Raw genomic sequence first — 57,671 nt, forward strand, 5'->3', positions numbered from 1 at the left:
CGCCAGCGCCGCCACCCGCACCTGCCGGGCGGCCGTCTCCTCGGCCTGCGCGCTGCCCGAGACGTACGCGAAGACGGCGCACCCGGCCACCACCGCGGCGATGAGCACGACCTGCATGGCGAACAGCTGGCCCGCCAGGGAGCGGGGGAGGGTACGGGTCAGGCGCATACCCCACAGTCTGCCTGGCTCCGCCGGGCGCGCTCGGAGTGGCCGGAAAGTGACTGTGAACGATATGAACGCAAGGGTGACCGGGGTCACAGGGCGGTGGATAGTCGCCGAAGCCCCCAGGGACGGGGGCGCAAGCCCACCGAGCCGAGGAGCCCCACCATGGCTGTGGCAGCCAAACAACGGGACCGCACCCACTACCTGTACATCGCCGTGATCGCCGCCGTGGCGCTCGGCATCCTGGTGGGCTTCGCGGCCCCCGGGGTGGCCGTCGAGCTGAAGCCCATCGGCGCCGGCTTCGTGAACCTGATCAAGATGATGATCTCGCCGATCATCTTCTGCACGATCGTCCTGGGCGTCGGCTCGGTCCGCAAGGCCGCCAAGGTCGGCGCGGTCGGCGGTCTGGCGCTGGGCTACTTCCTGGTCATGTCGACCGTGGCCCTCGCCATCGGGCTGCTCGTGGGCAACGTCCTGGAGCCGGGCTCCACCCTCCACATCACCGAGCAGGCGCGGGCCGCCGGCGAGGCGCAGGCGTCGGGTGCGAGCGAGTCCACCGTGGACTTCCTGCTCGGCATCATCCCGACCACGATCGTCTCCGCCTTCACCGCGGGCGAGGTCCTCCAGACCCTGCTGGTCGCGCTGCTCGCGGGCTTCGCGCTCCAGGCGATGGGCTCGACCGGCGAGCCGATCATCCGCGGCATCACCCACATCCAGCGCCTCGTCTTCCGCATCCTCGCCATGATCATGTGGGCCGCCCCGGTCGGCGCGTTCGGCGCGATCGCCGCGGTGGTCGGCGAGACCGGCCTCGACGCCCTGAAGTCCCTGGCGATCATCATGATCGGCTTCTACGTCACCTGCGCGCTGTTCGTCTTCGTGGTGCTCGGCGCGATCCTGCGCCTGGTCGCCGGCGTCAACCTGTTCTCGCTGCTGAAGTACCTGGGCCGCGAGTTCCTGCTCATCCTGTCCACCTCCTCCTCCGAGTCGGCCCTGCCGCGGCTCATCGCGAAGATGGAGCACCTGGGCGTCAGCAAGCCCGTCGTCGGCATCACCGTGCCGACCGGCTACTCCTTCAACCTCGACGGCACCGCGATCTACCTCACGATGTCCTCGCTGTTCATCGCCAACGCGATGGGCGACCCGCTGAGCGCGAGCGAGCAGATCTCGCTGCTCATCTTCATGGTCATCGCCTCGAAGGGCGCGGCGGGCGTGACCGGCGCGGGTCTGGCGACCCTGGCCGGCGGCCTCCAGTCGCACCGCCCCGAACTGGTCGACGGCGTCGGCCTGATCGTCGGCATCGACCGCTTCATGAGCGAGGCCCGCGCACTGACCAACTTCGCCGGCAACGCGGTCGCCACGGTGCTCGTCGGCCACTGGACCAAGGAGATCGACAAGAGCCGGGTCGACGAGGTGCTGGCCGGCCGGGTCCCGTTCGACGAGAAGACCCTCGTCGACGACCACGCCCCGGCGGGCGGCCCGGAAAGCGTCCCCGAGCAGCGCGAGGACGCCGGACAGCCCGCGAAGGTCTGACGCCCGCCGCGTCCGCACATTCCCCCACAGCCACCGCGGCGCCCCCCACCCGAGAACACCCGTATCCCCCGGTACGGGTGTTCTCGGCCCGTGTCCGGTACTGGTGCCTTGTGTCCGTGTTCTGTCACGACCGGTCCGTTCGGCACAACCTCCACCGTCCGGCACCGGTCTTGAGGGTGTAAGGACCGCAGTAGAGGTGAGACGACGCAGTCCGCCCACGAGCCCCACGACCGAAGGACTCCCATGCGCATCCCCCCTTCCCGCAGCCGTACCCTGCGCGGCGGGACCGCCGCCGTGGCCGCCGCAGCGCTGGTGGCGCTGGGCGCCGTACCGGCGCTCGCCGCCGACCCGGAGCCCGACCTCGGTGTCGGAACGATCGCGCCGGTCGAGGGGCTCCAGCCCGGAAGTTCCTTCTCCACCCCGCTGACCTTCCTCAACAAGGGGACGGCGGAGGTTCCCGAGGCCTGGGTGACGTACGCCGTGTCGCCGGGCCTGAAGGCGGAGGAGACGCACAAGAACTGCACCTACTACACCATCGGCTCCTACGACGAGATGCCCGCGTCGAACGTCGCCTCCTGCAAGATCGACCAGCCGCTGAAGCCCGGCGTGGTCTACGGCACGGCGAAGCCCGTCTCGCTCAAGGCGCTCGACTCCGCGTTCCGGGACAACCTGCGGGTGTCGATCGGCGTGCACGAGCCCGGCCCGGACGACGGGGGCTCCACCGAGCCGGTGCCCGGGACCGGTGACCCGCTCACCCTGGTCGAGAAGGGCCCGGCCACCGACGCCGACCGGACGAACCACCCCGATGCGTACGCCAGGGCGGACGTCACCGCCGCGAACACCGCGGACTTCGCCCTGACCGGCGACGAGAAGCGGGGGAAGGTCGGCGAGAAGGTCACCGCGACGGTGAAGTTCGCCAACAAGGGCCCCGCCCGCGTCCAGGGGCTCCCCGACGAGAGCGTCACCACGGTCGACGTCCGCATCCCGAAGGGCACCTCCGTCGTCAAGCCGTACGACTTCTGCGAGGCGATCACCAAGACCCACTACCGCTGCGGCACCTCCCAGTCCTGGGTCGACGTGGACGGCGGCGAGAGCTACCCCTTCGTCCTGCGCATCGACAAGGCGGTCGGCCGCACCACCGGCGAGGTCTCCTTCAGCGGCCAGGAGCGCCCCTTCGACCGGAACGCGGCCAATGACACCGCGCAGATCGTGATCGACACCGGCAAGGAATCGGACACCTCGGGCTCCACCGGTTCCGGCGGTTCCACCGGCGGTACGGGTGGCTCGGACGGGGGATCCGCCAACGGCGGCTCCGGTTCCACCGGCTCCACGACCACCGCCGGCGGCTCCGCCGACTCGGGCGGCTCGACGGCCGGCGGCGCGAACCCGCAGACGGCCGGCGGCAACCTCGCCGCGACCGGCTCGGACTCCACCGCGCCGCTCCTCGGCATGGCGACCGCCGCGCTCGCCGCGGGCGGCGGCATCGTCTGGGCCGTGCGCCGGCGGGCGGCGGCCCTCGCCAACTGACGACACGATCCGCCCCGGACCAGGCCGGGCCCGGGACGCGAAGCCGACGGCCTGAACCGACGCGGACACCCCGGCCCGACGCCGACGCCGACGCCCTTGCGTTGACGTCGGCGTCAAGGAATACGTTCGTCCCATGCGAATCGGGGAGCTGGCCGAACAGGCCGGGACGACGACGCGGACGCTCCGCTACTACGAGTCGCGCGGACTGCTGCCCGCGCGGCGCGCGGAGAACGGCTACCGCAGCTACGACGAGGACGACCTGCGTCTCCTCCAGCAGATCCGGACCCTTCAGGACTTCGGGTTCGACCTGGAGGAGACCAGGCCCTTCGTCGACTGCCTGCGCGCCGGCCACCCGGCCGGGGACTCCTGCCCCGCCTCGCTCGCCGTCTACCGGCGCAAACTCGGTGAACTGGACGCGCTGATCGGCCGGCTCACCACGGTGCGCGCCGAGGTCGGCGCACAGCTCGCCCGAGCCGAACTGGAGGCGTCGGCCGCCCTGCCCGGTGGACCGGAGCCCCGCTGCGAACTGGGAGGACACCCATGATCCGGACCGAAGGCGTCACCGACGTCACCGAGGAGACCTTCGAGGCGGAGGTGGTGCGATCGGCGCTGCCCGTGCTGGTGAAGTTCACCGCCGACTGGTGCGGCCCCTGCCGCCAACTCGCCCCCGTGCTGCGAGAGATCGCCCACGAGGAGGCCGACCGGATCAGGGTCGTCCAGCTCGACGTCGACCGCGAACCCGGGATCACCCTCCGGTACGGCGTGCTGGCGACACCCACCCTGATGGTCTTCCGGGCCGGCGAGCCGGTGAAGTCGATCGTCGGCGCCCGGCCGAAGCGGAGACTCCTCAAGGAGCTGGAGGACGTCCTCGCCCCGGTCGGTCGAAACCGTCCCTGACCGCGCCGTCCCCCGAAAACCCGCCGACCACCGGACCGCACCGACCTGCACGCTTTCCCGAAAGTGCGTATCTGACAGTCAAGTGGGTTCTGGTCGGACGCTGTTCGCCCGCCCAGCATGGTCCTCATGACGTCAGCGAACACGACCACCGGTCCCACCTCCGCCACCACCCCCGTCACCCCCGCCCCCGTCACGGTCCTCGGCCTCGGCGACATGGGCAGCTCCCTGGCCCGCGCCTTCGTGGCCGCCGGCCACCCCACCACCGTCTGGAACCGTTCTCCCGGGAAGGGGGAGGACGTCGTCTCCCTGGGCGCGGTGCGGGCCGCGTCCGCCGAGGAGGCCGTGCGGGCGAGCGGACTCGTCGTGGTCTGCCTCGTCGACTACGACGCCTCCGACGCGGTCCTGGAACCGCTGGCCGGGGCGCTGGAGGGGCGGGTCCTGGTCAACCTCACCTCGGACACCCCGGCCCGCTCGCGGCAGGCCGCCGCCTGGGCCGAGAAGCACTCCCTGGCCTACCTCGACGGGGCGATCATGGTGCCGGTCGACGTGGTCGGCTCGGCCCAGGCCCTGGTGTTCCACTCCGGCGACCGGGCCGCGTTCGAGGCGCACGAGTCGAGCCTCAAGGCGCTCGGCGAGCCCGCGACCTTCCTCGGCGAGGACCCCGGGCTCGCCGCCGCCTACGACATGGCCGTGCTGGACTTCTTCTACGGCGCCATGGGCGGCCTCGTCCACGCCTTCGCGCTGGCCCGCGCGGAGGGCATCGACGGCGCGTCGCTCGCCCCGTACCTCAACACGATCGCGGGCATCCTGCCGCCGATCGCCGCGTACACGGCGAAGCACGTCGACACGCGTTCGTACGCGAGCGAGGGCGCCAACCTCGCCATGATGGCGGCCAGCGTCGACCACATCCTGCACACCGCGAAGGACCGCGGCCTGGACGTCTCGCAGCTCGCCGCTCTCAAGGGCGTCACCGACCGGGCCATCGCCGAGGGCCACGGCCCCGACTCCTGGTCGAGCATCGTCGAGGTGATGGCCGCCGGCCACTGATCCGCCGGAAACGGGGGAGGGGCCGGTACCGCGTCGTGAGCCACGCGGTACCGGCCCCGGCCGTTCACCGGCCCGTACGGGCTACGCCGGGCGGAACCACACCGTCGCCAGCGGCGGCAGCGTGAGCGAGACGCTGCACGGCCGGCCGTGCGCGGGCACCGCCTCCGCCTTCAGCGGCTCCTCGTTGCGCACGTCCCCGCCGCCGTACCGGGCCGCGTCGGTGTTCAGGACCTCCACCCAGCCCTCGGCGCCGGTCTCCGGCACCCCGAGGCGGTAGTCGGCGCGGACCGCCGGGGAGAAGTGCGAGACCGCCAGCAGCGGGGAGCCGTCCGCGTCGTACCGCAGGAACGCGAACACGTTGTCCTCGGCCGCCCCGCCGTCCACCCAGCTGAACCCCTCCGGAACGGTGTCCCGCTGCCACAGCGCGGGCACCGCCCCGTACACCGCGTTCAGATCGCCCACCAGGGTCCGCACCCCGCGGTGGTCGCCGGACGCCTCGTAGGACGGGTCCAGCAGCCACCAGTCCGGCCCGTGCCCCTCGGACCACTCCGCGCCCTGGGCGAACTCCTGGCCCATGAACAGGAGCTGCTTGCCGGGATGGGCCCACATGAAGCCCAGGTAGGCGCGGTGGTTGGCACGCCGCTGCCACCAGTCGCCGGGCATCTTGCTCACCAGCGCCTGCTTGCCGTGCACCACCTCGTCGTGCGAGATCGGCAGCACGTAGTTCTCGCTGTAGGCGTACACCATCGAGAACGTCATCTCGTTGTGGTGGTACTTGCGGTGGACCGGCTCCTTGGCGACGTACTGGAGCGAGTCGTGCATCCAGCCCATGTTCCACTTCAGCCCGAAGCCCAGGCCGCCGCTGTCGGTGGGCCGGGTGACACCGTCCCAGGCGGTGGACTCCTCGGCGATCGTGACGACGCCCGGGTTGCGCCGGTAGACGGTCGCGTTCATCTCCTGGAGGAAGGCGACCGCGTCCAGGTTCTCCCGGCCGCCGAACTCGTTGGGCGACCACTGGCCTTCCTCGCGGGAGTAGTCGAGGTAGAGCATCGAGGCGACCGCGTCGACCCGCAGCCCGTCGATGTGGAACTCCTCGCACCAGTAGGTGGCGTTGGCGACGAGGAAGTTGCGGACCTCGGTGCGGCCGTAGTCGAACTCCAGCGTCCCCCAGTCCGGGTGCGCCGCGCGCCGCGGGTCGGCGTGCTCGTACAGCGGACGCCCGTCGAACTCGGCCAACGCCCAGTCGTCGCGCGGGAAATGGGCCGGGACCCAGTCCATGATGACGCCGATACCCGCCCGGTGCAGGGCGTCGACGAGGAAGCGGAAGTCGTCCGGGGTGCCCATCCGCGACGTCGGCGCGTAGAACCCGGTGACCTGATAGCCCCAGGAGCCGCCGAAGGGGTGCTCGGAGACCGGCATCAGCTCGACGTGCGTGAACCCGAGGTCCTTGACGTACGCGGGCAGCTGCTCGGCGAGCTGACGGTACGTCAAGCCCGGCCGCCAGGAGGCGAGATGCACCTCGTACACGGAGAACGGGGCCTCGTGCACCGGCCGGTCGCCCCGGTGCGCCATCCAGTCGGCGTCCTGCCACACGTGGTGCGACGCGGTGACGACCGAGGCGGTCGCGGGCGGCACCTCGGTGCGCCGGGCCATCGGGTCGGCCCGCACCGTGTGCGAACCGTCCGGGCGGCAGACGTCGTACTTGTACAGGGCGCCCTCGCCGACCCCGGGCAGGAACAGCTCCCACACCCCGGTCGAGCCGAGCGAACGCATCGGGTAGCCCGTGCCGTCCCAGTAGTTGAAGTCACCGGTGACCCGCACCCCGCGGGCGTTCGGCGCCCAGAGGGTGAACCGGGTGCCGGAAACGCCCTGGTGCTCCATCGGCTCCGCGCCGAGCGCCCGCCACAGCTCCTCGTGCCGGCCCTCGCCGATCAGGTGCAGATCGAGCTCCCCGATCGCGGGCCAGAAGCGGTACGCGTCCTCCACCTCGATGGTGTTGTCGTCGTACGCCACTTCCAGCCGGTACGCGGGGACCTCCGGCACCGGGAGCACGCCGGAGAAGAAGCCGTCGCCGTCCTCGTGCAGTTCGGCCCGCAGCCCGGTCGCCAGCACCGTGACCGACCTGGCGAACGGCCGCAGCGCCCGTACCAGCACGCCGCCGGGGATCGGGTGGGCGCCGAGCACGTCGTGCGGCGCGTGGTGGTCGCCGGCCAGCAGCCGGCCGCGGTCCGCGCCGTCCAGGGCCGGCGCGGGGCGGGCGCCCTGGCCGTCCCCGGCCCGGGGGCGCGGCGGCCCCGCGTCGGCGGGCCGGGGCCTGGCCCGCCCGGCACGCGCGGCCTTCGTGGTGGTCGAGGCGGTCGCGGGCGCAGCCGCCACGTCGACGGACGCCTCGACGGGGATCTCGACGGGCGGTTCGGCGGTCTTGCGGGATCCCTTGCGGGACGGCTTGCGGGCGGTCACGGGGACTGCCTCCTCGGAGGGTGAAGGGGGAAGGAGCGCGGGGTGGAGCGGAGGTGCGGGGGAGGAACGGGGAGGGCGGCTCAGGCCGCCGCTGACTGGGCCAGTCGCTGGATGGCCGCCATCGGGACCGGCAGCCAGTCGGGGCGGTGCCGGGCCTCGTACAGCACCTCGTACACGGCCTTGTCGGTCTCATGGGCGCGCAGCAGCTCCGGTTCGCCGCGCGGGTCGCTGCCGGACTCCTGCGCGTAGCCCTCGCAGTAGGCGGCACGGCAGCGGGCCGCCCACTCCGGGTTCCACGGGCGGTGCGAGCGGGCCGCGTAGTCGAAGGACCGGAGCATCCCCGCGACATCGCGGACCGTCGGCGCGGGCATGCGGCGCTCCGGCAGCGGGCGGGCCGGTTCCCCCTCGAAGTCGATCAGCGACCAGAACCCGTCGGGGGAGCGCAGCGTCTGTCCGAGGTGGAGGTCGCCGTGCACCCGCTGCTGTGTCCAGCCGCTGCCCCGGACCCCGAGGTCCGTCACCGCCTCGAACGCGGCGCGCAGCCCCGGGACGTACGGCACGAGCGCCGGGACCGCCTCGGCGGCGGCCTCCAGCCGGCGGGTCATCTCGGCGACGAGCTGCCGGGTCTGGGTGCCGCGCAACGCCGGGGTCGGCAGCGCGGCGGCGAGCGCGGTGTGCACCTCGGCGGTGGCCCGGCCCAGCGCCCGGGCCTCGGTGAGGAAGTCGCGGCCCGCGGCGAGCGCGCCCAGCGCGAGCTGCCAGCCGTCCCGCGCGCCGTGCAGGAAGGGCTGGAGGACACCGAGGGTGAGCGGTTCGGGTCCCGGCGCCTCGAACCAGGCGACCGGGGCCGGGACCCGCTCGCACCCCTCGCCGCTGAGGGCGAGCGGCAGTTCCAGGTCCGGGTTGGTGCCCGGGAAGACGCGCCGGAAGATCTTGAGGATGTACGCGTCCCCGTAGACGAGCGAGGAGTTGGACTGTTCGGCGTCCAGCACCCGGGGCGCGAGCCCGGCCGGGATCGCGGCGGTCCGCTCGAAGCGCAGCGAGCCGAGGCTCCCGGGGCGGCGGAGGCGTTCCAGCAGCAGATCGGCCAGCCGCGGGTCGTGCAGCGCGTCGTAGACGGCCCGTCCGGCGAGCGGGCCCCGGTCGACCCGGCCGATCAGGGCGCCCGCGAGGAGCGGTGGCAGTGACGTTCTTGCGCCCAGGAGAAGCTGGTAGCAGTCCTCGGCCGGCCGGCCCTGCCGGGCGGGCTGCTCGGCCCGCACCAGCAGGTGCAGCAGCCCCGGTCCCGCCGTGCCGTCCAGCGGCAGCATCTCGGTGGCCGAGACCAGGGAGAAGCCGGTGACCGGCCTGCCCTTCCCGGCGAACCACCGCTGCCGGGGCAGCCAGGCGTGGAGCAGTGGGGCGAGGGACGGGAGCAGGTCCCCGTCCTTCGCCATTCGGGCCGTTGCGCTGTTCCTCGTGCTCTTCGCCAGGGCGACGTGAGTGGATGCAGCCTCCGACATGGCATCGCGTCCTTTCCCCGGGCACACCACAGGATGCGAAGAGTGTCCCGGATTGCGGCAATGGCTGTCCGGCTGTGCGGGACGTGTCGGGTCAGGAGCGTCTCTACGGACTCGAACGGCGGAACGGTGAAGGCCGAAGGCGCCGGAGCGGTGAAGGCCCAGGGCCTTTCCTTGGGGTCAGGGTGCCCCGTGCGGGTCGGCGGAAACCGACCCCCACGGGGCCGGCGGACTCAGGCGGGCGGCGCGTCCTTGCGCAGCCGGAACCAGTAGAAGCCGTGACCCGCGAGGGTGAGCAGGTAGGGCCACTGGCCGATCGCCGGGAAGCGTACCCCGCCGATCAATTCCACCGGATGACGTCCGTTGAACGATCGCAGGTCCAACTCCGTCGGCTGCGCGAACCGAGAGAAGTTGTGGACGCACAGGACGAGATCGTCCTTGTACTCGCGGGTGAACGCCAGCACCGCCGGGTTGGACGAGGGCAGTTCGGTGTACTCGCCGAGACCGAAGGCGGGGTTCTGCTTGCGGATCTCGATCATCCGGCGGGTCCAGTGCAGCAGCGAGGACGGCGAGGCCATCGACGCCTCGACGTTGGTGACCTGGTAGCCGTAGACCGGGTCCATGATCGTGGGGAGGTAGAGCCGCCCCGGATCGCTGGAGGAGAACCCGGCGTTGCGGTCGGGCGTCCACTGCATCGGGGTGCGCACCGCGTCCCGGTCGCCCAGCCAGATGTTGTCGCCCATCCCGATCTCGTCCCCGTAGTAGAGGATCGGGGAACCGGGCAGCGACAGCAGCAGGGCGGTGAACAGCTCGATCTGGTTGCGGTCGTTGTCCAGCAGGGGGGCGAGCCGCCTGCGGATGCCGATGTTGGCGCGCATCCGCGGGTCCTTGGCGTACTCCGCGTACATGTAGTCGCGTTCTTCGTCCGTGACCATTTCGAGGGTCAGCTCGTCGTGGTTGCGCAGGAAGATGCCCCACTGGCAGTTCTTCGGGATCTCCGGGGTCTTGGCCAGGATCTCGGAGACCGGGTAGCGGCTCTCGCGGCGCACCGCCATGAAGATCCGCGGCATGACGGGGAAGTGGAACGCCATGTGGCATTCGTCCCCGCCCTGCTCGTAGTCGCCGAAGTAGTCGACGACGTCCTCCGGCCACTGGTTGGCCTCGGCGAGCAGCACGGTGTCCGGGTAGTTGGCGTCGATCTCCTTGCGGACCCGCTTGAGGAAGTGGTGGGTCTCGGGGAGGTTCTCGCAGTTGGTGCCCTCGCGCTGGTAGAGGTAGGGCACCGCGTCCACCCGGAAGCCGTCGATGCCCAGGTCCAGCCAGAAGCGCAGGGCCGCCAGGATCTCCTCCTGCACCGCCGGGTTCTCGTAGTTGAGGTCCGGCTGGTGCGAGAAGAAGCGGTGCCAGTAGTACTGCTTGCGGACCGGGTCGAAGGTCCAGTTGGACGTCTCGGTGTCGACGAAGATGATCCGGGCGTCCTGGAACTGCTTGTCGTCGTCCGCCCAGACGTAGTAGTCGCCGTACGGCCCGTCGGGGTCGGTGCGGGACTGCTGGAACCACTCGTGCTGATCGCTGGTGTGGTTCATGACGAAGTCGATGATGACGCGCATGCCGCGCTGGTGCGAGGCGTCCACGAACTCCACGAAGTCGGCGAGGTCGCCGAACTCCGGCAGGACGGCGGTGTAGTCGGAGACGTCGTAGCCCCCGTCGCGCAGCGGCGACTTGAAGAACGGCGGCAGCCAGAGGCAGTCCACGCCGAGCCACTGGAGATAGTCCAGCTTGGCGGTGATGCCCTTGAGGTCGCCGATTCCGTCGCCGTTGGAGTCCTGGAAGGACCGGACGAGCACCTCGTAGAAGACGGCGCGCTTGAACCAGTCGGGATCGCGGTCCTTGGCGGGAGTGTCCTCGAACGTGTCGTGGACAGGCTCATTGACGATCATGGTGTGGGTGACCCTCCGGTCGGCGGGGACGGTCGCAGGACGGCGATGTGCGCGGGCGAGATGCCCGGCTTCAGGCGCACATAGAAGGTCCTGCCCCAGTGGTAGGTGTCGCCGGTGAGCTCGTCGCGCACCGGTACGCGCTCGTGCCATGGCAGGCCGAGCCGCTCCATGTCCAACGAGACCGTGGCCTCCTGGGTGTGGTGCGGGTCGAGGTTCACGACCACCAGAACGGTGTTCGTACCGGAGCGCTTGCTGTAGGCGATCAGCGCTTCGTTGTCGGTGTGGTGGAAGTGGACGTCGCGCAGCTGCCGCAGAGCGGGGTTACGCCGGCGGATCCGGTTGAGCGAGGTGATCAGAGGGGTGAGCGTGCGGCCCTCGCGTTCCGCCGACTCCCAGTCCCTCGGGCGCAGTTCGTACTTCTCCGAGTGCAGGTACTCCTCGCTCCCCGGCTTGGCCGGGGTGTTCTCGCACAGCTCGAATCCCGCGTACACCCCCCAGGAGGGGGCCAGTGTCGCGGCCAGCACCGCCCGTGCCTCGAAGGCCGGGCGACCGCCTTCCTGGAGGTAGCCGGGAAGGATGTCGGGGGTGTTCACGAAGAAGTTCGGCCGCATGTACGCGGCGGCGTCGCCGGCCAGCTCCGTGACGTACTCCGTCAGTTCGTGCTTGGTGTTGCGCCAGGTGAAGTACGTGTACGACTGCTGGAAGCCGATGGCGCCCAGGGTGTGCATCATGGCCGGGCGGGTGAACGCCTCCGCGAGGAAGACCACGTCGGGGTCGGCGCCGTTGACCTCCTCGATGACCTTCTCCCAGAAGACCACCGGCTTGGTGTGCGGGTTGTCGACCCGGAAGATCCGCACCCCGTGGTCCATCCAGAAGCGCAGGATCCGCACGGTCTCCGCGACCAGACCGCGCATGTCCTTGTCGAAGGCGATCGGATAGATGTCCTGGTACTTCTTCGGGGGGTTCTCGGCGTACGCGATCGAACCGTCGGGGCGGTGGTGGAACCAGTCCGGGTGCTCCTTGACCCAGGGGTGGTCCGGCGAGCACTGGAGCGCGAAGTCCAGCGCGATCTCCATCCGCAGATTGCGGGCCACCTCCACGAAGTGGTCGAAGTCCTCCAGCGTCCCGAGCTCCGGGTGGACCGCGTCGTGCCCGCCGTCCGGCGAACCGATCGCCCACGGCACGCCGGGGTCGTGCTCCCCGGGCGTCAGGGTGTTGTCCGGGCCCTTGCGGTGGGTCGTCCCGATCGGGTGGACCGGCGGCAGGTACACCACGTCGAACCCCATCGCGGCGACCGCGGGCAGCCGCTCGGCGGCCGTCCGGAAGGTGCCGCTGACCAGCCGGGTCGGCGCGTCCGGCGAGGTGTCCGCCGGATCCACCGGTACCTCCCGCGCACCCTCCGAGCGGGGGAACAGCTCGTACCAGGACCCGAACAGCGCCCGTTCGCGCTCCACCCGCACCGCCAGCGGCTTGGAGCGGGTGACCAGTTCGCGCAGCGGATAGCGGGCCAGCACGGCGTCGGCGGCCGGGGTCAGGGCCGCCGCCAGCCGGGCCTCGGCCGGGTGGGCGGTGTCGCGCAGCGCGTCCACGGCCGCGAGCACCGCCTCGCGGCCGTGCTTCTTCGGGACCCCCGCCGCCGCCCGCTCCAGCAGCGCCGCGCCCTCGGCCAGCACCAGCTCCGTGTCGATGCCCGCCGGGATCTTGATCGCGGCGTGGTGCCGCCAGGTGGCGACCGGATCGCTCCAGGCCTCCACCGTGTAGGTCCAGCGGCCCTCGGAGGTCGGCGTGACATCGGCCCCCCACCGGTCCGTGCCCTGGGCCAGCTCGCGCATCGGGGTCCACGGCCCGACCCGGCCGCTCGGGTCGCGCAGCACGACATTGGCGGCCACCGCGTCATGGCCTTCACGGAAGACGGTGGCGCTGACCTGGAAGGTCTCACCGGTGACGGCCTTCGCCGCCCGTCTGCCGCAGTCGACGAGAGGACGGACGTCCAGGACGGGGATACGACCGATCATGGAATCACCTGAGGGCTGGAGGAGCTCGGCGTGCACGGGGGACGGCACGGGCGCGGAGGACCGACCGCGTGTGCCGCGAGGACGGGGATCTGTCCTTTGTAACTGCTCAGCAGTCTGCTGACGGGCTGTGGGCATGGCCGCTCCTGTCCGCGTTCACTCGAATGGCACTCGAATGGGTGGGTCGCGGGGGTTTCGTGCATGTTTCTGGATGCACGGAGAACGTCTGCGGGCCGGGTCGTGCCGCGTACCGGGGAAGCCTTCCCCGCGTCCGCGGGTGGGAAATCCGGCGCTGTGTTAACTACTCGGTCGTAGTCGACCGCCCGCCGGGAACCGCGGGACAACCCGTGGGGAAGCCCGAAGCGCCCCCACGGGTTCCGGATACCCGCTCTGCGGCGCCACACGGCAGCCTTCCCTCTGACAGAGAGGTCCACAAGGCTGTGTACGGGGTGAAATCGGCCAAACCGCCAGGTAAGTGGAGTGACGGGGGGTCACGGGCGGGGCGTGAGGTGTGGCCGAGGGGTGGCGCGCACCGGCCCCGGCGGGACCTCGCGCGCCGTCCGCGCGCCGTGGCAGGCCGCCACGGACGGCCGCTACCTTCAGGGGTGACGGAAGGGACGCACACCGTGGTGCGTCCGCCCGGATGCGCAAGTCCCCTGTAAAGGTGGAGTACGTGAAGGCCATTCGTCGATTCACCGTGCGTCCTGTCCTCCCCGAACCCCTCCGACCTCTCCACGACCTCGCGCACAATCTGCGCTGGTCCTGGCACACCGAGACCCGTGAACTCTTCCGGTCCGCCGACCCCGAGGGCTGGCGGCCCGCGGACGCCGACCCCGTACGCCTGCTCGGCTCGCTGTCCGCCGGGCGGCTCGCCGAACTGGCCGCGGACGAGGAGTACCTCGGCCGCCTCGCCGACGCCTCCGCCGATCTGGCCGAATATCTGAACGGCCCCCGCTGGTACCAGGAGCAGCGGGCCGCCGGAGCGGAACTGCCGTCCGCGGTCGCCTACTTCTCACCCGAATTCGGCGTCACCGCGGCACTTCCCCAGTACAGCGGCGGCCTCGGCATCCTGGCCGGCGACCACCTCAAGGCCGCCAGCGACCTCGGTGTCCCGCTCATCGGCGTCGGTCTGCTCTACCGGCACGGCTACTTCCGCCAGACCCTCTCGCGCGAGGGCTGGCAGCAGGAGCACTATCCCGTCCTCGACCCCAACGAGCTCCCGCTCGACCTGGTCCGCGAGGCCGACGGCGCCCCCGTCCGGGTGGTGCTGGCCCTGCCCGGCGGACGCTCGCTGCACGCGTGCGTCTGGCTGGCCCGGGTCGGCCGGGTGCCGCTGCTCCTCCTCGACTCCGACGTCGAGGAGAACGCCCCCGGTGAACGCGACGTCACCGACCGGCTGTACGGCGGCGGCAGCGACCACCGCCTCCTCCAGGAGATGCTGCTCGGCATCGGCGGGGTGCGCGCGGTGCGCACCTGGTGCCGGCTCACCGGCACGCCGGAGCCGGAGGTGTTCCACACCAACGAGGGCCACGCCGGCTTCATCGGCCTGGAGCGCATCCGTGAACTGATCCCCACCGGGCTCGACTTCGACGCGGCCCTGGAAGTGGTCCGGGCCGGGACGGTCTTCACCACCCACACCCCGGTGCCCGCCGGGATAGACCGCTTCGACCGGGGGCTCGTCGCCCGCCACTTCGGTGACGACGGCGAACTGCCCGGCGTCGCCGTGGAGAAGATCCTGCGGCTCGGCACCGAGACCTACCCCGGCGGTGAGCCGGAGCTGTTCAACATGGCGGTGATGGGCCTCCGGCTGGCCCAGCGGGCCAACGGCGTCTCCACCCTGCACGGGGCCGTCAGCCGGGAGATGTTCTCCGGGCTCTGGCCGGGCTTCGACCCCGCCGAGGTGCCCATCACCTCCGTCACCAACGGGGTCCACGCACCGACCTGGGTCGCCCCCGAGGTGTTCCGGCTCGGCGCGGGCCGGATCGGCGAAAGCCGCGCCCACCAGGTGCTGGCCGGCGGCCCGGTGGCCGACGAGGCCTCCGCGGGGACCGGCACCCCCCGCCGCTGGGACGCGGTGACCGGCATCGGCGACCAGGAGATCTGGGACCTGCGCCGCGAACTGCGCGGCCAGTTGGTCACCGAGGTCCGCCGCAGGCTCTACGCCTCCTGGCGCCGGCGTGGCGCCGGCACCGCCGAACTGGGCTGGATCGACGGCGTGCTCGACCCGGACGTCCTGACGATCGGCTTCGCCCGGCGCGTCCCCTCCTACAAGCGGCTCACGCTGATGCTGCGCGACCGCGACCGGCTGCGGGCGCTGCTGCTGCACCCGGCCCGGCCGATCCAGATCGTCGTGGCGGGCAAGGCGCACCCCGCCGACGACGGCGGCAAGCGGCTGGTGCAGGAGCTCGTGCGGTTCGCGGACGACGCGGGGGTCCGCCACCGCATCGTCTTCCTCCCGGACTACGGCATGGGCATGGCCCAGAAGCTCTACCCGGGCTGCGACGTCTGGCTCAACAACCCGCTGCGCCCGCTGGAGGCCTGCGGCACGAGCGGGATGAAGGCCGCGCTGAACGGCTGCCTCAACCTGTCGGTGCGCGACGGCTGGTGGGACGAGTGGTTCGATCCGGACTTCGGCTGGGAGATCCCCACCGCCGACGGCTCGGCGGTCGACGAGGACCGCCGCGACGAGCTGGAGGCGAACGCCCTGTACGCCCTGATCGAGGACCGCGTCGCCCCGCGCTTCTACGACCGGGGGGCCGGGGGGCTGCCCGACCGCTGGATCGAGATGGTCCGCTCCACCCTGGTGGGCCTGGGGCCGAGGGTGCTCGCGGGGCGGATGGTGCGCGAGTACGTGGAGCGCCTGTACGCCCCCGCCGCGCGGTCCCGGCGGGCCCTGGACGCCGGGACCGCGCGGGACCTCGCCCGGTGGAAGGGCAAGGTACGGGCGGCCTGGAGCGGGGTCTCGGTCGACCACGTGGAGTCGGTGAGCGACACGGCGGCGGGCGGCTCGGCGGAGCTGGGCGCCAGCCTGGCGCTGCGGGCGAGGATCGCGCTCGGCGGCCTGGAGCCGGACGACGTGGAGGTCCAGGTGGTCGCGGGGCGGGTCGATTCGGGCGACGCCATCGCGGACGCCCAGACCTTCCCGTTGAAGCCGGTGGGCGGCCAGGACCTGGACGACCGCTGGCTGTACGAGGGGCCGCTCGCTCTGGACCGGACGGGACCCTACGGCTACACCGTGCGCGTCCTGCCCGCCCACCCGCTGCTGGCCTCCAGCGCCGAACTGGGCCTGGTCGCGCTGCCGGCCGAGGCGGTGGGGGAGGGCGCGGGCGTGCTGCTGCGCTGAGCGCCCGCCAGGGCGGACCCGGGGGCCCGGCACCCGTGCGGTGCCGGGCCCCCGCGTGTCGGCAGAGAGCGGGTCCCTTCGTGCAGTGAACACAGAACCTTGACGTGTCCATGGAATGGCTTTACGTTCCTGACTCATCCCAGGGTTCATCATGCGACCTGTTGTTCATATGTGTGAACTGCTCCGTCGGGTCGGGCCGTTGAACCGCCACCGCACCGGAAGGCACCCCCCATGCGTACCGGCACCATCCCCCGCGTTCTCGGCACCGCCACCGCGCTCGCCGCGCTGGTCACCACGGCGCTCGCCGCACCCGCCCTGGCGGAGAGGGCCCCGGCCCCGGCGAAGGCGCCCGCCCCGGCCGCCGCCCCGGCGGACTTCACCCATCCCGGCGTCCTCGTCAGCCGCCCCCAACTGGACTTCGTCCGGGGCCGGGTGCAGGCGGGCGCCCAGCCCTGGAAAAGCGCCTTCGACCAGATGATGGGGAGCAAGTACGCCTCCCTGACCCGCACCGCCAAGCCGCGCGCCGTCGTCGAGTGCGGCTCCTACTCCAACCCGAACAACGGCTGCACCGACGAGCGCGAGGACGCCATCGCCGCGTACACGCTCTCGCTGGCCTGGTACATCACCCAGGACAGCCGGTACGCGCAGAAGGCCATCCAGATCATGGACGCCTGGTCCGCCGTCATCAGGGACCACACGAACAGCAACGCGCCGCTCCAGACCGGCTGGGCCGGCTCCTCCTGGCCGCGCGCCGCCGAGATCATCAAGTACACCTACAGCAGCTGGCCGGGCTCCGGCCGCTTCGGCACGATGCTGCGCGACGTGTACCTTCCCGAGGTCACCAACGGCTCCCACTCCAACGGCAACTGGGAGCTGTCCATGACCGAGGCGGCGATCGGGATCGCGGTCTTCCTGGAGGACCGCGCGGCCTACGACAAGGCCGTCGGCAAGTTCCGCGGACGTGTCCCGGCGTACATCTATGTGACTGCCGACGGGTCGCTGCCGAAGGTCGCCCCCGGCAGCGGGCTCGACACCCGGGCGAAAGTCGTCACCTACTGGCAGGGGCAGTCCACCTTCATGGACGGGCTCTCCCAGGAGACCTGCCGGGACCTGACCCACACCGGCTACGGCCTCTCCGCGATCTCCCACATCGCCGAGACCAGCCGCATCCAGGGCCAGGACCTCTACCCGGAGATCGCCGACCGGCTGCGCCACGCGATGGGGCTGCACGCCAAGCACCAGCTGGGCACGCCCGTGCCGTCCTCGCTCTGCGGCGGCTCCCTCAAGGACAATCTGGGGCCGGTCACCGAGGTCGGCTTCAACGCGCTCGCCAACCGCCTCGGCCACGCGATGACCAACACGCAGACGTTGACCGAGCGGCAGCGGCCCGCCGGATCGAACAACCTCTTCGTCGCCTGGGAGACCCTGACCCACGCGGACAACCCCGCCTGAGCCGGCCTTCCGCACCACGACGAACGGCCCGGAGGAGGAGAACCTCTTCCGGGCCGTTCGTTCGCCGGGCGTGGATCAGAAGGTGAGCTTGAAGCTGTTGATCCGCCCGGTGTCCGAGCGGGCGATGTCCTGGACCTTCAGCTTCCAGACCCCGTTGGCCACCTCGGACGAGGCGTTGACCGTGTAGGTCTCCACCACGTTGTCCGCGGAGTCGCCCGAGGAGGAGTTCTTCAGCCGGTAGGCGGTGCCGTCCGGGGCCACCAGGTCGATGACCAGGTCACCGCGCCAGGTGTGCGTGATGTTGACGTCCGCCTTGAGGGTGCTCGGCGCGTTGCCGGTCACACCGGAGACGGTGACCGAGCTGGTGACGGCCGCACCGGCGTCCGGGATGGTCACGGCGGTGTTGTTCTCGAACACCTTGCCGCCCGGGTCCGGGTTGCCGCCGCCGGGGCGGGCGCCCACGTTGATGCCGGCCCAGGCGTGGGCCACGGCCGCGTACTCGGGGCTGGTGGCCCCGTACAGCTCACTCGCGACCGCGAGCGTGCCGGTGCGGGCAGCCGCGTAGTTGGTCGTCGAGGTGAACTTGGTGGTGAGCGCCTTGAACCAGATCTGCAGGGCCTTGTCCCGGCCGATGCCGGTCACCGGGAGCCCGTCGGAGGTCGGCGAGTCGTAGCTGACGCCGTTGACCGTCTTGGCGCCGCTGCCCTCGGAGAGCAGGTAGAACCAGTGGTTCGCCGGGCCCGAGGAGTAGTGGACGTCGACGTTGCCGATGCCCGAGTACCAGTAGTCCTTGGACGAGCCGTCCTTCGAGGGCTTGTCCATGTAGCGCAGCGGCGTGCCGTTGCCGTTGATGTCGATCTTCTCGCCGACCAGGTAGTCGCCCGGGTCCTGCGTGGTGTTGGAGTAGAACTCCACGCCCGCGGCGAAGATGTCGGAGGTGGCCTCGTTGAGCCCGCCGGACTCGCCGCTGTAGACGAGCTTGGCGGTGACCGAGGTCAGGCCGTGCGTCATCTCGTGGGCGGCCACGTCCAGGGAGGTCAGCGGCTTGACGTTGCCGCTGCCGTCGCCGTACGTCATGCAGAAGCAGCTGTCCTGCCAGAAGGCGTTGACGTAGTTGTTGCCGTAGTGGACGCGGGAGTACGCGCCGACGCCGTCACCGCGGATGCCGGAGCGGCCGTGCACGTTCTTGTAGTAGTCCCACGTCTCGGCCGCGCCGTAGTGCGCGTCCGCGCCGGCCGTCTCGGCGTTCTGCGGAGTGCCGTCGCCCCAGATGTCGTCCGGCCCGGAGAACAGGGTGCCGGTGCCGGAGCTGCCCCGGTTCAGGTTGTACGTCTTGTGGTTGCCGCGCGTGGTGTCGGTCAGGGTGTACGAGGGCGCGGTGCCCAGGGTGACCTGGCCGTTGTACTGCGTGTTGCCCGTGCCGTTGTGGACGGCCTGCCACTCGTACAGCTTCTCGCCCGAGGTGGCGTCCGTGAGCACGTGCAGCTCGTTCGGGGTGCCGTCGTGCTGGAGCCCGCCGACCACGGTCTCGTACGCCAGCTGCGGGGAGCCGCTGCCCAGCCAGACCACCTTGCGCGGGGCGTTCTCCGCCTTCTTGGCCTGGGAGCCCTCGGCCTTCGCCGCGCCGAGCGCCTGCTTCTCGGCGGCTGCCGGGGCCACGTCGGCGGTGAGGCCGACGGCCTTCAGCTGCGCGCTGGTCGCCTTCGACGCCTTGCTGACGCCCTCGGTCGCGCCGGCCGCGGACTCCTTGACCACGAGGTCGCCGCCGAGGACGGGAAGACCGCCCAGCGTGCGCTCGTAGCGGGTGTGCGTCGTGCCGTCGCGGTCCTGGACGACATCGCGGACCACGAGCTTCTCCGTGGACCCGAGACCGAGCTCCTTGGCGGTGGCCGCCTTGGTGGCGTTCGCCTCGCTGAGCAGCTCCGCGCGCTGGGCGGGGGAGAGCTTGGCGGGCAGGGCGCCCGGGTCGGCCTTCGTGCCGGCGGTGATGCCGCCGAGCGGGGCCGAGGAGGGGGCGGAGGTGGCGGTCGCGGCGCCGGACGGAACGGCGACGGCTATGAGGGCTGCTGCGGCTATCAGAGCGCCGGTCGCGGTGGCGCGACGGCTGGGCGTGGATCTCACGCGGACTCCTTCTGCGAGGGGGGTACCGGCGGCGCTGGACGGGCCGTCCGGACGGTGCAGGCGGTGCGCAGAACGGGGTGAAGAGTGTCAGCAGATGACCGCACCTGTCAGGAGCGCGTCAACAACTTGGCCGGTTTTCGTTCGTTGCTGGAAAGGTCGTGTTCGTTAAGCGGACGTTTCGCCGATCATTGCCGCAGTGTTACCGGGCGTTGCGCAGCCCCGTATTCACAGGGTGGTCACAGGTTTCGCGCGCGACGGGCACCGCACGGTCGCGGGCGGGAAGGGGTGTGATGACCGCCTGATGAGACAGCGTCGGGTTCTGGCCAGATTCGCACGCCGGAACGCGCCGGTCCGTCCGGGCGGCGCGCGCGGAGGCCGCGTCGCTCAGGCGGTTGCCCCCGGCGGGTACACCGTGTCCAGGAGGTCGCGCACGAAGCGGTCCGGGTCGTCCAGCCCCGACGCCGCGAGCGTGGCCGGGCCGTTCGTCAGCAGGTGCGGGACCGCCGCGTGCAGCGCGAGGGTGACGACGGCGGCCCGCTGCGGGGTGACGGGCAGTCCGGCGGCGCGCTGGGCCAGCTCGAAGCCCGTGAAGTCGCCACTGGCCATCGGGTCGAGGATGGCGGACAGCCACGGGCGCCGGGTCGCCTCGGTCTGGAGCTCCATCACCGCCAGCAGCCGGGAGCGGCCCGGCCCGGCGACGTTCTCCAGGAGTGAGCGGAAGAGGGTCGTCAGCCCCTCGCGGTCCGTCGGCCCCGGGGCCCCGGCCAACTGCCCGGTGAGCGCGAGGTACTGCTCCAGGCATCGCTCCGCCGCCGCGCGGAGCACCGCGTCCCGGGTCGGGAAGTAGTTCTTGGTGGTGCCCGGCGGCACCTCGGCGGTCCCGTCCACCGCCCGGTGCGTCAGCCCGCGCCCGCCGTCCCTGGCCAGCACCTCGATGGCCGCGTCCCGCAGCCGGTCCCGGCGGTCCGGATTCACGCGCGCTCCCTCGCTCCCGTACGACAGGTCCCAGGCCCGTCCTTGCCGATGTTACCCCAGCCGTGGTACCACAGATGTGGTGGTTCTCCGTGCGGTCCCCTCCGCACGGGTCCCCCTCCGTCGGTCCGAACGAGCCCGGGAGCGCGACATGACAGGAACGGCGACCGTGGTCGGCGCGGGCATCGGCGGTCTGGCGACCGCGATCGGACTCCGCCGCGCGGGCTCGACGGTCACGGTGCTGGAGCGGCGCACCGAACTGGAGCGGTACGGCGCGGCCTTCGGCATCCACCCCACCGCACAGTCCGCGCTCGACCGCCTCGGGGTGGGTGACGCGCTGCGCGACCACGCCGTGCCCTACCGCGACGCGCACATCCGCACCCCGGACGGGACGCCGATCGGCCGCATCCCGCTGGAGCGCATCGAACGCACGGCGGGCCGCCCCGAACTGCTCATCTCCCGGCCCTACTTGATCGACGCCCTGCTCGCCGCCCTCGAAACCTTCGGCGACGTCCCGCTCAAGCTCGGCGAGCGGGTCACCGGCCTCGACGCACCGGCCGCCGGAGCGGACCTGCTGGTCGGCGCCGACGGCATCCGCAGCGCCGTGCGCACTGCCCGCTTCGGCGACCGCAGCGGCCCCCGCCGGATCGGCACCGCCGCCTGGATCGGCATCGCCGACTTCGAGAGCCCGGTGCACGGCGAGACCTGGGGAAGCGGGCGCTTCTTCGGGATGACCCCGGTCGAACCGGGCCGCACCAACTGGTACGCCACCGCGGCCGGGGCCACCACCGCCGAGGAGCTGCGCGCCGCCTTCGCCGGCTGGCACGATCCGGTCCCGCGCATCCTGGACGCCACCGACCCGGCCACCTGGATCCGCTACGAGATGCTCCACCTCCACCCGGCCCTGCCCACCTTCGTCTCCACCGGCGCCGGGCCCGCCTCCGCAGCCTCCTCCGAGCCCGGGTCCGCGTCCCCGGCCTCCTCCGACGCCGGGCACACCCCCGTGGCCCTGGTGGGCGACGCGGCCCACGCCATGACGCCCAACCTCGGCCAGGGCGCCTGTACCGCGATCCTGGACGCGGACGCCCTGAGCCGTGCGCTGGCCGCCGCGCCCCCGGGACCCGCGGGCGTCGGGAGGGCGTTGCGCGCCTACGACCGCGAGCGCCGCCGCAGCGCCCGGCGGACCGCCTTCGCCTCCCGGACCCTGCACCGCTTCATGAGCACCGAGCACACCCGGCTGCGGGACGCGGTGGTGCGGCTGCTGCCGGGCTGAGCCGTCCGGTCCGCGCGGACCGGCCCCGGGGCGCGCGGGGTGCGGGTGATCGGCGTGGTGGCTTCCGGCCGGATCCGCTCAGACCAGGCTGTCCTTCCACGTCCGGTGCAGCCCCGCGAACCGCCCCGTCCCGCCGATCAGTTCGGCGGGGGCGCCGTCCTCCACGATCCGGCCGTGCTCCATCACCAGCACCCGGTCCGCGATCTCCACCGTGGACAGCCGGTGGGCGATCACCACCGCCGTACGGCCGTGCAGCACCGTGTCCATGGCCCGCTGCACGGCCCGCTCGCCGGGGACGTCCAAGGAGCTGGTCGCCTCGTCCAGGATCAGCACCGCCGGGTTCGCCAGCAGGGCCCGGGCGAACGCCACCAGCTGCCGCTGGCCCGCCGAGATCCGCCCGCCCCGCTTGCGCACGTCCGTGTCGTAGCCGTCCGGCAGGGCGGCGATGAAGTCGTGCGCGCCGATCGCCTTCGCGGCGTGCTCGATCTCCTCGCGGGTGGCGTCCGGGCGGCCGATCGCGATGTTCTCCGCGACCGTCCCGGAGAACAGGAACGCCTCCTGCGTCACCATCACCACGCCCCGGCGCAGCTCGGCGGTGTCCAGGTCGCGCAGGTCGGTGCCGTCCAGCAGGACCCGGCCCTCGGTCGGGTCGTAGAAGCGGGCCAGCAGCTTGGCCAGCGTCGACTTGCCCGCGCCCGTCGACCCGACGACCGCCACCGTCCGGCCCGCCGGGATGCGCAGGTCGAACGTGGGCAGCACCTCGCCGCCCGTACGGTAGGCGAACCGCACCCCGTCGAACGTGACCTCCCGGCCCGGGAGCCCGCCCGGGCGCGGCGGCAGCTCCTTCGGCCGGTCGGTCTCCGGGACGTTCGGCGTCTGGGCCAGCAGACCGGCGATCTTCGTCAGCGAAGCGGCAGCCGACTCGTAGGAGTTGAGGAACATCCCCAGCCGGTCGATCGGGTCGTACAGCCGCCGCAGATACAGCACCGCCGCCGCCAGCACCCCGAGCGCCAGCGTCCCGTCCGCCACCCGGTAGGCGCCCCACAGGACCATCCCGGCCACCGCCGTGTTCGCGATCAGCCGCGAACCGATGACGTAGCGGGCCATCTCCAGGATCGCGTCGCCGTTCGCCCGCTCGTGGCGGGTGTTCAGCACGGTGAACACGGCGTCGTTGCTCCGCTCGCGGCGGAACGCCTGGACCGGACGGATGCCGTTCATCGTCTCCGCGAACTTCACGATCACCGCCGCGATCGCCGTCGACCGCGCCGTGAACGCGATGGACGCCCGCCTCCGGTACAGGCGCACCATCAGATACAGCGGTACGAAGGAGAGCGTGGCGATCGCGCCGATCCCCAGGTCCAGCCAGAGCAGCACCAGCGCGATCGACACGAACGACAGGACCACGCCGATCAGTTCCTGGAGCCCCTCGCTCAGCAGCTCCCGCAAGGACTCCACATCCGTGGTGGAGCGCGAGATCAGCCGGCCCGAGGTGTAGCGCTCGTGGAAGTCGACGCTCAGCGCCTGTGCGTGCCGGAAGATCCGGCCGCGCAGATCGAGCAGTACGTCCTGGTTGATCCGGGCCGCCGCCCGGATGAAAGCGTACTGGAGGACGCCCGCACCGACGGAACACACCGCGTAGCCGACCGCGACCGCGATCAGCGGCCCGTAGTCGTGGTCGCGGAACGCCGGAACCCCGCTGTCGATGGCGTACGCCACCAGCAGGGGGCCCGCCTGCATCGCGACCTGCTGGACCAGCAGGAGCAGCGCCGACAGCGCGACCCGGCCGCGCATCGGCGCCAGCAGGGAGAACAGCAGCGCCCTGGTCGCCCCGGGCGGCGCGGGCAGGTCGTCCTGGTCGAACGGATCGTCGGAGAGCGGCCGTTCGGTCGTGGGTGCGACCCGGGCCTTCGGCGGGCCGTCGCCGTCGGCGGCCGGGAGCGAGGCGTCGTCAGTGGTTGTGGTCATCGGGCACTGCCCTCCTCGGCGGGGACCTGCTGTACGGGGGCGCTCACCGAAGGGGCGGGGGGCGGCGCCGCGGATCCGTCCACCGGCGTCGCGGGCGCGTCCACCGGCGTGGCCGAACCGTCGGCCGGCGTCGCGGGCTCGCTGCCCGCGCCCGACATCAGCCAGGCGTACTCCGCGTTGTCGCGCAGCAGCTCCTGATGGGTGCCGACCGCGGCGATCCGCCCCCCGGACAGCAGCGCCACCCGGTCGGCCAGCATCACGGTCGAGGGCCGGTGCGCCACGACCACCGCGGTCGTCCGCTTCAGGACCTGCCGCAGCGCGGCCTCCACCAGCGTCTCCGTGTGCACGTCCAGCGCGGAGAGCGGGTCGTCCAGCACCAGGAAGCGCGGCTCCCCGACCACCGCGCGGGCCAGCGCGAGGCGCTGGCGCTGGCCGCCGGACAGACTCAGGCCCTGCTCGCCGACCTCGGTGTCCAGCCCCCCGGGCAGCTGGTGCACGAAGTCGGCCTGGGCCACCGACAGCGCCTGCCGCACCTGCCGCTCGTCCGCGTCCGCCGCGCCCATCGTCACGTTCTCGCCGACCGTCGCGGAGAACAGCGTCGGCTCCTCGAACGCCACCGACACCAGCTCCCGCAGCCGCGAACGCTCCATCGTGGCGATGTCCTCGCCGTCCAGCGTGATCCGCCCACCGGTCACCTCGTGCAGCCGGGGCACCAGAGCGGTGAGCGTCGTCTTGCCCGACCCCGTACCCCCGACCAGGGCCAGCGTCTCACCGGGCCGGATGTGCAGATCGACCCCGGCGAGGACCGGTGGCGACCCCGGATCCGCGTCCGGGTAGCGGAACTCGACGCCCTCGAAGACCATGCCGGGGCCGGTGGCCGGGGCGCTCTCCCGTACGGCGACGGCCCCGGGCTCCTCCGCCACGTCCATCACCTCGAAGTACCGGTCGGTCGCGGTCGCCGACTCCTGGCTCATCGCCAGCAGGAAGCCGATCGACTCCACCGGCCAGCGCAGGGCGAGCGCCGTCGAGAGGAACGCCACCAGTGTGCCCGCGGACAGCGTGCCGTCCGCCACCTGGATCGTGCCGAGCACCAGAGCCGCGCCGATCGCCAGCTCCGGGATCGCGGTGATCAGCGCCCAGATCCCGGCGAGCAGCCGGGCCTTGCCCAGCTCCGTGTCGCGCAGCCGGTGCGCCAGCGCCCTGAACGCCCGCGCCTGGCTGCGGTGCCGGCCGAACCCCTTGACGATGCGGATGCCCAGCACGCTCTCCTCGACGACCGTGGTGAGGTCGCCCACCTGGTCCTGGGCTCGGCGCGCGACCACCGAGTACTTCGTCTCGAACAGCGAGCACAGGATGATCAGCGGCACCGCGGGGGCCAGCAGCACCAGACCGAGCGCCCAGTCCTGGGCGAACAGGATGACGAACCCGACCAGGATCGTCGCCGTGTTGACGACCAGGAAGGTCAGCGGGAACGCCAGGAACATCCGCAGCAGCATCAGGTCCGTCGTCCCGCGCGACAGCAGCTGGCCCGAGGCCCAGCGGTCGTGGAACGCGACGGGCAGCCGTTGCAGATGGCGGAAGAGATCCGCCCGCATCGACGCCTCGACCCCGGCCAGCGGACGCGCCACCAGCCAGCGCCGGAACCCGAACAACAGCGCTTCCGCGATGCCCAGCAGCAGCAGGTACAGCGCCCCCAGCCACACCCCGCCCGGATCGCGGTCGGCCACGGGGCCGTCCACCATCCACTTCAGGACCAGCGGGATCACCAGCCCCAGGCAGGAGGCCAGGATCGCCACGAAGGCGGCCGTGAACAGGCGTGCCCGCACGGGTCGGACATAGGGCCACAGGCGCAGGAGGGAGCGCACGGCGGACCGGTCCGTGCGCTCTGCAGGCTTTTTGGGCATCAGGGGCAACCTTACGTTTCACCACTGACATCGGTCCTGCCAATTTCCGCCGGACCGGGCCTTCTCCCGAGGCGCCGGTCCTCCCCGGGTCAACCGATCGGCTGATGCGCCGTCGAGCGTACGGACCGCGCGGCTCGCCCGCCGCCGACCGGGCCGCCGCCGAAGTGTCCATCAGCGAGACGACCGTGAAGACCCGCCTCACCCATGTCCTCGCCTCACTCCGCCACCCGCAGCAGCAGCACGGAACGGGCGGGCACCGCCACCTCCGTACCGCCTTCGAGGACCGTGCCCGGAGCCTGCGCCTGGTCCTCCCGCGACGTGTCCAGGACCAGCTCGTAGGCGTCCGCCCACGGCGGGCCCGGCAGTTCGAAGGCGACCGGCTCCGCGCCCGCGTGCAGCACCGCCAGGAAGCTGTCGTCGGTGACCGGCTCGCCCCGCGCGTCCCGCCCCGGGATGTCCCGGCCCGAGAGGTACAGCCCGAGCGTGGCCGCCGGCGCGTACCAGTCGCCCTCCGTCATCTCCCGGCCGTCCCGGGCGAACCACGCCAGGTCCCGCAGCCCGTCCGGGGCCTGCGCCCGGCCGGAGAAGAACGCGCGGCGCCGCAGCACCGGATGGGTCCGGCGCAGCGTCAGCACCCGGGCCGTCAGCTCGGTCAGCTGCCGCCACGCGGGCTCCTCCAGGAGCGACCAGTCCAGCCAGCCGGTCTCGTTGTCCTGGCAGTAGGCGTTGTTGTTGCCGCCCTGCGTCCGGCCCATCTCGTCGCCCGCCACCAGCATCGGCACCCCGGTGGACAGCAGCAGGGTGGTCAGCAGGTTGCGGAGCTGGCGGCGGCGCAGCGCGTTGATCTCCGGATCGCCGCTCTCCCCCTCCGCCCCGCAGTTCCACGCCCGGTTGTCGTCCGTCCCGTCCCGGTTGCCCTCCCCGTTGGCCTCGTTGTGCTTCCGCTCGTAACTGACCAGGTCGCGCAGGGTGAAGCCGTCGTGCGCGGTGACGAAGTTGACCGAGGCGTACGGGCGGCGGCCGCCCCAGGCGTAGAGATCGCTGGAGCCGGTCAGCCGGTAGCCGAGGTCCCGTACGTCGGGGAGCGCGCCCCGCCAGAAGTCGCGCACCGCGTCCCGGTAGCGGTCGTTCCACTCGGTCCACAGCGGCGGGAAGGCCCCCACCTGGTAGCCGCCGTTGCCGACGTCCCACGGCTCGGCGATGAGCTTGACCCGGCGCAGCACCGGGTCCTGGGCGATCACCGCGAGGAAGGGGGAGAGCATGTCGACGTCGTGCATCGACCGCGCCAGGGCCGCCGCCAGGTCGAAGCGGAAGCCGTCGACGCCCATCTCGGTGACCCAGTAGCGCAGCGAGTCGGTGATGAGCCGCAGCACCTGGGGCTGCACCACGTGCAGGGTGTTGCCGCAGCCGGTGTAGTCGGCGTAGCGGCGCGGGTCCTGCTGGAGGCGGTAGTAGCCGCGGTTGTCGATGCCGCGCAGGGAGAGCATCGGGCCCAGCTCGCCGGCCTCGGCGGTGTGGTTGTAGACGACGTCCAGGATGACCTCGATCCCGGCGCCGTGCAGGGCGTGCACCATCCGCTTGAACTCGCCGACCTGCTGACCCGCCGTCCCGGAGGCGGAGTAGCCGGCGTGCGGGGCGAAGTAGCCGATGGAGTTGTAGCCCCAGTGGTTGCGCAGACCGCGCCGCAGCAGGTGGTCCTCGTGGGCGAACTGGTGCACCGGGAGCAGTTCGACGGCGGTCACCCCGAGCCGCGTCAGGTGCGCGATCGCGGCCGGGTGCGCCAGCCCCGCGTACGTGCCGCGCAGCTCGGGCGGGATGTCCGGATGCAGCTTGGTGAAGCCGCGCACATGCAGCTCGTAGATCACGGAGTCCGCCCACGGGGTCTTGGGGCGGCGGTCCTCCACCCAGTCGTCGTCGTCGCGGACGACCACGCCCTTGGGCACGAAGGGCGCCGAGTCCCGGTCGTCCCGCACGGTGTCGGCCACCGGCTGGTCCGGCCAGTCCCGTACGTGCCCGTACACCTCGGGCGGCAGGGCGAAGGACCCGTCGACCGCGCGGGCGTACGGGTCCAGCAGCAGCTTCGCCGCGTTCCAGCGGGCTCCCGTCCACGGGTCCCAGCGGCCGTGCACCCGGTAGCCGTACCGCTGTCCGGGCCGTACGCCGGGGACGAAGCCGTGCCAGATCTCATGGGTCAGCTCGGCCAGCGGGCAGCGGGTCTCCGCGCCCCGCTCGTCGAAGAGGCACAGCTCGACGGCCTCCGCCCCGCCCGCCCACAGGGCGAAGTTGGTGCCCGCCACCCCGTCCGGGCCGACCCGGAAGCGGGCTCCCAGCGGCATCGGCGCCCCGGGCCAGACGGCGGGGGGAGGCGCCACCGCCCGGGCGCCCCCGGGCCGGGCGGCGCCGGCGCGGCCGGCCTCCGCGACTGCCGCCCCGGCCGCCGCTTCGGGATCCTGTACTGCCTCCTGCTCGGCTGCGCTGGACACCGTGTCGCCTCCCGCGGCTCGTGGGACGGGCACCTGCGAGGGGCGCGCGGCGTCCCGGCCGCGGCCTCTTCGGGCAGTCCTCCCCCCTGTTCTGCCCACCGGACGGCCCGCACTCACGTTTCCCCCGACCGGCCCTGGTCGTTGGGGGGAGCGTGAACCACACAGCGAAGAGCGCACGGGCCGGCTCGGCCGCCGTGCTGACATGGGCAGGACTGCTGACCGTGCTGGCCCTTCTGACCGGCTGCACCGACGCCCGGGACGCCGTGTTCAACGGCAAGGGGCGACCCTCCGGCGACGCGATCAGCGTCTTCCCCGAGGACGGCGCGAAGGACGTGGACGAGGAGACCCGCGTCGCGGTGAAGGTCCCCGACGGGCGGCTGGAGAGCGTGCGGGTCAGGCGGATCGAGGACGCGCAGCAGCAGACGGTGGCCGGGCGCATCGCCGAGGACGGGAGGTCCTGGAAGCCGGAGCCCGCCGCGGGGCGGCTCGCCCTCGCCGCGAAGTACAGCATCGACGCGGTCGCCGTGGACGGGGACGGCCGCCGCTCCGCCAGGCACGCGACGTTCACCACGCTCGTCCCCGAACACCGCTTCATCGGCTACTTCAAACCGGAGAACCGCTCCACCGTCGGCACCGGCATGATCGTCTCGTTCTCCTTCAACCGCCCGGTCGCCGACCGGGCCGCGGTGGAGAAGGCCATCCGGGTGACGTCCGATCCGGTGGTCGAGGTCGCCGGCCACTGGTTCGGCAAGGACCGGCTCGACTTCCGCCCCCGGGCGTACTGGAAGCCCGGTACCGAGGTCACCGTCGACATCGGGCTGCGCGACGTCGAGGGCGCCCCGGGGGTCTACGGCAGCCAGGACAAGACCGTCGTCTTCACGGTCGGCCGCTCCCAGGTCTCCCGGGTCGACGCCGAGGAGAAGACCATGGAGGTGCGCCGGGACGGAGAACTCGTGGACACGATCCCGATCACCGCGGGGGCCCCGAAGACGACCACGTACAACGGGCGGATGGTCGTCACCGAGATGCACGAGGTGACCCGGATGAACGGGGCCACGGTCGGCTTCACCGACAAGAAGGGCAAGGGCGAGTACGACATCAAGGACGTTCCGCACGCGATCCGGCTCACCGAGTCCGGCACCTTCCTGCACGGCAACTACTGGGCCGACGAGTCCGTCTTCGGCGAGGAGAACGTCAGCCACGGCTGCGTCGGGCTGCGCGACGCCAAGGGCGGCAGCGGCTCCACACCCGGCGGCTGGTTCTTCGACCGGACCCTGATCGGCGACGTGGTCGAGGTGGTCAACTCCCGGGACAAGAAGGTCGCACCGGACAACGGGCTCAGCGGCTGGAACCTCGGCTGGAAGAAGTGGAAGGCCGGTTCCGCCCTGCGCTGACGCCCCGGGCCCCGTCGCCGGTCGCCCGCACCCCGCCGCCCGCCCCGGCACCCCGCGCCACCTGCACAGCTCCCCGGATCACTGGTACGGAACGGTGACATTCCGGGGGGAGTTCACCCCGCTCGCGGTGTGATTATCTTGCGGCGGCGCGCATGATTCGGCGCGCGGGGGTGCGGGCCACGGCGGGAGCCGGGCCGTGCGAGGGGAGACGACCACAGTGAACGGGCAGCCGATATCGGGGGCATCGGCCGGGGCGAGCGGGAAGCGGCGCGGCGGGCCGGGGCTCCGGCCCCTGGTCCTGGGGGCACTGCTGTTGCTGGTGACGGCGTGCGGCGGCGGCGACACCGGAGCGGGGGACGAGAAGGGGCCCGCGGGCAGCGCCAAGAAGGAGGACACGACCGCCTCGCAGGCGGTGGTGACCGTCGCGCCCGAGGACGGCGCGGAGTCCGTGGCGACCAGCGGCGCGCTGAAGATCGGCGCCACGCGGGGCAAGCTGACCACGGTGAAGGTCTCCGACCCCAAGGGCAACGCGGTCGAGGGCGAGATCGCGGCCGACGGCGCGAGCTGGAAGCCCGAGCGGCACCTCGCCGCCGCCACGAAGTACGCGGTGCACGCGGTGGCGAAGGACGCGGAGGGACGCGAGTCGGCGAAGGACACCACCTTCACCACGCTCGTCCCGGCGAACACCTTCATCGGGCACTACACGCCGGAGGACGGCTCGACCGTGGGGGTCGGCATGCCGGTCTCCATCAACTTCACCCGGGGTATCACCGACCCCGACGCGGTGGAGCGGGCGATCAAGGTGACGGCCGAGCCGGCCGTCGAGATCGAGCCCCACTGGTTCGGGAACGACCGTCTCGACTTCCGCCCGGAGAAGTACTGGGCGGCGGGCACCAAGGTGACCGTCGACCTCAACCTCGACGGCGTCGAGGGCCGGCCGGGCGTCTACGGCAAGCAGGCCAAGAAGGTGTCGTTCACCATCGGCCGCAGCCAGGTCTCCACCGTGGACGCGAGCGCCAAGCGGATGAAGGTGGTCCGTGACGGCAAGCAGATCAAGGACATCCCGATCTCCGCGGGCGCCCCGGCGACGACCACGTACAACGGCCAGATGGTCATCAGCGAGAAGCTCAAGGTGACGCGGATGAACGGCGACACCGTCGGCTTCGGCGGCGAGTACGACATCAAGGACGTGCCGCACGCCATGCGGCTGTCCACGTCGGGCACCTTCCTGCACGGCAACTACTGGGGCGCGTCCTCCATCTTCGGCAACAGCAACACCAGCCACGGCTGCGTCGGTCTGCGCGATGTGCGCGGCGGCTACGACAGCAAGACGCCCGCCGCCTGGTTCTACGACAAGTCGCTGATCGGCGACGTGGTCATCGTGAAGAACTCCCACGACAAGACCATCCAGCCCGACAACGGCCTCAACGGCTGGAACATGGACTGGGAGGAGTGGAAGAAGTAGGACTTCCCTCCGCTCCCCGATCCGCCCGGCGGGCCCGGTGCTGTGACCAACGGCACCGGGCCCGCCGTCGTTAGCGGTGGTTAACCTCTCATCATGACTGTGACCCTCGAAGTACGCGACGGCGTCGGCACGATCCTCCTGGACCGGCCGCCCATGAACGCCCTGGACGTGGCGATCCAGGACCGGCTGCGGGAACTGGCCGAGGAGGCGACCCGGCGCGAGGACGTGCGCTCGGTGATCCTCTACGGCGGCGAGAAGGTGTTCGCGGCGGGCGCGGACATCAAGGAGATGCAGGCGATGGACCACACGGCGATGGTCCTGAGGTCCAAGGGCCTCCAGGACGCCTTCACCGCCGTCGCCCGCATCCCCAAGCCGGTCGTCGCCGCCGTCACCGGCTACGCGCTCGGCGGCGGCTGCGAGCTGGCGCTCTGCGCCGACTTCCGGATCGCCGCGGACAACGCCAAGCTCGGCCAGCCGGAGATCCTCCTCGGCCTGATCCCGGGCGCGGGCGGCACCCAGCGGCTCGCCCGGCTGATCGGCCCCTCCCGGGCCAAGGACCTCATCTTCACCGGCCGCATGGTCAAGGCGGAGGAGGCGCTGGCGCTGGGTCTGGTGGACCGGGTGGTCCCGGCCGCCGAGGTCCACGAGCAGGCGCACGCCTGGGCCGCCAAGTTGGCCAAGGGCCCGGCTCTGGCGCTGCGTGCGGCCAAGGAGTCGATCGACGCCGGGCTGGAGACGGACATCGACACCGGCCTCACGATCGAGCGGAACTGGTTCTCCGGTCTGTTCGCCACCGAGGACCGCGAGCGGGGCATGCGCAGCTTCGTCGAGGAGGGGCCGGGCAAGGCCACCTTCGGCTGACCGGTAGTCAGAACGGATGGCCCGGTAGTCGGGTCGGGCCCTCCCGCGCGGGGAGTTCATCCGTCAGAGCGGATTATCCGGGCCTTAAGACAACCTTAAGGCCCGGAGTCGCCGTCGCCCGGGCTTTCCTCGTCGGGCCGGGCGTCGCCGCAGCTCAGCGCGGTTTTTCCGGGATCTCTTTTGCCAGTGGCATATGCCATGTGCCTGCTGGGTCAGGGGCTGCCGCGGGGTGCGGATTCCTCCGGAACGGCCCCGTGGGGCGATACGTGCGGCCATGATGGTGGGCATGGCGGGCCTGGAGGGTGTGGATCAGCCGCGACCGTGCAGCAGCGCGACCGCGGCGCGCTGGACGTCGACCATGGATGACGAACAGGCGTTCAAGGCGCTGGAGTTGTTCGGAGATCCGACCGAGGGGGAGGTTCGGCTGCCGTCCCGCCCGGAGTCGGCGGCGACGGCCCGGCGCATCACTTCCTGCGTCGTGCTCCGCCAGTGGGCCCTCTCGCCCCAGACCGCCGAGTACGCGGTACTGCTGGTCTCCGAACTCGTGGGGAACGCGGTGCGCCACACCGGGGCCCGGTCCTTCGGGCTGCGCATGGTCCGCCGTCGGGGCTGGATCCGGATCGAGGTGCGCGACCCCTCGCGCGGACTGCCGTGTCTGATGCCGGTCCGCGAGATGGACGTCAGCGGGCGCGGCCTCTTCCTCGTCGACAAGCTCTCCGACCGCTGGGGGGTGGACCTGCTGCCGCGCGGCAAGACCACCTGGTTCGAGATGCGCATCTCGGACCGCTGACGCGCCCGCAGCCTTCCGCCGGAACGCAGAAGCCCCCGGTCGGCCGTGGTGCGGCGCTGCGGGGGCTTCTGACGGGGACCGTGAAATGGGGGGTGTGTTCACGGCCGCTCGGGGCGACCTGGCCCGGGTCAGTGGGGGTCGTGGAACCGACTATGGCAGACGGGTGACCCCGGTGCCAAAGCGACTTTCGGAATATTTAACGAACAAATGGACAATCCTGGATGGAATCGCAGGTGTGCTCGGTCACTTGCCTGGTTTTCCATGCATTTTTATGGCGTCGTGTGAATGATTCATTGATCATTCGCTGAGCTGGACAATCGTCTCATTTCGGTCAGTGTGCCTCTACTGTGTCCCCGGGAACCGGTCGTACCCGAGGACGCGAGGTGGTCGGGCATGGACGGACGCGGGGCTCCGATGGGCCGCCGTGACGTGCTGGGCGCGGGGGCCGGGATGCTGGCCGCCGGCTTCGTCGCGGGCTGCGCGCGCGGCGACGGGTCCGGCCGGGCCGCCGGGCCCGGCCCCACCGGCGCCGCCGCCCCGGCCACACTCCCGGCCGCGGCCCCTCACCGCTTCCCCGGGCTGCCCTTCCGGATCGCACACGGTCCCCGCGACCGGCCCCGCGTCGCCCTCACCTTCGACGGGCGGGGCGATCCGGGCCTCGCCCGTACCGCTCTTGCCCGGTGCGAACGGGCCGGGGCACGCGTCACGGTGCTCGCGGTCGGCACGTGGCTCGCCGAGGACCCCGGGCTGGCCCGCCGGATCCTCGACGGCGGCCACGAGATCGGCAACCACACCGAGCGCCACCTCGACCTCGCGGCCCTGGACGAACACGCCGCGTACGAGGAGATCGCCGCCTGCGCCCGGCGGCTGCGCCGGCTCACCGGGTCCATCGGCGCCTGGTTCCGCCCCTCGCCCACCGCGTACGCCTCCCCCCTCCTCGAGCGTCTCGCCCGGCGGGCCGGCTACCCCCACGTCCTCGGCCGCGACGTGGAGTCGCACGACCACGCGGCCACCCGTGTCGCCGCCGTCACCCGGAAGGTCGCGGGGGAACTGCGCAACGGATCGGTGGTGGAGCTGAGTCTCGGCCGGCCGGTCACCGTCGACGCGCTGCCGCTGCTCCTCGCCGAGATCGGCCGCCGAGGGCTGCGTGCGGTGACGGCCACGGAGCTGTTGGGCCGACCGGCCGCCGAGGTCACCCGGACGGCCCGATAATCTGACCCTGACATTCGGCATCACGAAGGGGCGGAACTGTGGCGGACATCGAGTCGGCGCGGACGGCATTCGAGCGGTTCGACCGAGACGGCGACGGGCTCATCACGGCCAACGAGTACAAGAGCGCCATGGCTCAGCTGGGCGACCCCTTCGTCACCGAGACGGTGGCGCAGGCGATCATCAACGCCCACGACGGCAACGGTGACGGCATGCTCACCTTCGACGAGTTCTGGGCTTCGCAGAACAAGGTCTGAGCCGAGCAGAGCTGCGTCCGTCGCGGCGGTCGGTCCCGCGCCGTCGGGGACCGGCCGCCGCGTACGTCCGCAGGACCCCTGCCCGCCGTGCGCGGTTTGCTGTGGCTTTGTCCACCGACGAAAATCGAGCCGTGATGTTCTCCGGACCCCCGGCCGACCCGGCCACGCCGACGATGCCGTCCGGCGGCGCGCCGAGCGCCGTGCCGCCCGTCGTCGAGATGTCCCGGGAAGCGTCCGGGCCGACGCCGGGCCGCCGCTCGTGGACGGCCCCCCTCCTGCTCGGCGCGGCGGGCGTCCTCGCGCTCCTCGTCGCGCTGTTCGGGCCCGGGCTCATGGCCCGCGGCACCGGCGAGCTCCGGATACCCGGCGCGGGGCTCACCACCGTGCTCCGCACCGTCCTGTTCGCCGCGCTCGCCCTCCACCTGGGCGAACTCCTCGCCCCACAGCTCATCCGGCCCGTCCGGGGCCGCCCCCGCACCGCCGTACGGAGCTGGGCGGCGTACGCCGCGCTCGCCGGGGCAGCCGCCGCGGCCGGGCAGATCGTCCGGCTCGCCGCCGTCAGCGACCTCGGGATCACCGAGACCTACGGCACCCGGGAGGGCGGACTGCTCCTCCTCATCGCCAACGGCCTGGTCCTCGCCGCCCTCTGCGCCGCGAGCAAACGCCCCGCGCTCGCCCTGGCCCCGCTCGCCGTCGTCATCGGGGCGGAGGCCCTGCGGGCCCACCCGGAGGCGTACAGCCCCGAGTTCGGCGCCGCCCTCACCGTCGTCCATCTGACCGCCGCGTCGCTGTGGACCGGCGGCCTGCTGTACGTCCTGCGCACCATGTGGCTCTGGCGCGGCTCACCCGTCGCGGCCCGCGCCCTGCTCGGCCGCTACGCCCGCCTCGCGGTCTGGCTGTACGTCGCCCTCGCCGCCACCGGGACCGCCTCGACCCTGCGCCGGCTGCCGCTGGACGTGGTGTTCACCTCCGCCTACGGGCGCACCCTGCTGGTCAAGCTGGCCCTGATGGCCGTGGTCAGCGTGCTGGCGGTGGCGGCCCGGCGGCGGATGCTCCGGGACGCCGACCCGTCGGCCGCCCACCGGCTTGCCCGCCGGGAACAGGTCGTGCTGGGCCTGGTGGTGGTGGTCTCCGCCGTCCTCACCGTGGTCCCCGACCCGCACTGGATCTCCCTGCGGCCGTAGCGGGAGGCGCGACATCCGGCCGCGTACCGGGAGCGTGTCGCCGGGCCCCCGGGTAGCGTCGGAGACGACCGAGGGAGGCTTCACGGCGATGCGCGAGCACGGGGAGAGCGGAGACCGCGGCGAGCGGACGGTCCGACGGCTCGTCGAGGCGGCCGGCGCCGTGATCGACCGCGCCGGGTACTCCGGCGCGTCGACCCAGGAGATCCTGCGCCGGGCCGGAGTCTCCGCCGACGCCTTCCACGTCCACTTCGAGGGCAAGGAACAGCTCGGCAACGCGATCCTGGACCACCAGCACGCCTTCTTCCGGCGGATCTCCGATCAGGCGGATGCGGGCCCCGCCCCCGAGGTGTGGCTCCAGGCGCTGATCGACATCAGCCACCTGTACACCGCCGGCATCCTGGAGGACCCGGTCCTGCGGGCCGCCGTGCGCCTGTCGATCGAACCCGGCCCCTACCTGACCGCCGAGAGCTACGCGGGCCCCCTCGGCGCCGTCACCGCCGTCCTCCGGTCCGCCTGCGCCGCCGACGAGCTCCAGGACCACGTCACCCCGGAGGAGGCGTCCCGGACCATCGTCGGCTGCTACAGCGGGGTGCAGTTGCTCGCCCTCGCCCTCGACGAGCGCGACGCGCTGCACCAGCAGGTCAGCGCCATGTGGGCCCTGATCATGCCCGGTCTCGCCCGTCCCGCCGTCCTCACCCGGCTGCGCCTGGGCGCACCCCCGGCGGAGACGGCGCGGCAGCGCTGACGCCCGGCCCGCCCCGCGCGGGATCGCCCCGCCGCCTCAGCGCCGGTACGGGCGCCAGCCGCGCAACTCGTCGTCGCGGGGGGCCAGGACCAGCTCCGGCGCGCCCGGGCCGAAGACCGTCACGGGCCGCCGCGCGTCCCAGGACGGCCACCCCGGGTCCCCGTCCGTCGCGAAGTCCACCCACGCCCGGTGCATCGCGTCCGCCAGCTCCTGCGGGGCGTCCGGGCCGGTCAGGGCCATCGTGTCGGGGTGGGCGAGGGTGTCGAAGACGAAGCCCAGCTCCAGGGCGTGACAGGCGCCCAGGCGCTGTACGGGGGTCGGCCAGCCGAACTCGTACAGATACGTGGCGCCCGGCGCGCCGGTCCGGGCGTCGGCCAGCCGGTTGAGGGGGACCCGCAGCAGCAGGTCCGTCGCGAGCGCGCCGAGGATCTCCCCGGGGGCGGCGCCCGGGCGGTTGGCGCGGTAGACCCGGGCCGTCGCGCCCGGCACCCTGAACTTCAGCAGGGCGAGACGGAGTCGCAGCGCGCCGATCCTCTCGGTGAGGCCGCCGGGCACGAACCAGAGCCGGTACTCCTCGGTGTTCGTCCCCATCAGCAGGTCGATCCCGGCGGACGCGCCCGCGTGCAGCGCCTCCACCGGGTCGTGGGGCAGCAGTTCGCCGTCGACGACCAGCTGGAAGGAGTGCCGGCCGGTCAGCGGGTTCCCGCCGCCGGTCACCTCGGTCTGCGCGGTGAGCAGCGCCTCCGGGGCCACGGCGGCCAGTGCGGCGGCCGTCGCGGGCACCCCGAGCCGTTTCGCGATCAGCTCGGTCGTCCCGCGCGCGGCGGCGGGCGGCAGCGCGGCGGGCGCCCCGCTCTGGAGCACCGCCCGCCGCAGCAGCCCCGCCGACCGGGGCGAGGCCAGCAGGGCGGCGACGCTGACGGCCCCCGCCGACTCCCCGGCCACCGTCACCCGGTCCGGGTCGCCGCCGAACGCCGCGATGTTGTCGCGCACCCACTCCAGGGCGGCCAGCTGGTCCAGGAGCCCCCGGTTGGCGGGCGCGTCCGGGAGGACGCCGAAGCCCTCCACGCCCAGACGGTAGTTGACCGAGACGAGGACCACCCCGTCCCGGGCGAACGCGGACCCGTCGTATACCGGCACCGCCGAGGAGCCGTGCACCAGCGAACCCCCGTGGATCCACACGAGCACCGGCAGCCCGGTCGTGCCCCGCCCCGGCGACGGCGTCCACACGTTCAGGTTCAGACAGCCGTCGCCCGGCACCGCCGGATCCGGCAGCAGCCGGTCCAGCGGCGGGGCGTAGGGCCGCTTGGGGGCCGTCGGACCGTAGGCCACGGTCTCGCGCGCCCCCGTCCACGGCTCGGGGGGCGCGGGCGCGCGGAACCTGAGCGCGCCCACCGGCTCGGCCGCGTACGGGATGCCGCGGAAGACCGCGACACCCCGCTCCACCGCACCGCGCACCGTGCCGTGCACGGTCAGCGCCCGGGGGGACGTACCCGCCGTGATGTCGGCCATGCTGCGTGCCCACCCCTCTCGCGGTGCGGTGGTCCGGGCGGCTACTTCAGGTAGACCAACCCGTCCGTGGTCAGGGCCGGGCGGCCCTTCGTGCCGACGACGACGATCTTGACCGTGTGCTTGGCACTGGAGGACCAGGACTTCGTCCAGATCGCTTCCCGGTACTTCGTGGCGGAGGACTTCAGGTCCACCGTGGCGGCCTTCTTCCCGTCGACGTAGACGTATGCCTGCCCCGAAGTGGCGGCCCGCGACACCACCCAGGCGGCTGACCGGCCGGTGAACGTCCAGGTCAGGCTGGCGTTCTTGGTGCTGCTGGAGTAGGACTTGCCGCCCAGGTAGCTGCTGGAGGACTTCGTGGTCCACTTGCCGCCCTTCTTGGCGGCGGACTCCTGGAGGATCACCGGGGTGCCGGAGACCGAGGCGGCGGCCGTGTTGCCCGCGCGGTCGTACGCCGTCATCTTCCAGGCGGTCGCCTTGGCGGGCTTCGCGGTGTGCGAGGCGCTGCCCGTGGTCGGGCCGTACGTCTTCGCGACCGGGGCGGTCAGCCGGACCTCCTTGAGGGAGGCGGCGTCGGTGGCCTTCCACTTCAGGGTGAGCGGGACTGCGGTGGTGTTCACCGTGCCGGTGCGCAGGGTGAGGGCGGGCTTGGTGGAGAAGACCGGCGCCGCGGTGTCGGCGACCACGGTCGCGACCGGCGACAGGGAGGTCCTCCCCGACTGGTGGGTGGCCCGGACCTGCACGGAGTGCTTGCCGGCGGCGAGGACGGCCGACGCCGAGGTGACGTTGCCCTTGACCGAGGCCACCGGCTTTCCGCCGACGAGCAGTTCGTATCCCTTGACGAAGGAGGAGGGCGTCGCGGCCTTCCAGCCGACGGTGACCTTCGACCGGGTGTAGTACGTGGAGCCGGAGGCGCTCGCCCCGGTCACCGAGGCGATGGTCAGACCGGTGACGGGACCGGCGGCCAGGGAGCGGATGTCCGGGAGCTGGGTGTAGAGGCTGCCGCCGGGGCACTGGGTGTTGAACCCGTCCCGGTGTCCGGAGATCTGCTGGAAGGGGTAGGTCTTCCCCGCGGCGAACGACTTGCCGAAGAAGTTGCCGCCGTTCGCCCCGGCGGTGAGCTGGACGGAACCGGCCGGGTCGCCCCCGTACTGGCCGAGCTTCCACGCGGCGACGCGGGCGACGGCGGTGGTCGCGGCGGTGGCCGCCTTGGTGTCGGTGTACATGCCGATCACGGCGATTCCGGTGGTGTCCCGGTTGAACCCGTAGGTGTGCGCACCCATGACGGGCCGGTCCACACCGCCCTTGCGGCCCTCGAAGACCGTGCCGCACTTGTCGACGATGAAGTTGTAGCCGAGGTCCTTCCAGCCGTTCGACTTCACGTGGTACGTGTGCAGACCGCGCACGATGGCCGCCGAGTCGGCGCAGGAGTACGTGTTCGTCTGCGCCGTGTGGTGGACGAAGACGGCCTTGACCCGGTCCAGGTAGTCGGGCGCCTCGGTGCTGAGCGACTCGTCGGCCTGCCAGGCCGCCCGGGAGACGATCGGCGGCTGGGGGGCGGTGGACGGCGGGCCGGACGTCGGCGTGGGGGAGGCGGTGGGCGTCGTCGGCGAGGCGGACGGCGTCGGGGATTCGGTGCTCGGGCTCGGCGTGGGGCTCGGCGGCGCCGGGGTCTCGGTGGTCGGGGTGGGCGAGGGCTCGTCCGTGGGCGACTCGACCGGATCCTCCGTCGGCGGGGCGACCGTGGGCTCCTCGCCGGGGGTGGGCTCCTCGGAGGGGGTCTCCTCGACGCTGAACGCGGCCGGCTCGGCGGTGAGCCCGGTGGTGTCGCCGCCCGGGTCGACGGTGTCGAGCCGCAGCCCCTCGGGCAGTCCCGCCCGGGAGTCGTCACCGGCGCGGACGCGGACCTCGACGCCGTCGGAGGGGCCGACCCAGCGGGGTTCGGTGGTGCCGCGGACGCCGGATCGGCCGGTCTCGGTGCGGCCGTCGATCTCGGTGTCCAGGGGCAGCCAGCCGGTCCATGCGCCGGTGGCGGAGGAGCGGGTACGGGCCTCGACGGTCCCCGTCACCCGGGCGGCGGGATCGGTCCAGGTGACGCCGAGCAGACTGAAGGGCGCGGTGTCGCGCCGGGCGAGCGACGCGGAGCCGCCGTCGGACGAGGTCTTCAGCGCGGTCCTGTGCACATCGGACTTCACCGGGGCGGACTTGGCGTCCGCCGCCCGTCCGTCGCGGTCGGCGCCGGAGGTGCCGGTCACGCCCTGGAACACCAGGACACCCGCCACGGCCGCCGTCGCGACGGCGGCCGTGGTCCAAACTCTTCGCTGTGCTCTCACGTGTGATTCCCCGAGGACGACGCTGGCTGGATGGCAGGGCACTCCGGCCGGTCAGTCGCTGACCGGGGGCACGACGTCGCGTCGGCCCGGCCGGTGGGGCGACCCGGAACATGCTTGCGAGTCACAGTCTTCCATGCGGTCGGATCGGGCCACACCCCGCCTCGCCCGCCCCACCCCGGTCCCGGCCGGAAACATTCGATGGGCGCGGTAGCCCGGGGAGCGCCCTGTCGGCCCGGGAGGGCGCTCCCCGGGGTGGGGCCGGGTCGCACCGTTCAGGCGGCGAAGTGCCGGGACAGCGAGTCCCGTTCGTCCAGCTCCACCAGATCGGGGCGGGTGTAGCGCTCGGCGCGCGCGTGGTAGTCGAAGTCGCCCCGTACGAGGCCCCGGTAGTCCCGGACGCAGCGCTCCAGTGCGGTCCGGGTCGGGCCGTCGATGCCCGCCGCCTCGATTTCCTCGATCAGTTCCCTTTCCGCCCGCTGTACCCGCTCGGCTATACGGGCCAGCTGGATTCCGGCCTCGTCGACCGCTTCCTGGAGGGTGGATCCCCGGTCGCGCTGAATCAGCCGTACGGCGTTGTGCTCGTATCCGAGGGCTGCCTCCTTCTCGAAGGAGCAGATGTCGTTGCAGAGTCCGGAATGATCGGTGACCGCGTTCCGCAGGGCGATATAGGCGGGCAGACTGCGGGCGGAATCCGGGAGGTCGATTCCGGCGGTGATCTCGTGCAGGCAGAGAAAGGGCTGCATGGCGACCGAATCCCGCCGGTGCTTGGCGAATTCGGCCCGGCTCGGGACCTGTCCGGCGGCCCGCTCGACGGCCTCGGCGTAGTACGTCCACAGCCAGGCGGCGGTGTCCCGCCGGAACTGCCGGTTCCACTGCGGCGACCGCCCGCGGCAGGTGCGGTCCCGCAGCCCGGCGAGCGCCCGCTCCATCGGTCCGTTCGGCGCGGCCCCGTCGAAGACGTCCACCAGGCGGGCGATCGCCCGCTCGCACATCAGCGGATCGCGTCCCGCCGGACCGTCGTCGAACTCGTCGTCCACCAGGAAGGCCCAGAAAAGCCATTGGCAGAAGAGGTCGAGATGGGCCTGTGTGGCCTGCGGGAAGATGAGGGAGATCCATAGTTCCGGGCGTGTCCGGATCATTTTCCTCCGGGCCGGCACCGACAGGTCGAGCCCTTCGGCTGCGGCCCATTCCCAAGCGGCCTCGCGAGTTTCCGCCAGTCCTGGGTGGCATCCAGCGCTCTGGAACGGCATATGAAACGCCGGTAAGGTGATCTGGCTCATTGCTGCCCCTCGTCTGATGAATACGGGCGGACGATATCAACGACGCGTTCCGGGTGGCCGGACAAAGGGCGGGCCCGCCGGGTCGTGGCGGCCGGCGATCCGGCGGCCGGGTGACGGGACGACGTGCGAGGTGAGGGCGCCATCGCTGTCCTCCTCACTCCGCCGGGAGCCGCGGGCGTCCGGGGCGGGCCGACGAACTGGCGGGCCGGCGCGTCACCATGTGTAATGCCCAGTCAACCCCGAGTGGAGGTGTCGGGGGAAGCCATGTGTGACCGAAATTGTGTGATCCCCATGAACATGCCGATCATTCCTGGGTAGTTGGTGCACTCGCGGGACCCCGGCGCCCGCAGTGGCGCGCGGGGCCGGGGTGGCGTGCGGGGAGCGGTGGAGCGGGGACTTCCGGCTCAGGTGCGCCTGAAGAACTCGACCTCGCCGACCGCGATCGGCCGCCCCTCGCCCTGGCCGGTGGCCTCCCGCAGCACCAGGCGGACGGAGACGACGTCGCTGATGCCCAGCCGTGTCTCCTGCTTGCCGGGCTTGTCGTTGAAGGTCACCGTCTTCCTGTGCACCTTGTCGTCCTTCGTGGTGACGATCAGCTCCGCCCGGGTCGGCCGCGCGCCCCGCCGGAACTCCTGCGGCTCCTTCGACACCCCGGTGTGCACGACGACGCCGACCAGCCGGAACGGCGCCGCGAACGAGGAGGTCAGCGACGCGCCGAGCGCGGGGGCGCCCCAGTACTTATTCGTCAGGCCGTCGGTCGCCGCGGTCGCCGGATGACCGGGAGCCGAGGCGCTGGCGGTCACTCCGGTGGGGCTGATCTCCGCCGTGCCGCCGAGCTTGTCGCGGACGTCCTCGTAGACGTAGCGCCCGAGCGGGAAGAACAGGAAGCCCGCCACCAGCAGCCCGGCCACGGCCAGGACGAGCAGCGTCCGCCGCAGCGCCCGGCCGGAACCGCCCCGCACCCGCCGGCGGAACGGCCACACGGTCCGCCACCACGGCAGGGCGGCCGGCTGTTCCCTGGCGTCGAGCGGAGCGGCGCACCGGCGGCAGAACCGCCGCCCCGGCAGGTTGGGCGTGCCGCAGGCCGGGCAGGGCGGGCCGTCCGGCGCCTCGTCCGCTTCCACCGGCCGCACGACCGGCCGCCGGGCCACGGGCCTGGCCGGCTGTACCGCCCCGATGGGGCCTTCTCCCTCGTCCCCGTCGGGCGCCCTCCCGGAAGCCGGTGCGGCGCCCGGTGCGGAATCCGGGATTCCGGGACGTACGGGCGCGGGCGTGGGCCGCACCGGACCCACGGGCCCCGTCGTCGGCGCGGAGTTCGCCGGGGGCGCGGTGGGCCGCGGTGGCGCGGGCGCGGGTGGGGGAGCGGACCGGGGCGGCTCCGGCGGCTGTTCGGGGCGCGCGGGGGCGGGGCCCGCGGGCGGCGGGGTGCCCTCCGAGGGCACCGGCCCGGAGGGCACCGGTGTTTCGGGTGCGGGTGCGGGCGCCTGCGGGCCCGGGTGCGCTGCGGGCGGCGGAGGCGTCGACCGGCGCGTCGGCGGCCCGGCCGGCCCCGGTTCCGGTTCCGGTTCCGGTTCCGGTTCCGGGGTCGGGCGGGGCCCGGGCCCGGCCGCCACGGGAGCCTGGGCCGCGGCCGGTTCAGGGCCCGGCCCGGGCTCCGGCTCGGGCTCCGGCTCGGGCTCCGGAGCCGTCGCCCGCCTCGACCGCGCCGGCTGGGAGGACCAGCCCAGGTAGCCCCCGCAGTTGCCGCAGAAGTCGTCACTCTCGCCGTTGGCCGTACCGCACGCCGGGCACGAACGCATCACGTCAGCTTCCTGTCTGTTCGGGCTCGCCGGGCGGGCCCGGCAGGACCTCCACCCGGCAGGTGAGGTGGACGGGGCACGAGGCGGTCGCGACGTCCAGGACGCGGCGGGCGTCCACCGCGACGCCCTCGCGCACCGGCCAGACCCGGACGAGCAGTTCACCGGTCGGCGGCGGCGGGAGGGCCGCGCCCGGCTCGGCCGACCACGTGGCGCCCCCGCCGTCCCGGACGTCCGCGTGCACGTCGCAGACCAGCCGCAGCCGCTCGACGAGACCCCGCCGGGTGCCGCGCCACCGGTGCAGCTCCACGGCGCGCGCGACGACCGCTCGGCGCAGCTCCACCGGCCATGCCGGATCGGCCTCGACGCCCACCCAGGACGCCAGCCACGGCAGGAAGTCGGCCGGGGCCAGCGCCGGGTCGACGTAGGCGGGCAGGTTGTCCAGGGTGGACAGGACCGGGGCCAGCACCGTGTCCAGGCCCGCCGTGAAGCGCTGGGCCAGGTCGTCGTCCGCGTACAGGGCGGGCAGCAGTCCGCCGATCGGGTACCGGCTGGGCAGCCCGGGTATCGCGGCCCGTGTCATACGCCCCCACCGGCCCCGTTCGCGGTGACCACCACCTGGTGCTGGTGCGAGAAGACCAACGCCCCCGGCGCCACGTCGACATGGTCCACCGCCGCCCCGCGCCGCCCGGTGATCGGGTCCGCCGGGAACAGCCGCACGTCCTCCACCAGACCGGCCCCCTCCACGCCCTGGAGCACGGCGAAGACCTCCCCGTACTGCACGGGCCTGCCGAACGGCCACCCCCGGCCGTCCGCCCCGCCGCGCAACGGGTCGAGGTGCCGGAACAGCGCCTCCAAGGCCTCCGCCCGGACCCGGTCCACATCGCCGGGCGCCGCCACCAGCCGGGCGACGACCGTGACGCCCTGGTAGGCGGGCGGTTCCACGACCAGCCGGGTGCCGACCAGCCGCCGTTCGTCGAGCCGCCCGGTGACCGCCGCGAGCACCTGGTCCGAGGGGATCAGCTGCTCGAACCGCAGCCGGCCGTCCTCGTCGGCGACCGCGTCGGGCACCACCAGCACCCGTACCGCCCCGGCCTCGCCCGCCACGGCCGGCAGGCACCGCACCCGGCGCAGCGACGGCGCGGCCTCCCGGGCGATGACCTCGTAGTCCTCGGCGGTCACGGCCCGCTCCTGCACCCGCAGGATGTTGGGCGCGCGGACCTTCGCGTTCTCCACGGTCTCCCCGTCGACGCCGCCGGTCGCCGCCTCGCGGTTGTTCACGCCCGCGACGTACGGCACCGAACTGCGCAGCACGGAGATCGCGCCCCGGGCGACGTTCCCCGCCGCGCCGCCGCCCGTCCGGCAGCGCGGAACACGCAGCCGGGCGCCCTTCTCCGGCACCGCGCCGTACGCGCGCATCGTGCCGTCCGGCTCCCGTACCTCCGGCGGGAACGCGAACTCCCCGGCGACGGCGTCGATCCGGACGTGCCGGTCACCGGGGCCGGACGCGCCGAAGTGCTCGACCGGGGTCCACACCTGCCAGCCCTCCTCCGTCGACACCTGGACGACGGGCGGCTCCCCGTCCAGCAGCAACGGCGCCCGGCTCACCGTGAACCGCTGCCCGGCCACGCCCTCGGACACCCCGAGGGGAACGTCCAGGACGGTCTCCGCGTGCTCCGCGGAGGCCGTGCCGCCGACCGTGAACACCTCGGCCTCCCGGATCGTCGGCGACTCCGAGTAGAACGGCTGACCCGGCTCCGGGGCGGTGACCCGGCAGCGCAGCCACCCCGCCCGGGTCCCCGCCACGACGGACGCGGTGTGTCCGGCCGGGACGAACACGACGACCTCACCGGGCCTGTTCAGCCCGCCGGTGCTGTCGGTGCCGGTCACACACGTCACCCAGCGGGCCCCGTCCCACGCCTCCCACACCAGCGGCGGCTGACGCGGGTCGACGCCCACGCCCTCCACCCGGCTGTCGAGGCGGACGGCGACGATGCACCGGGGCACGGCCGTCGGCAGCCCGAACAGCAGGGCGTCGCCGGGCTCCGGCCGGGCCTGGAAGCACGGGATGTCCTTGCCCGCGCCGAGCGGCCCCGTCCGGTCCGTCTGCTCGCCGGACACCGGCGCGGTGACCAGCCGGACCAGCGAACTCGGCACGATCGGCAGGTCGTCGGAGGTGGAGAACACCACCGGTTCATCGGCCTCGCCCCGCGCGGTCGCGACCTCGGTGCCCGCGAGGAGGTGCACGGTCTCGGGCTGCGGCGCGGACAGCCAGAAGTCGATCTCGGCCCGCGCCACGGCGGGCGGGAACAGGGTCACGCCCAGCAGGTCGAGGAAGGCCGCGTAGTTCTTGTCCGGCACCCGGTTCAGCCGGTACAGCAACTGGTCCACCAGATAGGCGAAGGTCTCGATCAGCGTGACCCCGGGGTCCGACACGTTGTGGTCGGTCCACTCGGGGGAACGCTGTTGGACGTACCGCTTGGCCTCGTCCACGAGCTGCTGGAACCGACGGTCGTCCAGATTGGGCGAAGGCAGGGCCATCAGCGCACTCCCGCTTCCCGGGCCGCCCCGGAGGGGCCCTCGGCCGAGCCCTCCGACGACGGGATCGTGTAGAAGGGGAAGACGAGGTTGCGCAGGTCGTTGGTGGCCCGCACGGTGTAGCGCACGTCGATGTAGAGCGTGCCCTCCTCGATGGCGTCGAACGCGATCACCACGTCCGTCACCTCGATGCGCGGCTCCCACCGCTCCAGCGAGGTGCGGACCTCCTGGGCGATCCGTCCGGCCGTCGCCCCGTCGCCGGGCGCGAACACGTAGTCGTGGATCCCGCAGCCGAACTCCGGGCGCATCGGCCGCTCGCCCGGCGCGGTGCCGAGGATCAGGCCGATCGCCTCCTCGATCTCCCGGTCCCGCTCGACCAGCGCGATCCCGCCCGTCGGCCCGACCCGCAGCGGGAAGCCCCAGCCGCGCCCGATGAATCCGCCGCCGTTCACATCGGGCCCCCGATCAGGACGTTCAGCGCACCGCTGATGATGGGCGCGCCGCAGCTGGTGTTGTCCCGCATCCGGGCGGCGGGCAGCCCGCCGATCAGCACCTGGCCGGTGAGCGCGGCGGCCGGGTTGGGCATGATCACGTTGCCCGGCCCGAGCGCGGCGTGCGGAGGGACGACGCACACGTGGAGGCTCCCGGTGACGGCCGCGGGACGGCCGCCGATGAGCACGGTGGCCACAGCCACCGCACCCGGGGGCGGGGTGCCGATGAGACCGCCGTGGGCGGTGCTGTCGCCCGTGCGGGCTGCGGGGGGCATGGCCGGGGTTCTCCTTGCTGTGAAAGGGACTTCGGAAGCGGGGGCGGAAGCGGAAGCGGGAGTGGAGACGAAGGGGCGAGCGGGGGAGGCCGTGGGGAGGGCGGGTCAGTTGATCTTGATGAGCTTGGCCTTGAGGACCGCGAGCAGCCCGCCGTCGACCGTGACCCCCGTCCTGCCGTTGACGGTCACCGAGCGGCCCGTGATGTTCACGTCCCCGGTGGGCCCCGCGTCGAGTGTGATGCCCGACGCGGACAGCGTCACCGAGCTGAGGTCCCGGGTGCCGCCGCGGGCCTTCACCGTCAGGGTGATCTCGCCCTTCTTCTCGTCCAGCAGCACGTCGAGCCGCTTGTCACCGCTGGCGATGCGCACCCCGGACGGGCCGCGCGGGGCGTCGAGCAGCTCCAGCCGGTTGCCCGAACGGGACACCAGGGAACGGCGGTTGACCTTTCCGCTCGTCGGATCGACCAGCGGCACGTCGTGCGGCGAGGGCTTGTCGACCCCGTTGTAGAGGCCGCCGAGCACATACGGGCTGTCCAGCAGCCCCTGCTCGAACCCGACCAGCACCTCGTCGTTGACCTCGGGGCTGAAGACCCCGCCGCCGCCCTGGCCGCCCCACTGCACCGTACGGACCCAGTCGGTGACGTATGTGTCGTCGAGCCACGGGAACTTCAGCCGCACCCAGCCGCGTTGGCCCCGGCCCTCCTCGCGGATGTCGGTGACCACCCCGATCGCCAGGCCCGGCATGCGCGGGCCGCGCGCGGGGGCGTTGCCGCCGGAGGCCAGACCGGAGAGGGACCGGTCGGGCGAGGCGCTGACGATCACCGTCGTGCGGTAGCCGGTGTCCGGTTCGAGGACGTGGTGCGCGGCGGTCGCGGTGTAGCGGCCGGAGAACGCGGGCCCCACGTTGCCGAGGGCGACCGGGGCGCCCGCCCGCAGCTGGGGGTTCCCGTAGGCGACCGCCTCGATCTCCCCGAAGCCCGCGCTGACCGACGCCGCGAGCGCACCGGCCACGGCGCGGGTCTCCGCCTGGGTGCGGTACGGGGTGTCGGCGATGGTGGTCAGGGAGCCCGAGCCGAACATCCTGGCCGCCGTCGACGGGCTCATCCCCGGAGTGACGGTGTCGCTGCGGACGGACTGCTGCCGGGCCACCAGCCGGGTCTTGGTGTCGACGTTCCAGCCGCGCACCTCGACGCTGTCGGCCCCGTCCGCCCCGGTCAGCACCGCGCGCAGGGCCAGCAGGTTGTTCCCGTACTCCAGGACCATCGGGTCCTTCGCGGCGGAGGTCGAGGGCGAGGGGGCCGAGGAGGCGGGGTCCGGCTTGGTGAACTGGAGCCGCCCCCGGTCGTCCACCCGCACGGTGGCCCCGCTCTCGGCCGCGAGGTGCTGGAGGAACTCCCAGTCCGACACGTTCGGCTGGGTCACCTGCTTGTACGTGACCGGTGCGGCCTCGATCCGCCCGCAGGCCAGGCCCGCTCCGGCGGCGACCTTGCGGACGATGTCCGCCGTCTTCATGTTCCGGTACGCCATGACCTTCCGGCCGCGCTGGAGTCGGTGCGCCTTGGAGAACGCCCGTACGACGGTGAACGATCCCGTGGTGTCGGTGTCCAGCTCGACCGCCGTGACCTCCCCGGTGAACAGCCGCTCGGGCGCCCGGTCCCGCGCGGTGACGACCGAGATCTTCAGCGGGGTGCCCATGCCGATGCCGGTCGCGGTGAGGAAGGTGTGGTCGGGGTCCCGGTACATCAGTACGGCGGTGTCCGGCAGGCCCACGTTCTCGTCGACCACACAGCTCACCAGCTGGGTGGCCCAGGCGGGAGGCAGCGCGGCGGGCGCCTCGACGATCGGGTCGGCGGCGAAGGAGCGGCCGGTGGCTTCCTTGCCGCTCATCGGTTCTCCTCCGTGAGGTGGTCCGCCCGCCCGGGCACCAGGAGCTCCTGGCCGGGCGTCAACCGCATCGGGTCGTCGATGTCGTTGGCGTGCGCGATGGTCCGCCAGGCGGTGGCGTCGCCGTACTCCCGCCAGGCCAGCAGCGGCAGGCTGTCCCCGGCCACGACCCGGTGCGTGCGCCGCGCCTCCTTCGAACCCGAGGTGGGGTTCTGGCCGGCCGGGCCGATGCTCGCCTCCTCGATCGACAGGGAGCAGGTGGCCCGCAGCGGCTTTCCGTCGACGTCGAACAGGGTGTAGGAGACCGAGAGGTTGGAGAGCACCCCGTCGAACGAGGTCGTCTTGGACGTCCCCCAGTCGAAGCGCACCCAGGGGCTGGCGGGCGTCTTGCGGGCCAGGCTCTTGGGGGTGGGGACGCACGCGGTCATCAACTGCTCCACCGCCTTCTCCACAGAGTTGTCGTGGGTGGCGGTGGCGTCCAGGAAGACCTCCAGCGACAGGGACCGGGGCCCGCTGCCGACGAACTCGGGCAGCGCGGACTGCCCGGCCATCCGGGACGGAGTGCGCCGCCACTCGGTGGTCTTGCTCAGCGACAGCTTCGACGGGTTGAACTGCAACGTGAGACGGGCGAGCGCCCCGCCGGGCTTGGCGCCGACCGTCGACGGCGGCTCCATGATGGTCAGCTGTGCGCGAGCGCGGCTCGCGCGGAGAGCGGGTGACATTGCGTTCCTCCTTCCTTCGTCCGGTTCCTGGCGGATGCGTGGGCGCCGTCGGCGGCGGTCACGAGGGTTCCAGGCCCTCGTGCGCGATCTCCAGCGTCTCGATCGCCGCCTCGGAGCTGGCCGGGTCGAAGGAGGGCCCCTGCCAGCGCACCGGCACGATGCCGTGCACCTGCCAGCTGATGATCCGGCTGAGGTCGGGGCGCAGCGCCACGATCTCGCCGTCCTTGGGCTCCACCCGCCGGATCGTCTCGTTCAGCCACCGCGCGATCTTCATCGTGTCGGCGGTCACGGGACGGGTCAGCGTGATGTTCGTCCAGGTGATCCGCCCCGGCAGCTGCCAGGTGAACCCGTTGTTGCCGCCCTCGGCGTACGTCTCCATCTCCACCTCCGCGCCCAGGCCGGAGCAGGTGTGGAACGCGCCCAGGTCGCTGCCGCCGATCGCGAGCTTGAAGAACACGCTCGTCGCGAAGATGTTGTCCGTCATGCGTCTCTCGTCTTCTCTGCTGTCTCACGTACGGGGCGTGCTGGTGTGCGGGGCGTCGCGCGGGCGGGCCGGGTCGGCGGCCCGTCAGCGGCGGCCGTCGTGGAGCCGCCCGCTGCGTTCCCTGCCCCGGCGCAGATCGGCGCGGATGAGCCGGCTCACCGGATCGAGGAGACGGCGGGCGAGCTCCTCGACCTCCGCTCCGCTCAGCCGGTTCGCCGACGGAGCGTCGGACGTGTCGCCCGAGCCGGTGGCCGCGTCGGTGGCCCCGGCGGCGGGTTTCGGCGGGGCGGCCCGCACGGGAACCCCGGTGATCCCGGCGTTCGCCGCCGCGCGCTGGACCGCCTGCGCCCTGTTCTCCGGGCGGCTCGCTCCGGCGGCCTGCGCGGGCGCGCGGGGCGGCACCCGTACGGAGAGCGCGGGCGCCGCGCCGGCGGCGCCCGCGGGGGCGGGCCCGGTGGGCGGTGGGCCGGCACCGTCGGGCACCACCGGCAGGGCCAGCCGCTGTACGGGTACGGGTGCGGAGCCTTCCGGACGGGCCGTCGCGGGCGGATGCGGCCGGACGACGGGAACGGGGCGCGCGGCGCTGTCCGTCGACGCCGGAGACAGCGGCGGGGCTCCCGGCGGCCCCGGCCGGGAGGGCAGGGCGTGCGGGAGCGGTGCGGCGCGCTGAACAGCGGGAGCGGCGGCGGGGGAAGCGACCGGGGCGGCGGCCCGGTCCGGCACCGGGCCGCCGTGCCGTGCGGAGTCCCGCCGCGGACCCCGGTCGGCCGTCGGCCCGGAATCCCGCCGCGGAGCCCGGCGGGGCTGCGGCCCTGAACCCTGCCGCGGTGCGGGTGCGTCGGGCGGTGTGGGCGAGGGCGTCGTGGCCCGCCCGGACCGCCGTACGAGTCGTTGGAGTACGCCACCGGCTGACGTTCCGCGCCCGGCGGCGGCCGTGGTACCCGGTGCGCTCCCGGCGCGCCGGTCGGCGGGGCCGGCGCTCCGGTTCGCGGTGGCGTGGGCCGGATCGGCGGAGGCGTCGCCGCTCCGGTGCGCGGGGGGCGCGGTCGCCGCGCGCTGGACCAGGGGCCCCGGAGCCGTACCGGAGGGAACGGACCGCTGGGGGGCGGCGCTCCGCCCGCCGCCGCTCGGCCCGTCCCCGCTCGGCCCGCCGCCGGTCCGCCCGTTCCCGGTCCGCCCGTCGGCGGAGCCCGGTGATGGAGCGCCGGGGCCCGGCCGGCGCGCGTCGCGCCGCCAGGTGGCCGCCACGACCGGGCGTGCGGCACCGCCGCCCGCCGTCGTCGGAGTCGCCGAAAAGCCCTCGGCGGAGCCGGTGTTGACGGTCAGGGTGCGGCCGGAGAGCAGTGTCCGTGACCGCTGCGGGGTGGGCGGCGGCGTCGCGCCGCCGGAGCCCGCGGCCGTACGGTCCCGGGCGATCGGCCGGACGCGAACGGGCGGCGGGGGAGCGGGGGACACCGGACCGGTCCCCGCACGGGCGGGGGCCGCCGCGCGCTGGACGGGCGCGGCCCCGGACGACGGGCCGGCGGGCGCCGGGGGCCCGGCGGGCGGGGCGGAAGCCGTCCGCACCGGCATCGCGGAGGGCGCGTCGCCCGGTGACGCCGGAGCGGGGGCCGGAACAGCCGGTCCGGGCCCCTGGGGCCGACCGGGACGCGGCCGGTGGCCGGCGGGCGCGCGGTCACCGAGCAGCGGCGCGTCGCCGCCGAGCCGGGCCGTGGGCGGCAGCGAGGGCAGCGGCGTGCCGATCCCGCCGCGGGCACGGGCCCGTGCGCCGCCGGAAGCGTCGGCCCGCGGTGCGGGCTGCGCCGAGGAAGAGGTCACCGATGGCGTCGAAGGACCGGACGGCGGGGTGCTCCGGGGCGTACGGGATCCGTGCTCCGGCGACGACGGCGCGGGCGTAGGTGCCGCTGCCTTGGCCGAGCCGGTCGAGCCGGTCGAGCCGGTCGAGCCGGTCGAGCCGGTCGAGCCGGTCGAGCCGGTGGAGCCGGTCGAACGGGGCGCGGGTGTCGGGGCCGTGGCGGGCACCGTGGCCGGAAGGCCCGGCGGACCCTGCGGGTCCGACGTCTGGCGCTGGAGCACCGGCATCTCGGCCGGGCGGCCCGTCGCGGGTGCGGACGGAACGACGCCCGCCGGTCCGTCGGCACCGGCCGGCCGGGCCCCGGCGGGCATCTCGCGCAGGGGCCGGCCCAGGGCGGGGCGCACCGCACCGGCGGCGGGCCGTCCGCCGTCGAGGCCGGGAGACGGGGCGTCGCCCTCCGCGAGCGCACGGTCCGGACCGCTTCCCCGCTCGGACCCGGCCCGCTGGACGGCGGGGGCGGCAGCCCCCGCGGACGGCCCGGCAGCCGAGGAAGAGGCGGCGGGCGCGGACACGGACGCGGAGGCGGGGGCGGCAGGGGGAGCGGGCACGAGCCCGTTGATCCGCCGCAGCGGCATCGCCGGACGCCGGGCGACGATCAGCGGCGGGGCGATCCGCCGCGGACGCACGGCGGCGGGCGCGCGGACGCCGGAGGACACGAACGGCCCGGAGGCAGCCGTGGAGCCGGAAGGGGGCGCGGCGGAGGACGGGGCAGCCGCTCGCGACGCAGCCGCCGGACCGGACGTATCCGCCGCGCGGGATTCACCCGGCGCGCCCGACGTACGCGATCCTCCCGACGGCGACCGGTTCGCGGTGTCCTGGGACGGGGCCGGGTTCGGGGCCGGGTTCGGGGCCTGGGCGCGCGCCGCGCCCGACCGCTGGACCGTCGGCGACCCGGGGCCCGGCTTCCCCGTCCCCGTACCGCCGTCCGGCCCGCCGTCCCTGACCGCCGCCCGTCGCACCGGGGCGGGCGGCAGGTCCGGCGCCGGAGCGGCGGACCCGTCGGCGTCCGGGGGCCGGACCGCGCGCAGCAGGAGCGGTCCGCCCGGGGACGTGGTCCGCGCACCGCCCGGGCGGGCGACGCCGTGGATGAGGCCGACGGGGGCCGACGGCAGGACGGAGTGGCCGAGTTCGCCGCCGAGGGCCGGGTTCTGCCAGGAGGCCAGCCGCGAGCGGAACCGCAGCCCGTCGCTCACACCGATCGAGGACCGGGCGACGGTCACCGTCGGCGGGGCCACCCGCCGCCAGCCGCCGTCCCAGCCACCGCCATCCGCGCCGGAAGCCGCCGAGGAGGCGGAAGCCGCACCGGAAGCGGACGCCGGGCCGGAATCCGGGCCGGGCGAGGGTGAGGGTGCGGCGGGCACGCCGTCGTGCCCGCCGCCCTCCCGCGAGGGCGCGCCGGAGCGCTGCCGGTCTGCCCGGCGCAGCCAGTCCCCGAGCCCCACACGATCACCCGCCTTCGTTGACGCGGGTGTTGATCCGCGCTATCTCCCGTACCCACTGCTGACGTTCGCCGTGGGTGAGGTCGAGAATGTCCTCACGCTGCCAATGGAAGTGGTAGGCGACGTACGCGATCTCCTCCCGCAGCCGGGGAAGCGCGTACGTCACGATTCCCCCAGGCGCCCACCCGAGAGGTCCACCTCGAACGACCCGTGGCACAGCGGACAGGTCACCGCGGCGTGCGTGTGGCCCTCGCTGTTGATCCGGCGGTAGAAGTCCTGGAGGAACGCCACATCGGTCGCGTACATCCGCTCGACGATCCCGGCGTGCACATCGGAGACCGTGCCGAGCCGGGTGATCACCTGGCTCAGCAGCACCACGGACAGATACGCTGGGTTCTCCTTCACCCGCAGGTCGATCTGCGGACGCAGCTCGTCCCGGGCCGTCGCGAGCCGCATGGTGCCGCCGCGGTGCACATGGCCCTCGTCGTCGACGTACCCGCGCGGCAGCTCGAAGGCGAACTCCGTCTGCAACGTGTCCCGCTCCCGTTCCCGGGGGCGGGCGGGCGCGGCGGCCTCCTCGCGAGCGGCGGGCGCCGCGGCGAGATCGTCCAGGACCTCTTCGAGGCCGGCCCCCGGCGTAACGGTCCGGCGCCTCATTCGACCACGATCTCCTCGAAGGTGATGGTCACCGTCTCGGTCGCCGCGCTGGACTCGCCGGCCTTGAGGGAGGGGCCCTCCCACTTGGAGGCCCAGCCCTGCATCAGCTGGATGCGGCGGACGGTCTCACCGGTCGAGTCCTTGATCTCGATCGTGAGGTTCTGCCGCGCGGTGTCGACGGCCCCGTTGTTGAGGGTCTCCTTGATCCAGGTGGTGAACTCGCTGCTCTGGTCGAGCCCGCGGGTGATCGTCACCTCGCCCGCCTGCCGGGCCCCCGGCTGCTTGCGGATGATCTGCTTGCCCTCGGCCGTCACCTGACGGACCTCGACGACTTCTTCCTCGACGGTCATGCCGCTGATCTCCTGGATGGACTCCACGAGATAGCCACCGAGCTGTACGCCGAAGATATGGGTGGAAAGAGCGTCGCCCTCTGCCATGACTCTGTGTCACCTGTTCCGATCGATGGTGAAAGTGAAGGGGGTGGAGGAGGTCGCGAGGGTCACTCGTCGACGAGGCTGGTGCTGTCGGAGAACTGCGAGAGGCGGAAGATCACGAACTCCGCGGGCTTCACCGGGGCCACCCCGATCTCGCAGACGACCTGGCCCAGGTCGATCGACTCCTGCGGGTTGTTGCTCCGGTCGCACCGGACGTAGAACGCCTCCTCGGCCGTGCGGCCGAACAGCGCACCGCGTCGCCACTCCTCGGTGAGGAAGGAGGTGACGTTGCGCCGGATGCTCGACCAGAGGCGGTCGTCGTTCGGCTCGAACACCACCCACTGGGTGCCCAGGAGGATGGACTCCTCCAGGTAGTTGAAGAGGCGGCGCACGTTGAGGTAGCGCCAGGCCGGGTCGGACGAGAGGGTGCGCGCGCCCCAGATGCGGATGCCGCGGCCCGGGAAGGCCCGTACGCAGTTCACGCCGATCGGGTTGAGGAGGTCCTGCTCGCCCTTGCTGAGGCGGATCTCCAGGTCCACCGCGCCCCGGATGACCTCGTTGGCGGGGGCCTTGTGGACGCCGCGCTCGTTGTCGCTGCGCGCCCACACGCCGGCCACGTGACCGCTCGGCGGAACCAGGGAGTTGCGGCCGCTCGCCGGGTCGAAGACCTTGACCCACGGGTAGTAGAGGGTCGCGTAGCGCGAGTCGTAGCCGGCGTCCTCGTTGCGCCAGGTGCGGACCCGCTGCGCGTTCATGCCCGGCGGGGTGTCGAGGACGGCGACCCGGTCGCCCATCTGCTCGCAGTGCGAGATGACCGCCAACTGCACGGTCTTGACGCCCTCGGCGTCGATGTCGCCGCGCTGGAAGGCGCTCATCAGGTCCGGGACGGCGACCATCGTGATCTCGTCGATCGCTTCGAGGCCGGAGAACCCGGTGCGCGCGGAGGCGTCGCCCACGTACTCCGAGGCGTCGAGCCGTGCCACGCCGGAGCCGGGGGCTCCCGAGGCGGCGGGGGCGAGGGCGACGGTCTGCTTCTCGGGGCGGCTCTGCGCCGTGCCGGGCTGCTCGGTGACCTGGATCAGCTTGGAGTCGCGGGCCTGGGTGACCAGGTAGCCCTTGACGTTCTTGCGGGTGGAGACGTCGTACGTCTCCACGGCCTTGCCGCCCTGGCGCACCAGCAGCCGGAAGCGGTCCTCCGGGGGGTTCTCCCCCTCGGCGTCGGCGACCTCCACCGACAGGTCGGCACCCGTCCCGGGCTTCGCGGAGACCAGGAACCCGCCGAGCGCGACCGGTGCGGGGGCCTGGGCGACCGCGTTCCGGTCGGCGCTCTCCGCGCCCTCCGCGGGGCCGCCGATACGGACGATGTAGGCCGCGCCGCCACCGTTGGCGAAGAAGCCGTACACGGCGTGCGCCAGATAGGTGTCGGCGGTGAAGGCGCCGAACGTCTGCACGTACTGGTCCCAGTTGGTCACCAGCGTCGGCCGGTGGAAGGGGCCCGTCCCGGCGAAGCCGACGAAGGCTGCGACCGCGGTGCCGACACCCTCGATGGGCCGCGCTCCGGACTGCACCTCCTCCACGTAAACACCGGGGGTGAGGTACGACGGCATGCTCGCTCCTTCTGGACGGTCACTCGATCACTGTCCAGTCTCGACCGGCCGGCCGGACGCGGAGTAGGCCCCAGAGTCCTGGACGCGGGGCAATGCGGCTGCCTTTCCGGGCCCCCGTACGCCGGGTAACACTGCCCTTGGCGGACCGGGCGGACCGGTCGGCCCCCATTTCGCGGAGCCGTCCCGCATTCCCCCGGCGACGTGAAGAGAACGAGAACAACGTGTTACGGAACGGACAGATGCCGCCGATCCCACCGGGGATTGGGGAAAGGGACGGCCGCCGCGCCGGGGACCCGATGTGTTTGGTATCTCTTTTTCCCGGTAAACCCCGGAAGGCGGATCGCCGTCCGGAGCCGCCGGAGAAACGGAGCAAGGTGACGGGATTCGGCCAGAATATGCCGGGAAGGTGGGTGGATTCGGTCGTATACGGGAACGGAAATCGGGCACGGCGACGCTCCGAACGGGCACCCGTCGTCCGCATCCGGACCGTCAGGACCACTTCTGATCAGGCATGTTCGTGCCCGTGTTCATCTGGTGCGGATATTCTTCCGATGCTGTCGTCGCCGCCGACGACCGAACTGGTCGAGACCTCTGGTGTATGGGGGAGGGCGAATCCGCCATCTCCCGGCACGCCGGGTTTCCTCTCGGCCCGGTTTCTGCTGTTGTCTCGTCGACAGACGGAGCGGAAGGCTCGGCGTCGCTGTTTCTACCGTGTGAGATCGCTCAGAACGCCGCTGACATTCAGAACCTGATGGCACCCGGAAGCCTGTGTACCGGTGGCCGGGGTGCCGGGCTTGGCACAGGTGACGGATGCGGTGACCGTGGCGTTCTCCGGAACCTGAATGGGGGTGACCCAGTGATAGTCCTGGTTGCGGAAGGTTTCCAGCGCGATCGTCGTGATCTTGCGATCCCCGAAGGAGATCGTCACGATGCCCTCGTCGCCCTGGAAGTTCGCCACCACGACATCGGTGACGCCGAACACCTTCCCCGCCGGCACCTTGTAGGACCCCTCCGCCGTGGCGCCCGTCCGGGTCTGCACGTCGATGGTCTCGGAGGCCTGCTGGCCGCTCCCTGCCCCGCCACTGCCGTTGCCCCCGCCACCGCCGGATCCGCCCGGGCCGGAACCGCCCGTACCGGGGCCCGTTCCGTCCGGGCCGGTGCCCTGCCCCTGGCCGCCTGCCGGGTTGTCCGCACCGCCCGGCGGGGTCGACCCCTGCTCCTTGCCGCGCTCGGTCTCCTCCTGCGCGGCCTTCGCCCCCGCCTGCTCGGCGGTGCTCTTCACCGCGGGCCGCACCAGGGCGAACCACGCGAGCAGCAGGGCCAGCAGTGCCGCCAGCACGATCAGCAGCCACTTGGGCAGCACGGGTATCTGCGCGAACTCCCCGGGCAGCGGCTCGGGTCCGCCGGGCTGCTCGGCCTCGGCCTCCCCCTCGGCGCCCTCGGTCGCCCGGACCTCGAACGGCCAGGTGACGGGCTCCCCGAACCAGATCAGCTTCCGGGCCCGGACCTTCAGCCGGACCTCCGCCGACTCGCCCGGCTCCAGCCGCTTGCCGTCCGGCGCGAAGGTGAGCCGCAGGTCCTCCCCCGCCTGCTTGGCCGCGAGGACCACGTCGACCGGGGTGTTCCCCCTGTTCTGCACCGCGGCGCCGAAGCGGGCGCCCAGCCAGCCCCGGCGGCGGCGCGGCTCCAGCTCCGTGCGGAGCTCGTGGAAGGGCTCCACGGTCACCGTGCCCTCGGGGACCACCACCGACTCGGGCCGCTCCGCGGGCAGGACCCGTACGGCCAGGGGCGTCTCACCCGCCCGGACCTCGTGGGAGCGGGGCGGGGAGAAGGTCAGGGCCACCGTCTCGGAGGTGCCCGGGTACAGCGACACAC

General features: G+C 72.9%; 43 protein-coding genes and 1 pseudogene (1 of these 44 running past the window's edge). 17 read left to right on the top strand and 27 right to left on the bottom strand.

Going from position 1 to position 57,671, the window contains the following annotated elements; genetic code table 11:
- A pseudogene (locus DTB53_RS37925) lies at positions 1–288 on the bottom strand (hypothetical protein); the annotation flags it as partial.
- A gap of 39 nt (positions 289–327) precedes the next feature.
- On the opposite strand from DTB53_RS37925, the gene DTB53_RS00655 reads away from it, so the two are divergent.
- The 5 genes from DTB53_RS00655 to DTB53_RS00675 all read left to right on the top strand — a co-directional run bounded on the left by DTB53_RS00655 (position 328) and on the right by DTB53_RS00675 (position 5,163).
- Complete coding sequence (locus tag DTB53_RS00655; protein ID WP_012378985.1) at positions 328–1,692, top strand: C4-dicarboxylate transporter DctA; 1,365 nt, start codon at positions 328–330, stop codon at positions 1,690–1,692.
- Positions 1,693–1,935: 243 nt separating this feature from the next.
- Entirely contained in the window at positions 1,936–3,219 is a 1,284-nt protein-coding gene (locus DTB53_RS00660; RefSeq protein WP_012378984.1) for an LAETG motif-containing sortase-dependent surface protein, read from the top strand.
- A gap of 133 nt (positions 3,220–3,352) precedes the next feature.
- The gene (locus DTB53_RS00665) at positions 3,353–3,763 is read left to right on the top strand and encodes a MerR family transcriptional regulator (RefSeq protein ID WP_003966189.1); all 411 of its coding nucleotides are present in this window, start codon (positions 3,353–3,355) and stop codon (positions 3,761–3,763) included.
- On the top strand, positions 3,760–4,116 hold the full coding sequence (gene trxA / locus DTB53_RS00670; protein WP_012378983.1) for a thioredoxin: 357 nt from the start codon (positions 3,760–3,762) through the stop codon (positions 4,114–4,116). Before DTB53_RS00665 ends, trxA begins: the two co-directional genes overlap by 4 nt.
- 126 nt (positions 4,117–4,242) lie before the next feature.
- The gene (locus DTB53_RS00675; protein WP_042498306.1) at positions 4,243–5,163 is read left to right on the top strand and encodes an NAD(P)-dependent oxidoreductase; all 921 of its coding nucleotides are present in this window, start codon (positions 4,243–4,245) and stop codon (positions 5,161–5,163) included.
- Positions 5,164–5,244: 81 nt separating this feature from the next.
- Here the strand turns inward: DTB53_RS00675 and glgB are convergent, their stop codons facing one another.
- The 4 genes from glgB to DTB53_RS00695 form a co-directional block, all read right to left on the bottom strand.
- Positions 5,245–7,623 carry a 1,4-alpha-glucan branching enzyme gene (gene glgB / locus DTB53_RS00680; protein WP_012378981.1) on the bottom strand — a complete coding sequence of 793 codons (2,379 nt, stop codon included), beginning with the start codon at positions 7,621–7,623 and terminating at the stop codon, positions 5,245–5,247.
- Positions 7,624–7,703: 80 nt separating this feature from the next.
- Positions 7,704–9,125, bottom strand: coding sequence for a maltokinase N-terminal cap-like domain-containing protein (locus DTB53_RS00685; protein ID WP_003966185.1), 1,422 nt, complete (start codon positions 9,123–9,125; stop codon positions 7,704–7,706).
- A gap of 230 nt (positions 9,126–9,355) precedes the next feature.
- Positions 9,356–11,062 (bottom strand): maltose alpha-D-glucosyltransferase, encoded by a 1,707-nt coding sequence (gene treS / locus DTB53_RS00690; RefSeq protein WP_003966184.1) that lies wholly within the window; start codon positions 11,060–11,062, stop codon positions 9,356–9,358.
- A complete protein-coding gene (locus DTB53_RS00695; protein WP_042496087.1) occupies positions 11,059–13,077 on the bottom strand; it encodes an alpha-1,4-glucan--maltose-1-phosphate maltosyltransferase in 2,019 nt (672 codons plus the stop codon). The genes treS and DTB53_RS00695 overlap by 4 nt, the downstream gene beginning before the upstream one ends.
- A gap of 670 nt (positions 13,078–13,747) precedes the next feature.
- Here DTB53_RS00695 and glgP point away from each other — a divergent pair.
- Positions 13,748–16,417 carry an alpha-glucan family phosphorylase gene (gene glgP, locus DTB53_RS00700; RefSeq protein WP_012378979.1) on the top strand — a complete coding sequence of 890 codons (2,670 nt, stop codon included), beginning with the start codon at positions 13,748–13,750 and terminating at the stop codon, positions 16,415–16,417.
- A gap of 231 nt (positions 16,418–16,648) precedes the next feature.
- Positions 16,649–17,869 carry an alginate lyase family protein gene (locus tag DTB53_RS00705; protein WP_012378978.1) on the top strand — a complete coding sequence of 407 codons (1,221 nt, stop codon included), beginning with the start codon at positions 16,649–16,651 and terminating at the stop codon, positions 17,867–17,869.
- A 75-nt stretch (positions 17,870–17,944) separates the two neighbouring features.
- Here DTB53_RS00705 and DTB53_RS00710 read toward each other — a convergent pair whose 3' ends face one another.
- Both DTB53_RS00710 and DTB53_RS00715 read right to left on the bottom strand, forming a co-directional pair.
- On the bottom strand, positions 17,945–19,990 hold the full coding sequence (locus DTB53_RS00710; RefSeq protein ID WP_012378977.1) for a M4 family metallopeptidase: 2,046 nt from the start codon (positions 19,988–19,990) through the stop codon (positions 17,945–17,947).
- Between the two features lie 384 nt (positions 19,991–20,374).
- Positions 20,375–20,965, bottom strand: coding sequence for a TetR/AcrR family transcriptional regulator (locus DTB53_RS00715; protein ID WP_012378976.1), 591 nt, complete (start codon positions 20,963–20,965; stop codon positions 20,375–20,377).
- Positions 20,966–21,113: 148 nt separating this feature from the next.
- On the opposite strand from DTB53_RS00715, the gene DTB53_RS00720 reads away from it, so the two are divergent.
- On the top strand, positions 21,114–22,235 hold the full coding sequence (locus tag DTB53_RS00720) for an FAD-dependent oxidoreductase (protein WP_012378975.1): 1,122 nt from the start codon (positions 21,114–21,116) through the stop codon (positions 22,233–22,235).
- A 78-nt stretch (positions 22,236–22,313) separates the two neighbouring features.
- Here DTB53_RS00720 and DTB53_RS00725 read toward each other — a convergent pair whose 3' ends face one another.
- The 3 genes from DTB53_RS00725 to glgX form a co-directional block, all read right to left on the bottom strand.
- The gene (locus DTB53_RS00725; protein ID WP_003966171.1) at positions 22,314–24,200 is read right to left on the bottom strand and encodes an ABC transporter ATP-binding protein; all 1,887 of its coding nucleotides are present in this window, start codon (positions 24,198–24,200) and stop codon (positions 22,314–22,316) included.
- A complete protein-coding gene (locus DTB53_RS00730; protein ID WP_078562746.1) occupies positions 24,197–26,104 on the bottom strand; it encodes an ABC transporter ATP-binding protein in 1,908 nt (635 codons plus the stop codon). Before DTB53_RS00730 ends, DTB53_RS00725 begins: the two co-directional genes overlap by 4 nt.
- Before the next feature lie 215 nt (positions 26,105–26,319).
- Entirely contained in the window at positions 26,320–28,587 is a 2,268-nt protein-coding gene (gene glgX, locus DTB53_RS00735) for a glycogen debranching protein GlgX (RefSeq protein ID WP_012378973.1), read from the bottom strand.
- 152 nt (positions 28,588–28,739) lie between these two features.
- Here glgX and DTB53_RS00740 point away from each other — a divergent pair, with 152 nt between their 5' ends.
- The 8 genes from DTB53_RS00740 to DTB53_RS00775 all read left to right on the top strand — a co-directional run bounded on the left by DTB53_RS00740 (position 28,740) and on the right by DTB53_RS00775 (position 36,492).
- On the top strand, positions 28,740–29,981 hold the full coding sequence (locus tag DTB53_RS00740; protein WP_012378972.1) for a L,D-transpeptidase: 1,242 nt from the start codon (positions 28,740–28,742) through the stop codon (positions 29,979–29,981).
- 217 nt (positions 29,982–30,198) lie between these two features.
- Positions 30,199–31,446 carry a L,D-transpeptidase gene (locus DTB53_RS00745; protein WP_030702681.1) on the top strand — a complete coding sequence of 416 codons (1,248 nt, stop codon included), beginning with the start codon at positions 30,199–30,201 and terminating at the stop codon, positions 31,444–31,446.
- Positions 31,447–31,539: 93 nt separating this feature from the next.
- Entirely contained in the window at positions 31,540–32,307 is a 768-nt protein-coding gene (locus DTB53_RS00750; RefSeq protein ID WP_003966166.1) for an enoyl-CoA hydratase/isomerase family protein, read from the top strand.
- A gap of 274 nt (positions 32,308–32,581) precedes the next feature.
- Positions 32,582–33,097 carry an ATP-binding protein gene (locus tag DTB53_RS00755; RefSeq protein ID WP_030702676.1) on the top strand — a complete coding sequence of 172 codons (516 nt, stop codon included), beginning with the start codon at positions 32,582–32,584 and terminating at the stop codon, positions 33,095–33,097.
- Between the two features lie 393 nt (positions 33,098–33,490).
- On the top strand, positions 33,491–34,309 hold the full coding sequence (locus DTB53_RS00760; protein ID WP_042496079.1) for a polysaccharide deacetylase family protein: 819 nt from the start codon (positions 33,491–33,493) through the stop codon (positions 34,307–34,309).
- Between the two features lie 38 nt (positions 34,310–34,347).
- Positions 34,348–34,563: an EF-hand domain-containing protein gene (locus DTB53_RS00765; RefSeq protein WP_003966162.1), complete on the top strand. Its 216-nt coding sequence runs from the start codon at positions 34,348–34,350 to the stop codon at positions 34,561–34,563.
- Between the two features lie 134 nt (positions 34,564–34,697).
- Positions 34,698–35,747 (top strand): CopD family protein, encoded by a 1,050-nt coding sequence (locus DTB53_RS00770; RefSeq protein WP_012378970.1) that lies wholly within the window; start codon positions 34,698–34,700, stop codon positions 35,745–35,747.
- An 88-nt stretch (positions 35,748–35,835) separates the two neighbouring features.
- On the top strand, positions 35,836–36,492 hold the full coding sequence (locus tag DTB53_RS00775; protein ID WP_012378969.1) for a TetR family transcriptional regulator: 657 nt from the start codon (positions 35,836–35,838) through the stop codon (positions 36,490–36,492).
- A gap of 36 nt (positions 36,493–36,528) precedes the next feature.
- On the opposite strand, the gene DTB53_RS00780 is transcribed toward DTB53_RS00775, so the two are convergent.
- From DTB53_RS00780 to DTB53_RS00795, 4 genes are all read right to left on the bottom strand, one after another.
- On the bottom strand, positions 36,529–38,004 hold the full coding sequence (locus DTB53_RS00780) for a carboxylesterase/lipase family protein (protein ID WP_012378968.1): 1,476 nt from the start codon (positions 38,002–38,004) through the stop codon (positions 36,529–36,531).
- Positions 38,005–38,045: 41 nt separating this feature from the next.
- Positions 38,046–40,334, bottom strand: a complete 2,289-nt coding sequence (locus DTB53_RS00785) for a peptidoglycan recognition protein family protein (RefSeq protein ID WP_012378967.1) — start codon at positions 40,332–40,334, stop codon at positions 38,046–38,048.
- A 272-nt stretch (positions 40,335–40,606) separates the two neighbouring features.
- A complete protein-coding gene (locus tag DTB53_RS00790; RefSeq protein ID WP_409351194.1) occupies positions 40,607–41,473 on the bottom strand; it encodes a terpene synthase family protein in 867 nt (288 codons plus the stop codon).
- Positions 41,474–42,018: 545 nt separating this feature from the next.
- A complete protein-coding gene (locus DTB53_RS00795) occupies positions 42,019–42,738 on the bottom strand; it encodes a zinc ribbon domain-containing protein (protein ID WP_236586329.1) in 720 nt (239 codons plus the stop codon).
- Positions 42,739–42,886: 148 nt separating this feature from the next.
- Between DTB53_RS00795 and DTB53_RS00800 the strand changes: the two genes are divergently transcribed.
- The gene (locus DTB53_RS00800; RefSeq protein WP_107405952.1) at positions 42,887–43,345 is read left to right on the top strand and encodes a hypothetical protein; all 459 of its coding nucleotides are present in this window, start codon (positions 42,887–42,889) and stop codon (positions 43,343–43,345) included.
- A gap of 72 nt (positions 43,346–43,417) precedes the next feature.
- On the opposite strand, the gene DTB53_RS00805 is transcribed toward DTB53_RS00800, so the two are convergent.
- The 13 genes from DTB53_RS00805 to DTB53_RS00860 all read right to left on the bottom strand — a co-directional run.
- The gene (locus DTB53_RS00805; protein WP_003966155.1) at positions 43,418–43,993 is read right to left on the bottom strand and encodes a phage tail protein; all 576 of its coding nucleotides are present in this window, start codon (positions 43,991–43,993) and stop codon (positions 43,418–43,420) included.
- On the bottom strand, positions 43,990–45,951 hold the full coding sequence (locus tag DTB53_RS00810; RefSeq protein WP_003966154.1) for a putative baseplate assembly protein: 1,962 nt from the start codon (positions 45,949–45,951) through the stop codon (positions 43,990–43,992). Before DTB53_RS00810 ends, DTB53_RS00805 begins: the two co-directional genes overlap by 4 nt.
- Positions 45,951–46,400, bottom strand: a complete 450-nt coding sequence (locus tag DTB53_RS00815) for a GPW/gp25 family protein (RefSeq protein WP_003966153.1) — start codon at positions 46,398–46,400, stop codon at positions 45,951–45,953. Before DTB53_RS00815 ends, DTB53_RS00810 begins: the two co-directional genes overlap by 1 nt.
- On the bottom strand, positions 46,397–46,714 hold the full coding sequence (locus tag DTB53_RS00820) for a PAAR domain-containing protein (protein ID WP_012378964.1): 318 nt from the start codon (positions 46,712–46,714) through the stop codon (positions 46,397–46,399). Before DTB53_RS00820 ends, DTB53_RS00815 begins: the two co-directional genes overlap by 4 nt.
- 105 nt (positions 46,715–46,819) lie before the next feature.
- The gene (locus tag DTB53_RS00825; protein ID WP_012378963.1) at positions 46,820–48,601 is read right to left on the bottom strand and encodes a VgrG-related protein; all 1,782 of its coding nucleotides are present in this window, start codon (positions 48,599–48,601) and stop codon (positions 46,820–46,822) included.
- Positions 48,598–49,320, bottom strand: coding sequence for a CIS tube protein (locus DTB53_RS00830; RefSeq protein WP_012378962.1), 723 nt, complete (start codon positions 49,318–49,320; stop codon positions 48,598–48,600). Before DTB53_RS00830 ends, DTB53_RS00825 begins: the two co-directional genes overlap by 4 nt.
- A 58-nt stretch (positions 49,321–49,378) precedes the next feature.
- Positions 49,379–49,804, bottom strand: coding sequence for a phage tail protein (locus DTB53_RS00835; protein ID WP_003966149.1), 426 nt, complete (start codon positions 49,802–49,804; stop codon positions 49,379–49,381).
- 84 nt (positions 49,805–49,888) lie between these two features.
- Complete coding sequence (locus DTB53_RS00840; protein WP_012378961.1) at positions 49,889–53,101, bottom strand: hypothetical protein; 3,213 nt, start codon at positions 53,099–53,101, stop codon at positions 49,889–49,891.
- A gap of 4 nt (positions 53,102–53,105) precedes the next feature.
- On the bottom strand, positions 53,106–53,264 hold the full coding sequence (locus tag DTB53_RS36735; protein WP_003966147.1) for a DUF6760 family protein: 159 nt from the start codon (positions 53,262–53,264) through the stop codon (positions 53,106–53,108).
- Positions 53,261–53,755, bottom strand: a complete 495-nt coding sequence (locus DTB53_RS00845) for a hypothetical protein (protein ID WP_012378960.1) — start codon at positions 53,753–53,755, stop codon at positions 53,261–53,263. The genes DTB53_RS36735 and DTB53_RS00845 overlap by 4 nt, the downstream gene beginning before the upstream one ends.
- The gene (locus DTB53_RS00850) at positions 53,752–54,192 is read right to left on the bottom strand and encodes a phage tail protein (RefSeq protein WP_003966145.1); all 441 of its coding nucleotides are present in this window, start codon (positions 54,190–54,192) and stop codon (positions 53,752–53,754) included. Before DTB53_RS00850 ends, DTB53_RS00845 begins: the two co-directional genes overlap by 4 nt.
- A 62-nt stretch (positions 54,193–54,254) precedes the next feature.
- Complete coding sequence (locus DTB53_RS00855; RefSeq protein WP_012378959.1) at positions 54,255–55,796, bottom strand: phage tail sheath family protein; 1,542 nt, start codon at positions 55,794–55,796, stop codon at positions 54,255–54,257.
- A gap of 706 nt (positions 55,797–56,502) precedes the next feature.
- Positions 56,503–57,671, bottom strand: the 3' portion of a protein-coding gene (locus DTB53_RS00860; protein WP_042496067.1) for a COG1470 family protein. The gene runs 127 nt beyond the window's last position; 1,169 of the gene's 1,296 nt are visible here — the last part of the coding sequence; its start codon lies beyond the right edge, outside the window — the gene reads right to left on this strand; its stop codon occupies positions 56,503–56,505.

Source organism: Streptomyces griseus (assembly GCF_900460065.1).
GTDB lineage: Bacteria > Actinomycetota > Actinomycetes > Streptomycetales > Streptomycetaceae > Streptomyces > Streptomyces griseus.

What these genes read in the sequence shown, in the direction of transcription:
- DTB53_RS00790 (WP_409351194.1), bottom strand. Translation starts at nt 41,473, where the DNA reads ATGATCCGGACACGCCCGGAACTATGGATCTCCCTCATCTTCCCGCAG.
- DTB53_RS00780 (WP_012378968.1), bottom strand. Translation starts at nt 38,004, where the DNA reads ATGGCCGACATCACGGCGGGTACGTCCCCCCGGGCGCTGACCGTGCAC.
- DTB53_RS00705 (WP_012378978.1), top strand. Translation starts at nt 16,649, where the DNA reads ATGCGTACCGGCACCATCCCCCGCGTTCTCGGCACCGCCACCGCGCTC.
- DTB53_RS00675 (WP_042498306.1), top strand. Translation starts at nt 4,243, where the DNA reads ATGACGTCAGCGAACACGACCACCGGTCCCACCTCCGCCACCACCCCC.
- DTB53_RS00805 (WP_003966155.1), bottom strand. Translation starts at nt 43,993, where the DNA reads ATGACACGGGCCGCGATACCCGGGCTGCCCAGCCGGTACCCGATCGGC.
- DTB53_RS00835 (WP_003966149.1), bottom strand. Translation starts at nt 49,804, where the DNA reads ATGACGGACAACATCTTCGCGACGAGCGTGTTCTTCAAGCTCGCGATC.
- DTB53_RS00665 (WP_003966189.1), top strand. Translation starts at nt 3,353, where the DNA reads ATGCGAATCGGGGAGCTGGCCGAACAGGCCGGGACGACGACGCGGACG.
- DTB53_RS00725 (WP_003966171.1), bottom strand. Translation starts at nt 24,200, where the DNA reads ATGACCACAACCACTGACGACGCCTCGCTCCCGGCCGCCGACGGCGAC.
- DTB53_RS00750 (WP_003966166.1), top strand. Translation starts at nt 31,540, where the DNA reads ATGACTGTGACCCTCGAAGTACGCGACGGCGTCGGCACGATCCTCCTG.
- DTB53_RS00850 (WP_003966145.1), bottom strand. Translation starts at nt 54,192, where the DNA reads ATGGCAGAGGGCGACGCTCTTTCCACCCATATCTTCGGCGTACAGCTC.
- DTB53_RS00730 (WP_078562746.1), bottom strand. Translation starts at nt 26,104, where the DNA reads ATGCCCAAAAAGCCTGCAGAGCGCACGGACCGGTCCGCCGTGCGCTCC.
- trxA (WP_012378983.1), top strand. Translation starts at nt 3,760, where the DNA reads ATGATCCGGACCGAAGGCGTCACCGACGTCACCGAGGAGACCTTCGAG.
- DTB53_RS00845 (WP_012378960.1), bottom strand. Translation starts at nt 53,755, where the DNA reads ATGAGGCGCCGGACCGTTACGCCGGGGGCCGGCCTCGAAGAGGTCCTG.
- DTB53_RS00755 (WP_030702676.1), top strand. Translation starts at nt 32,582, where the DNA reads ATGATGGTGGGCATGGCGGGCCTGGAGGGTGTGGATCAGCCGCGACCG.
- DTB53_RS00775 (WP_012378969.1), top strand. Translation starts at nt 35,836, where the DNA reads ATGCGCGAGCACGGGGAGAGCGGAGACCGCGGCGAGCGGACGGTCCGA.
- DTB53_RS00655 (WP_012378985.1), top strand. Translation starts at nt 328, where the DNA reads ATGGCTGTGGCAGCCAAACAACGGGACCGCACCCACTACCTGTACATC.
- DTB53_RS00760 (WP_042496079.1), top strand. Translation starts at nt 33,491, where the DNA reads ATGGACGGACGCGGGGCTCCGATGGGCCGCCGTGACGTGCTGGGCGCG.
- DTB53_RS00810 (WP_003966154.1), bottom strand. Translation starts at nt 45,951, where the DNA reads ATGGCCCTGCCTTCGCCCAATCTGGACGACCGTCGGTTCCAGCAGCTC.
- DTB53_RS00685 (WP_003966185.1), bottom strand. Translation starts at nt 9,125, where the DNA reads ATGTCGGAGGCTGCATCCACTCACGTCGCCCTGGCGAAGAGCACGAGG.
- DTB53_RS00695 (WP_042496087.1), bottom strand. Translation starts at nt 13,077, where the DNA reads ATGATCGGTCGTATCCCCGTCCTGGACGTCCGTCCTCTCGTCGACTGC.
- DTB53_RS00830 (WP_012378962.1), bottom strand. Translation starts at nt 49,320, where the DNA reads ATGTCACCCGCTCTCCGCGCGAGCCGCGCTCGCGCACAGCTGACCATC.
- DTB53_RS00720 (WP_012378975.1), top strand. Translation starts at nt 21,114, where the DNA reads ATGACAGGAACGGCGACCGTGGTCGGCGCGGGCATCGGCGGTCTGGCG.
- DTB53_RS00820 (WP_012378964.1), bottom strand. Translation starts at nt 46,714, where the DNA reads ATGCCCCCCGCAGCCCGCACGGGCGACAGCACCGCCCACGGCGGTCTC.
- DTB53_RS00825 (WP_012378963.1), bottom strand. Translation starts at nt 48,601, where the DNA reads ATGAGCGGCAAGGAAGCCACCGGCCGCTCCTTCGCCGCCGACCCGATC.
- DTB53_RS00855 (WP_012378959.1), bottom strand. Translation starts at nt 55,796, where the DNA reads ATGCCGTCGTACCTCACCCCCGGTGTTTACGTGGAGGAGGTGCAGTCC.
- DTB53_RS00660 (WP_012378984.1), top strand. Translation starts at nt 1,936, where the DNA reads ATGCGCATCCCCCCTTCCCGCAGCCGTACCCTGCGCGGCGGGACCGCC.
- DTB53_RS00770 (WP_012378970.1), top strand. Translation starts at nt 34,698, where the DNA reads ATGTTCTCCGGACCCCCGGCCGACCCGGCCACGCCGACGATGCCGTCC.
- treS (WP_003966184.1), bottom strand. Translation starts at nt 11,062, where the DNA reads ATGATCGTCAATGAGCCTGTCCACGACACGTTCGAGGACACTCCCGCC.